The organism is Vibrio rubrogenes (assembly GCF_059641415.1).
Window position 1 is genome coordinate 1 of the sequence record NZ_JCARSY010000010.1, and the last position, 57,671, is coordinate 57,671.

The window sequence follows — 57,671 nt, forward strand, 5'->3', positions numbered from 1 at the left end:
CGTTTTTGGGAAGACATGTCAGCTCCTGAAAGTCATAAAGCAAAAAATGAATAAAGTAGATTACGACGAAACAACACCGTATTTAAAAATACTATATTAAAAAAAGCACCATATTGTCGCAAAGCCCTTTCCTTGGCGCAATCGATTTACTGTCCTAATAAATGAGCCATCTGTCGCATATTTATCGTTATTTCCCCGAACGTAAAAATATTATGAACCCCGGATAAGCATCATGATGTTTATCGATCATAAAAAAAATGCTTGTAATTCCATTTATGCTGCATAGAATAGACGTCTAGATGTAAAAACATCTCTTGCGTTTAGCGCTTGTTTGCAAATAATTTCGAGTAAGTATTCAGTATGACTTGCTCATCATTTGAGTGGAGTTCTCATGACAAAGCATCTGTTTACTTCTGAATCCGTATCAGAAGGACATCCTGATAAAATTGCTGATCAAATTTCCGATGCCGTACTTGATGCGATTTTAGAACAAGACCCGAAAGCGCGTGTCGCCTGTGAAACCTATGTCAAAACAGGCATGGTTATGGTTGGCGGTGAAATCACGACCTCAGCTTGGGTTGATATTGAAGAATTAACCCGAACCACCGTCCGTGAAATTGGCTATACCCATTCAGACATGGGGTTCGATGCAGACTCTTGCGCGGTTTTAAATACCATCGGCAAACAGTCTCCTGATATCAATCAGGGTGTTGATCGCGCTGACCCGAAAGATCAGGGTGCCGGTGACCAAGGTATTATGTTCGGTTATGCAACCAACGAAACTGATGTGCTGATGCCAGCCCCAATCACTTACGCGCATCGCTTGGTTCAACGTCAGTCAGAAGTGCGTAAAAACGGCACGCTGCCATGGCTGCGTCCGGATGCGAAATCACAGGTCACTTTCCAATATAACGAAGGCAAAATCGTCGGTATCGATGCTGTCGTATTATCCACTCAGCACAGTGACTCGATTTCAACCGAATCACTGCGGGAAGCGGTGATGGAAGAAATCATCAAACCAACGCTTCCGGCCGAATGGCTAACCAAAGAGACCAAATATTTTATCAACCCAACCGGTCGTTTCGTCATCGGTGGCCCGATGGGTGACTGTGGTCTGACCGGACGTAAAATCATTGTCGATACATACGGTGGTGCAGCGCGTCACGGTGGCGGTGCTTTCTCCGGGAAAGATCCATCAAAAGTTGACCGTTCCGCTGCCTACGCAGCACGTTATGTTGCCAAAAACATCGTTGCAGCCGGTCTGGCTGATCGCTGTGAGATTCAACTCTCTTATGCGATCGGTGTAGCGGATCCGACATCAATCATGATTGAAACATTCGGCACCGAAAAAGTGGCGCAAGACATCATTATCGAAGCAGTTCGTCACTACTTCGACCTCCGTCCATACGGACTTCAGGAAATGCTCAATCTGTTACAGCCGATTTATAAAAAGACCGCAGCTTACGGTCACTTCGGCCGGGATGAATTCCCATGGGAAGCAACCGATAAAGCAGCATTACTGCGAGACTTTGCCGGTCTGAAATAAACCGGGTCTGTTCTTACACAGTATCATCTTTAACATCAGGCCCTCCATTCGGAGGGCTTGCTTATATGAGCAGAAACCGACATGATAAGTTGCTTGTATTGTTTCACGCCCTACAACTGAAATGACCCAAAACAGATAAAGGTAGAAAAACGTGTCAGCCTCGCCGATACCTGCTGAACTCCATACCCGGATCAATGCTCGGATCCACTCTTGTATTGAGCAAGCGTCGCGCTACTTTCAACATCCTTTCCCCCAACCGACGCTCAGCTATCAGTTACGTGGAAAAGCAGCCGGTAAAGCCTATTGCCATCTCTGGGAAGTTCGCTTAAACCCGGTGTTACTCCTTGAAAATCAAAGCGAGTTTTTACAACAAGTGATTCCCCATGAGATAGCCCACCTGCTGGTTCACCACCTGTATGGACGAGTCAGACCACATGGTGCCGAGTGGCAATCGGTAATGAAGCAGGTCTTCTGTTTACCGGCCGATACGACACACCAGTTTGATACACGTTCCGTGGCCGGAGAAACCTTTGTATACCATTGTCAGTGTCAGCAGTTTTCGCTGTCGATTCGTCGTCATCGGAAAGTACAGCGTCAGCAAGTCATCTATCGTTGTACTCTATGTCATCAACCACTGAGATATCATGGTGATCGGGATGAGTGATAAACTAAGTTTTTCCTTTTAGTTTTCAATTGTCCCTCTTGTAATTTAACGCCGCAGCGCCCATCTTATACCCAACAAAAGTGACAAGCCTTGATTGATGGGAAGCTTGTTGAAAACCATCCTGTCCACAAATCAGTTCAGGAAAAGTCGATTCAGGAAAATTTATGAGAATGCCCCGAATTTATCATCCGGAGAAAATCTCCCCCGCTCGTCCGGTGACATTAAGCGAAGATGCGGCCGGTCATGTCGGTCGTGTGCTAAGAATGCAAACAGGGCAGGAAATCTTATTGTTTGATGGGGATGGCTCTGAATATCCGGCCGTGTTGACCGAAGTCAGTAAAAAAGCTGTGACCGCGCAAGTCGGAGAAGCGGTCATTCGCGACAATGAATCCCCACTACACCTTCATCTTGGCCAAGTGATTTCTCGCGGCGACAAAATGGAATTTACCATTCAAAAATCCGTGGAGCTCGGTGTGAATATCATCACCCCGCTGTTGTCAGAACGATGTGGTGTCAAACTGGATCAAAAACGCTTTGAGAAAAAATTGCAGCAATGGCAAAAGGTTGTGATTGCTGCCTGTGAACAATGCGGACGCAATACGATTCCTGAGATCAGACCGATCATGTCACTGACAGAGTGGTGCAGCGAAGCAACTGAGGCGCTGAAACTGAATCTTCATCCTCGTGCATCGTATTCAATCAACACCCTGCCGACACCGGACAAAGGCATTCGGCTGTTAATCGGTCCGGAAGGTGGCTTGTCCGCTGAAGAAATTCAGATGACGAAACATCATCAATTTGAAGAAATATTACTCGGTCCCCGCGTACTCAGAACAGAAACGGCAGCCTTAACGGCGATTACCGCACTGCAAGTGCGTTTTGGTGACCTCGGCTAAATAGCCAATTGAATAGTTGGAGAATAAAAAATGATTAAACTAGGCGTTGTGATGGATCCGATTGAAGCGATCAACATCAAAAAAGACACCACTTTTGCAATGATGCTTGAGGCACAGCGTCGTGGCTATGAAGTTCATTACATCAGAATGGATGGGCTCCATTTGGATCAAGGCGTCGCTTATGCAGATACCCAAATTGTGCGTCTGCAGGAAGATCCGAACCACTGGTATGATATTCAGTCCAGCCAGAGTATTGCCCTGTCTGAGCTTGACGCGGTGCTGATGCGTAAAGATCCCCCGTTTGATACTGAATATATCTACGCCACCTATATTCTGGAAAGAGCCGAAGAACAAGGCACCCTGATCGTCAATAAACCGCAGAGCCTGCGTGATTGCAATGAGAAGCTGTTTACGGCTTGGTTCCCGGAATTGACACCAACCACCATCGTGACCCGCAAAGCGGAGAAAATCAAAGCCTTCCAACAACAGCACGGCGATATCATTCTCAAGCCATTAGATGGGATGGGTGGCGCTTCGATCTTCCGCGTGAAATCCGGCGATCCGAACCTTTCCGTCATTATTGAAACGCTGACCGACCAAGGTCAAAATTACTGTATGGCACAAACTTTCGTACCGGATATCAGTAATGGTGATAAACGTATCCTGGTCGTTGACGGAGAGCCGATGCCGTACTGTCTGGCCAGAATTCCCCCCAAAGGTGAAACGCGTGGCAATCTGGCAGCCGGTGGTACAGGAGAAGCACGGCCACTGACGGAAACCGATCGTCAGATCGCTGAAAAAATAGCGCCAGCGCTGAAGGAAAAAGGCCTAATCTTTGTCGGCCTCGATGTGATCGGTGATAAACTCACCGAAATTAACGTCACCAGCCCAACCTGTGTCCGGGAAATAGAAGCGAAATACAATATATCCATTACAGGGAAGCTCATGGACGCCATTGAACGGCGCGTAAAAGCATAAATGATGTCAGAGTTTCGCTCTGAATAATGAGGGCTCATCCGATGAATTTAACCAATCATTTTCTTGTGGCGATGCCGGGTATGCAGGATCCTTACTTCAAGAACAGTGTGATTTACATTTGTGAACACAATGAAGAAGGTGCAATGGGGCTAATGATTAATGCCCCTATTGATCTCACAGTAGAAACCATGCTGAAACAGGTCGATATCGACCCGCTTTATCCGCAGGAAAAGACCGATAGTCTGAAGAGCCCTGTTTTTAATGGCGGGCCGGTTTCTTCGGATCGGGGCTTTATTTTGCATCGCCCCAAAGATTACTACGAATCCAGCATGCAAATGACAAATGAGCTGAGTGTCACGACCTCAAAAGATATTCTGGCCGTGCTCGGCACTGATGCCGAACCGAGTCATTATCTGGTTGCACTCGGCTATTCCGGTTGGGAAGCCGGACAACTGGAGAGTGAACTGGCTGACAATTCCTGGCTGACCATTGAAGCCGATCCGGAAGTCATTTTTAACACCCCGATTCATGAGAAATGGGATCGTGCGGTCAAGAAACTGGGCATCACCCCGGCACAGCTCTCAATGATGGCCGGACACGCTTAATCCCCTCGTGGCTGAAGCGTATAAACAGAGTGAAAAATAAAACATGTCCAAAACAATCATGGCCTTTGATTATGGCACTAAAAGTATCGGCAGTGCGATCGGGCAGGAAATTACCGGCACCGCATCTCCTCTGAAAGCTTTTGCGGCGAAAGACGGTATTCCGAGATGGGAAGATATAGAAAAGCAGATTCTGGAATGGAAACCGGATCTGCTGATCGTGGGCTTACCGACTGATTTGCACGGCAAAGATTTGGAGACCATTACGCCGCGGGCGAAAAAGTTTGCCAACCGCCTGCATGGTCGTTTCGGTTTACCGGTTGAACTGCATGATGAACGTTTATCCACCACCGAAGCCCGCAGCACACTCTTTGAACATGGCGGCTTTCGCGCTCTGAAGAAAGGCAATGTGGACTGTCAGTCAGCGGTCATTATTCTGGAAAGCTGGTTTGAAGCACAGTGGGGCGAGTAATTTCCCCCACGTTTTCTTCATCTGTGTCACTGCTCTTCATTCGTATCCGGCAGAATCATCCCGAGATTCAATAAGCGCTGTCGATCTTGCGCCATGGTTCTCATCCCTCTGCCAGCCCCCGTCTGCATAACAGACTCGATCTGAGGCAGGCGGTTTTCCCGAATCAAATTCCGCACAGCCGAGGTTGCAGTCAACACTTCATAACAGCCGATACGTCCGCCCCCGACTTTAAGCAATAGCCGCTGGGCAATCACTGCCTGTAACGATTCGGCTAACACGGTGCGCACCCGACTCTGCTCATCAGCAGGAAAAACATCAATGATTCGATCAATCGATTGGGCAGCACTGCGGGTATGCAGCGTTGCCAACACCAAGAGTCCGGTTTCCGCAGCAGTCAGCGCTAACCGAATGGTTTCCGGATCCCGTAATTCACCGATCAGCAGCACATCCGGATCCGCTCTTAGTGCTGCACGTAATGCATCAGCAAAAGATCCACTGTCACGCCCGATTTCCCGGTGATGTACTAGGGACTGCCGAGAGTGATGGACAAACTCAACCGGATCTTCAATCGTCACAATATGCTTGCTATCACGGCTGTTGATCTCATCGACCATCGCAGCCAAGGTAGTCGATTTGCCGGAACCGGTAGCCCCTGTAACCAATACCAACCCCTGACGGTAGTGGCAAATATCGGCAACAATATCCGGTACATCAAGTGATGGCAGTGTCGGAATATCACTCGGAATATAACGTATCACCGCGGCATACCCACGACTTTGAACAAAGCGGTTAACCCGAAAGCGGCCATGCTCACTCTGATAACACCAGTCCGCTTCCTGGGCGAGCCGAAACGGTGCTCGCTGTGCCTCGCTCATCATCGATTCGGTCAGAGACAAAATCATCTGACTGGATAAAGTTTCACATTCCAACTTTCTCAATTCACCATCTATCCGTAACATAGGCGGATGACTTGCAGAAAGATGTAGATCAGAGGCGTTATGTTTTACACTGAGAGCCAATAACGTTGATATATCCATGGATTGATTCAGTCACTTGGTTTTTCATCGGGATTAAACTGTTTTCATCGGGAAAAAATGCATCGATTCAGCATTTATCCGCTGGCGGTGTTCTGCTTACAATGAACGGTTTACAATGAACCTTTTACAATTACCTGTTTAGATAAACAATTATGAGTACGATTGCACAAAACATTCAACATATCATGTCAGACATCGAGCGGGTTCAAGAAAAATGTGGACGTACTCGAAACTCTGTTCTTTTGCTGGCGGTCAGCAAAACCAAACCGGTCGAAGCGATCGCTGAAGCGATTCAAGCCGGACAGCTTGCCTTCGGAGAAAACTATGTGCAGGAAGGGGTCGAAAAAGTACAGTATTTCGCCCGACATGTGCAGGACAAGCCTCTAGAATGGCACTTTATCGGCCCGATACAGTCCAACAAGACACGTCTGGTTGCAGAGCACTTTGCATGGGTTCATACCATTGATCGAGAGAAAATCGCGCAACGTCTCAACGATCAACGACCGGCAGGAATGCCACCGCTTCAGGTGCTGATTCAGGTCAATACCAGCGGTGAAAACTCGAAGTCCGGTGCTGAAGAGCAAGAGATTTTTCAACTGGCCGCATTGATTTCTGCCCTCCCAAACCTCACTTTAAGAGGATTAATGTCGATTCCGGAAAATGTGCCGGACTATGACGCTCAACTGGCTGCATTTAAGAAATTGACCACACTGAAAGTAAAACTACAAGAAATCTATCCCGAAGTGGATACGCTTTCCATGGGAATGAGCGGAGATATGGAAGCTGCGATTGCAGCAGGTAGTACCATCGTCAGAATCGGAACCGCCATTTTTGGTGCCCGAGATTATTCAAATACCTGACGCCAAGAAACTAAGGAAAACTATCTATGGAACAAAGACAGATCGCCTTCATCGGTGCCGGAAATATGGCAAAAGCGATCATTGCAGGGCTAGTCGGTAGCGGATATCCCGCGACACAAATCACAGCAACAGCCCCGTCCGAACGGCATTTGTTACCGCTGGCGAACGATTATGGCATCCGGACATCACACGATAACTATCAAGTCGTACAGCAGGCAGATGTGGTTATTCTTGCAGTCAAACCTCAGCTGATGGCTGATGTTTGCCGTCACTTTCAGGATATTGATTTGTCCCAAAAACTGGTGATTTCTATCGCTGCCGGCATCACTTGTCAGCGTTTGAGTGACATGCTCAACGCACCGAGTCTCAACCTGATTCGGGTGATGCCCAATACACCATCCTTGATCAATCAAGGGATGAGCGGGTTATTTGCTACCGCATCAGTGACAAAAACGGATCAAGCGTTTACTACTAAACTGTTTCAATCTGTCGGAGAGGTCTGTTGGGTCAATCAGGAATCGCAGATGAATGGGATTATTGCCGCAGCCGGCAGTGCACCCGCCTATTTTTTCCTCTTCATGGAAGCGATGCAAAAAGAAGCGATCGCGCAAGGATTTGATGCAGAAACGGCCCGCCTGCTGGTTCAACAAAGTGCCGTTGGCGCAGCGGCAATGGTCAAAGCGAATCCGGATACCGACTTAACCACGCTCAGAGAACAAGTCACGTCAAAAGGTGGTACGACTGCTGAAGCAATCCGTACCTTCAATGAACATGAACTTGCTGAAGTGGTTGCACAAGCAATGCAAGCTGCGGTAAAACGTGCCGAAGCTATGGAAAAACAATTTTAATCATCATGACGGATAGACCGAGACGGCATATCCACAAATTAAGGGCAACTTATGAATTCAATGAGTTTTCTAATCTCTACCCTATTTGACCTGTACATTATGGTCGTGCTCATGCGTCTCTGGCTTCAGGCCGCTCGCGCAGATTTTTATAATCCGTTTTCCCAGTTTGTGGTGAAAGCAACTCAGCCGATCGTCGGCCCGCTGCGCCGAATTATTCCGTCAATCGGCAACATTGATTTGGCAACGGTATTATTTGCCTATGTACTGTGCGTACTGAAATTCACTATCCTTGTAATGATCGCTTCCGGCGGAGCAGCGGGATTCAGTAGCTACTTTTTATTCTTAGGTCTGCTTGCACTGCTCAAAGCGGCTGGCGGATTGCTGTTCTGGGTGTTGTTGATTCGCGCGATTCTGAGCTGGGTCAGTCAAGGCAGAAGCCCAATTGAATATGTCTTCATCCAAATTACAGAACCGTTCCTGATGCCGGTCAGAAAAATTTTGCCGGATCTGGGGGGCATTGATTTGAGCGTGCTCGTTGTTTTCATTCTCTTGCAGTTTATTAACATCATGGTCGGTGACTTTATCGGTCCGGTATGGCATCAGCTGTAATGACAGCGGTCTGTCAGGAAGGAGCGGATATCATCCTGAGGCTGTACATTCAGCCCAAAGCCAGTCGTGACAATATTGTGGGGTTACATGGCGATGAACTCAAAATCGCCATCACCGCACCGCCAGTCGATGGTAAAGCCAATGCCCATCTGATTAAGTTTTTATCCAAGCAATTTAAAGTTGCGAAAAGTGATATTGATATTGAAAAAGGGGAGCTGGGCAGGCATAAGCAAATCCGAATCCACTCCCCGGGCCAAATACCTCAGGCTATCCAACCGTTGTTGTGATAGTTCTGAGCCTGTAGACTGAGCAATATTCTCCCGCCATTGAATGCCCTCACACCAGCCACTGCAACGTAACAAATAATATACATCAAAACACATCAAAATTTTGTTCGTATACAACCGTAAGTAGAGCCTTGAGCGCAAACATCAATCAACGACAAAACGCTCCTGTCAGCTCTCGTCCGGATTCAAGAATGGAAACGAGGCTTCATGAAAACCCTCGTCTCTGTAGGTTTGGGCAATCGCCTTAAACTGTTGTTCAATTGCCAGAAAAGCCGCCACAATTGCGGGTTCAAAATGTGTCCCCGAACCTTTTTTGATGATACTGACCGCTTTCTCATGAGGAAATGCCGGTTTATAAACTCGTTCAGAGATCAATGCGTCGTAAACATCGGCTAAAGCCATCAAACGGGCGCTGAGCGGAATCTCATATTCTTTCAATCCCAACGGATAACCAGTGCCATCCCATTTTTCCTGATGACTCATAGCAATTTCCTTGGCAAATTGCAGAAAATCACATTTGAAATCAATCGCAGACTCCACAGAAGCAATCACATTACGACCAATCTCAGTATGTTTTTTCATAATCTCGAATTCGTCGTCAGTCAGTTTGTCAGACTTCAGTAGAATCGCATCGGGGATTCCCACTTTCCCGATGTCATGTAAGGGAGCTGACTTAAATAAATTCTCAATCGTATCGGGGGTCAACTGTTCCAAATAGAGCCCTTGTCGGACTAATTCTTCCGCCAGATATTTGATGTAATGTTGAGTTCTGCGAATATGATTACCCGTTTCGTTATCTCTGGTTTCTGCCAACGAGGCCATCGCTTCAATCGTGGCATTCTGCAAGCTTTCCAAATGGCGAGTTCGCTCCCGAACCCGATCCTCCAAAATGTGATTTTGGCTCGCAAGATCGGACATTGCCTGCTTCAGACGCAAATGCGTATGGACTCTGGCAAGTAAAATCGGCGGACTGATCGGTTTGAGAATATAGTCAACAGCCCCGACATCAAATCCTCGCTGTTCGTCTGCTATCTGCGATTTTGCCGTCAGAAAAATAACCGGAACCGCCTGCGTTCGCACATCAGATTTCAGATAGCGGCACACCTCATAGCCATCCATTTCCGGCATCATGATATCGAGCAAAACAATATCCGGAAGATGTTTCTGGCACACTTTTATCGCCTGTTCACCTCTTGTGGTGATCAAGACATGAAAATAGGGCTTTAACACTTCTGCTAACAAAGCACGATTCTCGGCATTGTCATCAACAATGAGTACCGTATCTCGTCCATCATCCATTCTCTTCTTCCCCTGTCATCATCGAAAGATCGAGTGGATAAATACTGATTGCTTTTTTGAGTGCCTCGCTTGCCGCTTCAAAGTCACAGTCGTGAATATACTGACAACAGGCATCAAATGACGCGGATGTTAATACTGTCTTGAGGAACGGATAATGCTCATCAAAATACTCAACCGCATAATTATCGTACGCTTCTAAAAAGGATACTAACTGGTGAATCACTGTGATATGCGCTTGTGTCAGAGAATTCTCTTGCTGTGCAGCAGGCTCCGGACGCTTGAGTGTCTGACATAATGCGGGAACCAATTGTGCGATGTGTTTTTCAGCCTCACGCAATATCGCAGCCAGCGCATCATCCCCCTCTTCATGCTTAATTGCCATTTCAATCCGGGCTGCAATGTCGGAAAGCAGCATCAGTCCGAGATTCGCGGCAGAACCTTTCAAGGTATGCGCCATCAGAATTGCTTGGGCCCGTTCCTCTTGCTCTAACGCAGTTTGAATACGAGGCACGATATCATGTTCTTTATCGATCAACTGAGAGAGCAACCGCTGATAAAGCTGTTCATTGCCAGCCACTCTCATGAGCCCATTGCGGTAATCCAAAAAAGAGAGTTTTCCTAACTGAGACAGTGATGATTGAGCCAAGGCGAGCATTCGGGTCGAAATTTGATCCTGTGGGGAATCAACCGCAGCAGGCTGTTCGGTATGACACCATTTTTGAATAGTGCTCAACAGGACATTCGGATCAATCGGTTTAGAAATATGATCATTCATTCCCAAACCGAAACAGCGCTCCCGCTCCTCAACCATCGCATGAGCCGTCATCGCAATCAAAGGAATATCGTCATAGGCCGGATTGCTGCGAATGCGTTCACTGGCTTCATAACCATCCATGACTGGCATTTGTAAATCCATAAAAATAATATCAAACCGCAGGTCATCATCCAGAGACTGCGCTAACAGTGAGAGAGCTTCCCGGCCATGATTGGCAACCGTCACGTCCAACCCCCATCCTTCCATCAACTCCAGTGCAATCTGTTGATTGATATCATTATCCTCAACCAACAACACCCGAATCCCTATCAGATCGTCCTGAAGTCTGGCAAAACGATCCGCTGACGAACGATGCGATAAATGTTCTGAAGGCCCAAATAGTGTCACCAGCAAATCGAACAGTTTCGATTGTCCGACCGGCTTAGACAAATAACCGGATAATTGCAGCTCCTCGGTCACATGAGCGAGTTCATCTTTGTCATAGGCAGTCACCATCACAATATAGGGCTGATGCTCCTGTGGCACAGTCTGGCGAATTTTGCGACAGGTCTCGATCCCATCCATATCCGGCATATTCCAGTCCATCAACACGAGATTGATCGGTTTCTCTGCTGCCATTGATGCATCAATTTGTGCCAGCGCTTCATCAGCGTGATTCACTAATATCGGTTTATGCGGTAGAACATCGAGCATATCGCCCATGATCATTAAGGCATGTTCATTGTCATCGACCACCAGCACCCGAATGCCGTCCAGCGTATTGGGCAACCCTTCTGAAACGGTCCGGGCGCCGCGGTTTGCTTTCAGCCAGACATCAAAAATAAAGTGGCTCCCTTTACCCGGCTCACTTTCAACCCGAATGCTACCGCCCATCAACTCAACCAGACGCTGACAGATAGACAGCCCCAATCCCGTACCGCCATACTTGCGAGTCGTACTGCCATCAGCCTGAGTAAATGCCGTGAATAATTGTTCTACCTGCTCAGGCCCCATCCCAATCCCTGTATCTGAAACGATAAACTCCAACTGAATTTGCTCCGCTTGTCGTTCCACTTCTCTCACAGAAACTGAAATCTCCCCCTGTTCAGTAAATTTCACCGCATTGTTGACCAGATTAATAATGACCTGTCCCAATCTCAGTGGATCACCACATAACTTTTTCGGCAGCCCTCTCGGCACGGAAAACAGCAGTTCCAACCCTTTATCAAACGCTTTCTGACCATTAATCATGGATACATTGTGGAAAACATCGTCCAGTTCAAAACTGACATTCTCAATGGTCAACTTCCCGGCTTCAATTTTACTGAAATCGAGAATGTCATTGATGATACCCAATAGCAGTGATGCTGAATTATGAATTTTAGACAGATAATCATGTTGTTTTGTCGTTAGGTTTGTCTTTAAGGCTAAATGAGACATGCCGATAATTGCGTTCATCGGCGTTCTGATTTCATGGCTCATATTGGCCAGAAACATCGATTTAACTTTCAGTGCTTCTTCTGCCTTTTCCCGCGCGTCATACAACTCATTTTCGACTATCTTACGCGCAGAAACATCACGTAAAAATAAGGCTCCCTGACAGCGGTCATTGAGCATAAAAATGGTCACGCCCAAATCCACCGGGATCATCACACCGGACTTGGTATACGTTTCAACCTCAAAAAATTCGCCATACACTCTGGCCTGATCTTGAATCGATAGTGGTGGCTGTAAGACCTCTGCCAACGTCTCCGGTATCACCATTTTCAACAATTCGGTACAATCCTTACCTAAAACATCTTGGCTCCGGTATTGATAAATCTCTTCTGCCGTTTGATTCCATAGCTGGATTTTACCCTGCTCATCGACGATCACTACGCTTGATGGCGCACCATCAATAATCGTCCGCGCAAAAGCTTCACTGTCTTGTAAATCCTGCGTTCGTCGTGCGATCTCTTGCTCCAATCCAACCTGATGTTGTGCCAGCTGCTGGTTTTTATACTGCAATTCATTCATCAGCTCATCACGACTCTTCTCGCGTAATTGATCTGCCAACTGTTCGAATTCAAACTCTGTCGGCAGATAATTCGCAGCACATGGGACCGACCAACAGATCGCCTGTCCGTTCTGTTCAATCATCAGGCCGGGGATAGCAAATGTTCTTGGTTCAACCGGTTCGGGGATCAAACACCTCACGACGAACCGATCTTGTTGAAAGACGAAATCGATCGAGCACTCACCGAAAGAGTCCAGTAAACGCAGTACGAATTCAGCACTCATCAGCATGAAATAATCCTGCTGATCAGGACTAAAACGGTAACAACTGAAGATAGCCTGAAATTTTCGTCGGATCGCCAGTTTACTGATATTGTCGTTATAGACAGAGCATCGGATCAATTCATTCATACTTTGTACTCCAGCACCATCACGGTAATATCATCATGTGGTTTGCCGAAATGTTCGACCAAAAATGAAGCAAACTGCGGCAGCGGGCGATACTGAACAAAATGGCACTGTCGCAGATCCAAATTTTCCTTAATCCCGTCAGTAGTCAATAAGAAACGTTCATTGTTGCCAAATAAGCCTTGAAACACATTCAATGTCGGGATCATCTCACCGACAACTCCCGGCTGAGCGAAATAGGAGATCCAGTCATCGCCACACTTTCTCATCAGCGTATTACCGACACCGACGCCCTGAAAACATCGCGTCTGAATGTCAAAAGAAACCAATGTCACAGCTGCGCCCAAACTACCGCGAAAATAATCATGCATCTGCTTAAGTAGTTGTGGGAGTTGATCGGATAGCTGGGTAGTGAAATAACCGTCGAGATAGCCTTCCATCTCTCGAGCCAAACGAGCTGCTTCCGGTCCGTGCCCTAACACATCAATAATCGCAACCATCAAACCGGCGTCATTTTCCCGCACCAACAAACCATCTCCGGACTCAGACTCCCCCAGACAGGGGATGCAGCGAGAATACCATTCAAACGGCATCGTCCCTCCCCCATTTGATGACACTCACGATCGTCCCGCGTCTGGCTGTGTCTGACGCTTCTGTAAACGATTGGATCTCAAATTGATCGACCATTCTTTGCACACCCGGTAATCCCATCCCTAAAGAGCCGCCGGTTGAAAAATGCTCCGCCATCGCCTGTTCAATGTGAGGAATTCCCGGCCCTAAATCCCGGGCAACCACCCGTATACCGTGTTCAGATCTTAATTCGAACTCGCGCAGCATTTCAGCCAGTTCGATGCGACCACTGCCCGCATACTTGACAATATTGGTTGCCAGCTCAGAAACAATCGTGGCAATTTCACTCGTCGCTGTCGGAGAAAAATTGAGCTGCTGGGCAAACGCAAATGTCCCCATCACAGCCGTCATAACATCTGCTTCACAGCCAATAGAGTAAATATTCCCCAACGCCTTAACCGAGACCGGATCATCCATTGCTGCGCTCCTTTGGCTCCCGGAGCGACATCAGCCCTTGATCCAAATCCGCAGCACAGCATAATGCTGACGTATCAACCCCCAAATTCATCAAGCCCATAACAATTCCCGGCCTGAAACCGACAAAGATGCATTGCCGCCCCATTACCTGAACATTCAGGGATATCCGGATCAGCGCTTCAATATCTTGTCGATCCAACGTTTTTACGTCAGACATATCAATCAATACACCTTGGATATAATTTGCAGAAATCCGGCTCAAAAGTTCATTGCAAAAATCAGTAAGAACACCAGCCGAAAGATCCGCCTGAATAGACGCAACAAGTGCATGTTTGAGCCGACTAATCGCAATCGATTCCCGCATCATTGCGCTCCTGAATTATTCCGAAAACTGATTCAACGATGTCACATTGAGGCCGATCATCTGAAACGCGTATTCAAGCGCATCTCTGAGCGTTGCATTAGCTTGCACCTCACCGACATTAATCCCTAGCTGAACCATCGTCTGAGCAATTGAAGGAGAAACACCGGAAACTAAACAGGTACACCCCATCAATTTGGTTGCTTTGGTGATTTTAATAAAATGGTTGGCAACTGCGGTATCCACAACCGCCACCCCGGAAATATCCATAATGAAAATCTTGGCCCGGTTGACGGAAATCTTATTCAAAACTGCGGCCATAATATCTTGGGCTCGCTTTGAATCGATAATCCCGACCAACGGCAGCATCAGGATATCCTGCCAAATCATGGTGACCGGTGTGGACATTGCCAGCAGCGCCTTACTCTGCTCGGAAAAGCGCTTATTAATCAAACGGGAATAGGTTTCAACGACGATCGTGGTATCCATATGGAGCAATTTCATAAATGCGGTCACATAGGCGTTATATGTATCGGTCTCCATCGAATCATCGTATAATTTTTGCGTAAAAATCAGCATTGAGGTATTCATGCCGGCAAAATAGATCGGCAGCGGTAAGCCAACGCGAGCATGAACTTCCCCCACATCCCGGCGCTCCTGAACATAGTTATCATCAATATTGGCTTTGAAAAATGCGGTCCAGTAACGGATTTGTGAATCCTGAACATAGCGTAACTGCCCCGGATCACCGAAAAACTGAGCATATTCAGGGAGCTTTTCCAACCAGATATAAAAGTGTTTGACGTATTCCCCCAGCTTCGGAATCATCATCTGCCCGAATTGGCGAATGAGCTCTAAATCTTCATCCGTTACGTCATGTAAGCGCAACAGCGATTGTGCATCTTTCATCTGTGTGAGTTGAACATCCGGCGACATACGTAAACTCCCTTACTCATCGGTGAGCTCCTATTCTGCATCTCTGCATCGTTCAGCACAGCCTTCGGCAACAAATAGAAGCACATGTACAGACTCTAATCATAGTCTATAAATTCGCCACGCCGGCACAAATGGATCACAAGTCACCAAGAAATAGGTAACCTCTATATTCACTCATCCTACCACTTGATATTTATTTGCTATTTCGTCACGTTAATTATTAATAACTCATACCTATATTTATACTTATATAAATAAAGTGGAGTGTATTTTTTAAGTTCTCCCAATAAGAAAATTATTTCTATGGATATATCAATCGAATAAATAAAAACCCTTCGATAAAATCCCTCCCCTTGATACAATTTGCATACCACAATAATGAAACGTTATTTCAAAAAAAGAGCATTTATTATGAAGTTAAAAAAAACCATTGGTTTAATGAGTTTGTACTTAATTTGCCAACCTGCTTTTTCGGCAATTCCTTATCATGGCTATCAGTATGATTACACTCAGCCCAATGGCGATGTCATTACTCTCACTCTCGAAGGGAATGACTATTATGCCGAACAAAGAACCCCATCCGGTCAGCTGGTAATTTATGATAAACAACTGGGTGGTCTGGCTTACGCGAAGGTGTCAGATGATGGTACAAGGCTTGTTTCTAAAGGAGAATTGGTTACTCAGGCAAAAGAGCAGCTCGAACAGAATCTGAGAAACAGTCTTCATTCATCTGTTCTTTCTCAGACCGAACAACAGCCGGGCTTATCCGCTAAAGCGCGCGCCAAAATAGCACAAGAAAACCGCGATAAATTATTACATATTCCGGAAGATGTCAGTCATATCGCAACATCATTAGTACAAACTGCCGATTCATCCAGCAATATTACCGGTGATGTTCAGGGATTAACAATATTAATTGACTTCCCTGATGACCGACAAGAAATTAGCCGTTCAGACGTTGAAAGTTTCTTAAATGATTTAAATTATAAAGGATATGGTAATTTCCAATCCATCCGCGGCTATTTCCGTTCAGTATCGGGTGGGAAGCTGGATTATATCAATACCGTAAGTTCGTACTACACTGCCAAACATAACAAATCTTATTATACCGATCCTAATCTTGACTTCGGCATCCGGGCACAAGAGCTGATTCATGAAGCATTAGAGTGGCTGGAATACCAACAAGGATTCGATTTCTCAACCTTAACCACCGATCGCTACGGCCGAATCAAAGGGCTCAATATTTTCTACGCGGGAGATTCAAACAGCGCTTGGTCGACAGGCCTGTGGCCGCACATGGGCGGTGTGAACCCACAATTCTGTGCTGATGGTGTTTGTACCAATGCCGCACAGATGTCAGATATGGGCAGCAGCTTATCGATCGGTACCTTCGCCCATGAATCAGGACACCTGATTGCAGAATGGCCTGATCTCTATGACTACGACGGCAGCTCAAACGGTTCTGTTGGGCAGTATGGCATCATGGGTTACGGCAGTACCAATCCCCGCTCAATGCTACACCCGGTGCCACCGGTTGCCCCACTGCGTGAAAAGGCTGGATGGGAAACCGTCATTGAACTTAACCCGGCAGTAAACCCCAATGCACCGACTGGACGTATCTCTGCAACATCCGGCAGCAATACATCCTACAAGTGGTCTAACCCGAATAATCCGGCAGAATCCTTCTTTATGGAAGCGATTCATCAAACCGGACAAAATACCGAACAACTGGGTAGCGGGCTGGCCATCTGGCACGTTGATCCACAAGGGAATAACTCCGATGAATGGCACCCTTACATCCAGATGGAACATGCGGATGGCAACCGTGATCCTGAGTATCTGCGCAACCGCGGTGATGCCTATGATGTTTATGGTCAGTATGGTGAGTTCTCTGCAATCTATCCCAATGACCAGACATCCAGAGGCACCAACTCATTATGGTGGGATGGTCATGATTCGGGCCTGAGCATCAGTGATATCTCACAACCGGCTCAAACCATATCATTTTCTATCTCAGGAGACGATGGCAATGGTGGTGGCAACGGTGACCCCTCAACACAAACTAAAGTGTATACCAACACCATTACACAAGGTGGATACACTGCCGAGCCGAACAACCAAGCATTCCGTTATGAAGGCGGCACTATCAACGCGACACTGGTCGGCCCTGACGGGACAGACTTCGACCTGAAACTATTCCGCTGGGATGGTAATAACTGGCAGCAAGTCGCAGCTTCTGAAGAGCCGGAATCCAGAGAGCAGATCATCTATACCGCTGATGCAAGTTTCTACTACTTCCAGATTTATGCTTACAACGGCTCAGGCCAGTACAATCTGACGGTCACGCTTGATCAGTAATGGCAGTACAGTGGTGGATACAGTGTTGTCCCATCAAAAGCGGTACTCAGTACCGCTTTTCTTATTCGCCCAACCACCGATATAAACACCATACAAGACAGAAAAAAACGTTCATATCGATCATCCTTCGCACACCCCGGTGAATCAGCTATGATCACAACATCATTCACGATTCCGGCAACTCAAGCCGAACGACACTTAAGCACTCAACGACAAGGGACGGTTATGAAAAAATTACTGCTGATGTTGGTTACGCTCACATTAACGGGATGTCTCGGAATGCCGGAAACAGTTCAACCGGTTTCTAATTTCGACGTTCAGCATTATCTGGGTAAATGGTACGAAATCGCCCGTTTAGATCATTCGTTTGAAGCCGGACTCACCCATGTGACCGCAGAGTATACTCCCAGAGATGACGGTGGCATTTCGGTGTTAAACCGTGGTTTTTCAGCCACTGAAAAAAAATGGGAAGAAGCGCGGGGGAAAGCGTATTTTGTTAATAGTGACTCCGAAGGCTATTTAAAAGTCTCATTCTTTGGCCCGTTTTACGGCTCCTACGTGATCTTTGCGCTTGATGATGACTATCGCTATGCCTTTATCTCCGGCCCGGACACCGATTACCTGTGGCTGCTGGCTCGCACCCCGACCGTTGATCAGCAAGTGATCGAGCAATTTATCCGTACGGCAAAAGAACGGGGCTTTGATACCGATCGTTTGATTTTGGTTGATCAGCAGTGAGCGGCTGCCTGTGAAAACGGTTAGACCATCAACAAACAGGCCCGAGTATGCGCAAATCAGACCGACTTTTTCAACTGACAAATATGCTCCGTAAACATCAGCCCATGACAGCCAAACAATTGGCAGAAAAGTTACTGGTGTCTGAAAGAACCGTTTATCGCTATATCGATGACTTATCGTTATCAGGTATCCCGATTTATGGCGAGCCGGGAGTCGGATACCGATTATCAGCCGGATTTGAGTTACCGCCATTGCAATTATCACCGGGGGAGTTAGAAGCACTGATCACTGGCGTCAGTTTTATCGCATCTTTAACAGGAAAGAATCTTGCGGCTTCAGCGCAGTCTCTGCTATCAAAAATCGAGGCGGCGCGGCCCAGTGAATTGATCCGGACCACAGGTCAGGATCGTGTGGTGAGGGTTCCTGCCAATCACCGAGAAACAAAGGCGTATCAAATCTGGGAGAAAATCCATGTGGCCATCGCAGAAAAACGCTGGCTCAATATCGTCTATCACTCACTTTCAGAGGTCATCACGTCGAGAACCGTCTTCCCGTTAGGGTTATTTTATTGGGGCGGTAAATGGACGTTAGGCGCTTGGTGTGACATGCGCGGCGACTATCGCGACTTTAGAATTGACCGCATCGCTCAATTAGAGCGGTGCGACAATGAGCCTTCTCTGCCTGATTTTGTTGCTTTGTCGGCATACATCGAATTGAAAGATTCGCCTGAATTGAAAAATATCCATATTGACTGACACAATGGTGTCAGTAGCAAAGCCTTAGACTCATGATTCAATTCATCACTAAGGCACGAACATGATAAAGAACAATCACATTGATAACATTGGCGGTATGGAATTTGCGACCTTCAGACTCAAAGAAGGGGTAACAGAAACCACACTAGTCGAACTGTCACACAAAGTAGAACAAGAATTTCTGCACCGGCAAGATGAACTCGTGCTCCATTTTCTGGTTCGGGGGAAAGATGGGATGTATGCTGATGTCGCGCTTGCAACATCACAAGAAAAGGCCGAGGCGTATTGCCAGCAGTGGTTAAGTCATCCCGTGGCGCTTGAATACTTGGAACTGATCGATGAAACGTCGGTAGACATGACGTTCTGGACCAGAATTAACTAAAAGTCCGAACAACAAACACAACCGTGACCGCTTTTTAGCCTCGCGCTTTTAAGCGGTTACCTATCCGTTCAATGACCGTCAAGTCACGGACATCAATGAAGGAGAACCGGCAGGGTTTGTTTTGATTCGTCGTTATCCGAGTGATCCATCCCGCTATGATGTGGCTCAGTTTTTGTCCTGCGTAAATTTAAAGGTCAGGGGGGTCGGTAGACAAGCACTCGCGCAAGTCGTCAGGGCTTTTCCCGGTAAGTGGCAAATTCGCGTACTGCTGGAAAATTCAGGCGCACTAAGTTTTTGGCAGTCTGCGGTCTCTGATATTGTCGGCGAGCGTTACCAGTTATTCCAAGCCAATGACGTGGATCTGCTCATGCACTTTATTTATTTTGAGACAGATGATAAATATTAAAAAATTCGAGCTGTTTTTATGAGCGCTCATACCTCTTTTAACCTCATTCGATTCAGGACTTGTCCATCATTTAGGGCAACGTTAAAGTAAGTCACTATCTGATAATTCATAATATGGGAGAAAGAGAATTGAGTCGCATTGGATTCATTGTTTATTGGCTGGGTTGCATTGTTGTTTTTGCTTATTTATTGAACCATGATTGGCAGCAATTTTATGATTCCTTTTCTTTAATTTGCACATTTGTTCCGGCAATTTGTTCGTTATTTCTCCGAAAAAATGAGTCTATTGACAAAAAATGCTTAAGATTTATAAAAGTCAATTGGATCAGTGCGGGATCGACAACCGTATACGGCATCATTTTATCAATGAGTTATATTCCTTTTGATCCCGAAGGTTTAGTTGTTGGTTTCAGTGTCGCAATGCTACCCATTTTTTATGCATTTTCGGCTACTTTAGTATTAACGCCATTCGTGACAGAGAAGCATTGATAGCCCCCACCAAAGCATTAAAAAAGTATGAGTTTTCCTGAATTGTGTCGCAAAGTGACCCTGCATATATCGCCACCGCCACCAAAATCGATCACGATACCAGCATTGAATCACAGCAGGGTATCACCATGACAAAACCGAAAATCATCAACAAAAACAACACTGCACGACGCGGTAACGGTTTGTTTTGCCCCCGGCTCGTAGTAGGATAACCGCGATGAAAACAGCACTCGATCACCTCCCGGAGCGGAAGCAACAAGAACTTCACACCATTACCACCGTGTTACGCGATACGCTGGATGATTTTCTGCACAACAAAAATGGCAGCAAAGCAGAATTCCGTATTCTCAAAATTATCCTGTTCGGTAGTCATGCCAAAGGCACATGGGTCAGCGATCGGCCCAACGGTTATATCAGCGACTACGATATTCTGGTGATCGTCAACCGCTCGGCATTGGTCGAAGAGTACGCGGTGTGGCACAGTGCCGAAGAGCAGATTGCGCGTCGGGTCACCTCTGCCCCTCTCGGCTTGATCGTCCACACACTTAATGAAGTCCATCAGCAGCTCCAGCAAGGTCACTACTTCTTTAAAGATATTCGTGAACAGGGCATCGAACTGTTCAGCGCTGATAAACGGGAACTGCCCACACCAGGAAATTTAAGTGAGGCCGAGCGAGTGGCAATTGCCAGTAAGCACTTTCAGCACTGGATGAAAAGTGCCCAGTCTTTTTTGATCGATTTCGGCCATGGCATTGACCGTCAGGACTTTACAAAAGCGGCTTTTGAACTTCATCAGGCCACCGAACGTCTGTTCGCCTGCACCCTGTTAGTCTGTACCAACTACCTGCCCAAAACCCATAATCTCGAAAGCCTGCGCTCGATGTGCGCCCAGCAAGCCCCGGCCTTTGCCGAGCTGTTCCCGATGGAAAACAAATTCCACCGCCGCAGCTTCCAGCGCCTCAAACGCGCCTACATCGATGCCCGCTATTCCGAGCATTACGAAATTAGTGCAGAAGAGTTGGTTTATTTACAAAGTGAAGTGGAGAAATTACGGGAGATGACGGAAAGGGTTTGTCGGGGGAGGATAGAAGTCTAAGACAGAACCCGCGATTTCTAAAGCGCAGGGGTGAGTAAAAAAACCGGGATGTTGATCCCGGCGAGAATGCCCGCCAACGGTTTCCGAGCATTTTGTGGAATAAATAGAAGTGATACAGAATAATGAACAGTATTTATAGAAATAGTTTAATGGCTATGATAAACATTAAACCTGTCATTATTTTCTATACTTTTTAAAAAATCAATGCAAACAGTACTACTACCCAACTCGATAAAACCAAATCCTTGATCTTCATGAGGATAGATAGCAAAACCTGACTCCATATTTATCAGAAAAAAAACACTCCCAAGGACGCCACCGTGTGTCATCAACAATCGGCAAATATCCAGAAATTTATCTTGATCACTGAAGTGTAAACACAAGCACGAAACTGTTAGATCACTTTCACCATATAGATATTTTTCAAACTCTTCTTTCATAGGAAGTAAAAATTTTTGAGCTTTAGCCATATCATATATTGGGGCATATGCTTGAATAATTTTTTCATCATCTTCTCTTTCATCGTCATAAGACAAAGCTGATATTGCAAACAAATTATCTCGATGAGGAGACAAAAAGCGTTCTATTAATTTTATAGATTCTTCGACAACTTCCAGAGAAAAATTACCTGACTTTTCAAAATATCCAACCCACCCATTTGATGAGCTAAAAGAATTAAAATTTAGACAATCCAATGAAATACTATTTACCGTCGATTTTAATGATTTTTCCATCACTTCTACCTACCGTTATTTTCTTTGTTCTCGTTGGTTGTTTATTTTTACCCAAACCAACTTTCCACTCACCTGATTTATCACTGTGATTTGTATGACTTTTTTCCCATATTTCCTGAGTGTTTTTATTTTTATATAATCCCTTACTTTTATCAAAATCCTCAGGGTGAGTATCGGGGGTTCTAACAGTATCTCCAACCTCAGCCGAATTTACTTTCTTCTTCGGATTTGATGTATGCTCCTGAGAGCATCGCCCCCCAGTCTTCGCCAACCCCAGCGGATCCACCCATTCCATCGGGTTATGCACATACCCCTGAGGCCTTAACCCACCAGCAAATCCTATTGGGTCGGAGCTGAGATATTGTCCACTATCTGCATCGTAGTAGCGATTAAGATTGTAGTAAAGCCCGGACTCCCGATCTTCGATCTGCCCCTGATAACGCAGGTCGCAAGTGAGCGCTTCGTTGGCGGCGTCTTCGAGATAACCCCGTTGAATTTTGAGGTTGAACTGTTGCTGCTGGTATTTACCCCACAGTGCCTGTTCACCGCGCCATTCGATTTCCCCGACCTCACTCACCAACTCTTGCGGTGTGCCGGCATGGTCAGTGACGATATAGTGTAGGTCTTTACGATTACTATCGTGCCGAGTGGTCACTTGTGCCATCGGGCGGTGGCTACCCGGCTCGTACAGATATTCGGTGCTAGTCAGTGCCGTCCCGTCGGCGGTGATTTGGCTCTGCTGCACCAACGTGCTGCCGTCCCACAGGTAGTGCGTCTGCTGCTGAGTTTGCAGGCACTCTTTGGCAACCCGTCGCCCGAACGGGTCATAACGGTAGCGGTAACGCCGTCCGTCCGGCAGCTGATAATTCGCGTCGCTCTGTGTGGTCAGGTAATGTTAGAATCATGGAACTCGATAATGTTTTGTGTGTTTGGCGACAGATCAGATCGCACAAACGCTACCGAGTTCCCTTCAATTTTTATCTGCCAGTGATCTACATTTAGGAACAGCTATTTAGGACTCTATCCAATATATTGGATATATAGCTTATTAAGCTACTCTGAGCCATCAACATCCAAATATCATTAATACATTTCGTCCTCAGTATATAATTTGGATATTAAATCATCTAAATCACTAGCTATTTTTATAGATTTATTTTTTTCAAGATTGAAAAAATAAATATTATTATTCTCAACATTAATACAATACGGGAAAGAACCACTATCAATAGCAAAAGGGATAAAGTTAATTGGTAATATTTTTTTATTTATGGATAAAACTTCATACAAAGACTCCACTGTAAATGATTTATAAACATCATCTCTTATCATTGGAAGAAAGTGATTAATTTCTAGCTCCATATTTCCATCATAGAATATTTTTCTATTATCAGAAAGTTCTCCGCCATTATAAGAAACATAGTATTTTTTAAAATACACTGGCAGCTCTATATTAAATTTTGATTCAAATTTTTCTATATCTTCAAATGTTATAGGAACGGAACAATTGATCATCATAATATGTATTCCTAATATCAGTTAACACCCTTTAGGTGGCTTACCATCTAACCAACCTTTACTTTGAGAAGTTTTTACAGCCTCTTGTGAACCGTATTCAACACCAAAATGCTTTTCAAATTGACTGACAGAACCACGGTGAGGTAGCGAATCGACATGAGCCTCTGTTTTTACTAACTGCATAGTTGTTTCGCCTGTATTGGGATCAAAATCGGCAACATGGTGCCATGTATATCCCTTAGCATCTGAACTGTTAATTCCAGCTGCCTTATAAGCTTGAGTAAAATCACGCCCTCGAGCTCCCTGCATTCTTATCTTAACAATATTTTTCTGGTTCCCGCTCGTAGGGAATAAATCATTCGAACCAGTAAAATCTACCGTTTTCAGGTCTAACCCCAGCGGATCCACCCACTCCATCGGGTTATGCACATACCCCTGAGGTCTTAACCCACCCGCAAATCCTATCGGGTCGGGGCTGAGATACTGCCCACTGTCCGCATCGTAGTAGCGATTGAGATTGTAGTAAAGTCCGCTTTCTTTATCTTCGATCTGGCCCTGATAACGCAGATCGCAGCTCAGCGCTTCGTTGGCCGCATCTTCCAGATAACCCCGTTGAATTTTAAGGTTAAACTGTTGCTGCTGGTATTTGCCCCACACGGCTTGTTCACCGCGCCATTCGATATCGCCGCTTTCGGTGACAAGCTCTTGCGGCGTCCCGGCATGGTCGGTGACGATATAGTGCAGGTCTTGGCGGTTGCTGCTGTGACGAGTGGTAACCTGCGCCATCGGGCGGTGGCTGCCCGGCTCGTACAGATATTCGGTGCTGGTCAGTGCTGTACCGTCGGCGGTGATTTGGCTCTGCTGCACCAGCGTGCTGCCGTCCCACAGATAATGGGTCTGCTGCTGGGTTTGCAGACACTCTTTAGCAATCCGTCTGCCGAACGGGTCATAACGATAGCGGTAACGTCGCCCGTCCGACAGCTCGATATGGGTCAGGCGGTCTTCGTCATTCCAGATAAATGTCGTACTTTGCGGGCGGAAGCCGTCTTTCAATTCGGTTTTCTCGATGACCCGGCCACATTCGTCGTAACGATATTTAAAACGGCCGACTTCAGTCACACGCCCGGCTTTATCATAGTCGCGTTTCTGGCGTTTTAACCGTTCATCGGCCAGCGACACCACATTGTCACCGTACTCACTGCCAAAGCCTTCTTCATTGAGATTCAGCTCGCTGTCATACCCAAACAGATGAACGAATCCGGCTTTGGTTTCCCACGATTTACGCTGCCGCACCGCAGTAATCTGACTGTTGGGGTTAAGGGTAAATTCAGCACTGCCGCGATGACTGTCTTCAATCCCGGTCAGCCGGTCCAGTACATCGTAGCGGTACTGACGTAGCGATTGATTGCCCAGTTGCTGCCCGGTCAATAATCCCGTCGCACTCCACTCATGGCGCAAGTCAAAGCCGCTGCCGTTACTACGCTGCTTCTCTTCCCCGCCCGGATGATAGGCAAAAGTCAGCGGATTATGACAGCCGACAGCAAGGGCGGACAACTGTTGCTGTTGCCATTGATAACTGCGCTCACTCTCCGTTCCTGCTGATTGAATCCGTCGTCCGGCGGCATCGTACTGGTGGGTCAGTTCGGTGCCGTTGATATTTTCACTGACTAGTTGCCCGGACGGGCTGTAGGCCAGTGCAATCCACGCATCACCGTTTTCTGCGTAGGTTAACCGCGAAGCGGCATCATATTCATACCAGCTTTTGCCGGTCGGATGGTCCTGATTATCGAAGCTTTCGCTCTGGAGCAGTCGGCCGCATACATCGTACTGATAGCGGAAAGTGTGACCATCCGGTTTGCTGCGCTGTGTCAGCGCAATATATCCCCTACAGCATTAGAAAAGTATGAGTTTTCCTGAATTGTGTCGCAAAGTGACCCTGCGAGTCTCGCTGCTGCCAACAAAATCGATCACGATACCAGCATCAAATCACAGCCGGGTATCACCATGACAAAACCGCAAATCATCAACAAAAACAACACTGCTCAACGCGGTAACGGTTTGTTTTGCCCCCGGCTCGTAGTAGGATAACCGCGATGAAAACAGCACTCGATCACCTCCCGGAGCGGAAGCAACAAGAACTTCACACCATCACCACCGTATTACGCGATACGCTGGATGATTTCTTACGCAACAAAAATGGCAGTAAGGCTGAGTTTCGGATCCTTAAAATTATCCTGTTCGGCAGCCATGCCAAAGGCACATGGGTCAGTGATCGCCCCAACGGTTATATCAGCGACTACGATATTCTGGTGATCGTCAACCGCTCAGCATTGGTCGAAGAGTACGCGGTGTGGCACAGTGCCGAAGAGCAGATTGCGCGTCGGGTCACCTCTGCCCCGCTCGGCTTAATCGTCCACACACTCAATGAAGTCCATCAGCAGCTCCAGCAAGGTCACTACTTCTTTAAAGATATTCGTGAACAGGGGATTGAACTGTTCAGCGCCGATAAGCGGGAACTGCCCACACCGGGGAATTTAAGTGAGGCCGAGCGAGTGGCAATTGCAACCAAACATTTTAATCATTGGTTTAGTAGCGCAGCACAATTTTATGAATCAGCATATAAACCAATGCTTGAAAATAAATACTTCAACTATGCTGCATTTCAACTCCATCAGGTAACGGAACGCTTGTTTGCCTGTACCCTGTTAGTCTGTACCAACTATCTTCCCAAAACCCATAATCTTGAAAGCCTGCGCTCGATGTGCACCCAGCAAGACCCGGCCTTTGCCGAACTGTTCCCGATGGAAAACAAATTCCACCGCCGCAGCTTCCAGCGCCTCAAACGCGCCTACATCGATGCCCGTTATTCCGAACATTACGAAATCACCGCAGAAGAGCTGACATATTTACAAAGTGAAGTAGATAAATTACGGGAGATGACGGAAAGGGTTTGTCGGGGGAGGATTAAGGTTTAGCGATATGGAGCGGATGCTCCATATCTGGATTTATAAAAATGGGGGTGACACAGAATAATGAACAGTCTCTCTTATATCCGTCACTTAAATGAAATTTAGCTCAAGTCAATATCAACAACTGTTGAGCTATGAATGAAAATATCATGAATATATTTCTCCAACAAATAAACATCAATTTGAGAGTCATCAGTAAAATCGATTTCTATCTTCGACGCCTGAACTTTTTGGATCTTATTTTTTTTTATAAAAAATATAACTTTGTTTTTCCTAAGACATACTTTCATAATAGCATTTGACACTTCAATTTCTGAAAGATGTGTTTGAATACCTATAGAATCATCAACATCACCATCATCAAACCGTGAAACTACAATATAATTCTCAGGGTCAAATTCATCATCACCCACACCTATAATTAAAACATCATTCTCTGTATAACATTCGATGATAGAAGCCAAAAATATTATTTCATTCATTATTTTTTCCCCTTACAACCAGCTTTCCATACTTTATTTTCACCATCCTCACTCCAATTATAAGTAACACTAGCACCAGTATCTCTCTGGAATGCATTCATTTTACCCTTACATGGATTACATGGTGGATATTGACCATCGATGACGAGATGATCACCTGGAGATGCAATTTCTCCTAAATCTTTTGTAATTCTCGCTTCTGTATGTGTGGCTAAAGTACTCTTTGGAAAACCTAAAGCTGCCTCATCAGGGGTCATATTTCCACTTTGCCATGTTCCCGTTGCTTTAATATTCCCCTCTTTGTCAAAAAGAGTAGCATTAGCCGTATGTGTTCCTTTACCTGAACCAAATGCCATCAACCCCAGCGGATCCACCCACTCCATCGGGTTATGCACATACCCCTGAGGTCTGAGTCCGCCCGCAAATCCGATCGGGTCGGGGCTGAGATATTGCCCACTGTCTGCATCGTAGTAGCGATTGAAATTGTAGTAAAGCCCACTTTCTTTATCTTCGATCTGCCCCTGATAACGCAGATCGCAGGTCAGGGCTTCGTTGGCGGCGTCTTCGAGATAACCCCGTTGAATCTTGAGGTTAAACTGTTGCTGCTGGTATTTACCCCACAGAGCCTGTTCACCACGCCATTCGATTTCCCCGGCCTCGCTCACCAACTCTTGCGGTGTGCCGGCATGGTCGGTGACGATATAGTGCAGGTCTCTTCGGTTGCTGCCGTGACGAGTGGTGACTTGCGCCATCGGGCGGTGGCTGCCCGGCTCGTACAGATATTCGGTGCTGCTCAGTGCTGTGCCATCGGCGGTGATTTGGCTCTGCTGCACCAACGTGCTGCCGTCCCACAGATAATGGGTCTGCCGCTGAGTTTGCAGACACTCTTTAGCAATCCGTCGTCCGAACGGGTCATAACGATAGCGGTAACGTCGCCCGTCCGGTAGCTCGATATGAGTCAGACGGTCTTCGTCATTCCAGATAAATTTACTGGTTTGTGGGCGGAAGCCGTCTTTGCTTTCGCTTTTCTCGATGACCCGGCCACATTCGTCGTAACGATATTTAAAACGGCCGACTTCAGTCACACGTCCGGCTTTATCATAGTCGCGCTTCTGGCGTTTTATCCGCTCGTCGGCCAGCGACACCACATTGTCACCGTATTCACTGCCGAAACCTTCTTCATTGAGATTCAGCTCGCTGTCATAACCGAACAGATGGACAAATCCCGCTTTGGTCTCCCACGATTTGCGCTGCCGCACCGCAGTAATCTGACTATTGGGGTTGAGGGTAAATTCGGCACTGCCGCGATGACTGTCTTCAATCCCGGTCAGCCGGTCCAGTACATCGTAGCGGTACTGACGTAGCGATTGATTGCCGAGTTGCTGCCCGGTCAATAAGCCCGTCGCACTCCACTCATGGCGCAAGTCAAAGCCGCTGCCGTTGCTGCGCTGCTTTTCTTCTCCGCCCGGATGATAGGCAAAAGTCAGCGGATTATGACAGCCGACAGCAAGGGCGGACAACTGTTGCTGTTGCCATTGATAACTGCGCTCACTCTCCGTTCCTGCTGATTGAATCCGTCGTCCGGCGGCATCGTACTGGTGGGTCAGTTCGGTGCCGTTGATATTTTCACTGACTAGTTGCCCGGACGGGCTGTAGGCCAGTGCAATCCACGCATCACCGTTTTCTGCGTAGGTTAACCGCGAAGCGGCATCATATTCATACCAGCTTTTGCCGGTCGGATGGTCCTGATTATCGAAGCTTTCGCTCTGGAGCAGTCGGCCGCATACATCGTACTGATAGCGGAAAGTGTGACCATCCGGTTTGCTGCGCTGCACTAATCGGCCAACAGCATCATAGTCATAATTCTCAGTGCGCCCGTCGTAATGACGTTCGCTTTCAATCCGTCCCAGCTTGTCGAAACCGTACAGCCACTGCTGGCCGTGGCTGTTCGTCACCCCGGCAAATTCGGCTTCAGCATTGTAGTGATAGCGGGTCGTTGCCCCCAACGGGTCGGTGACAGTTTTGAGTTTATCGAAAGCACCATAAGTAAAGTGCTGGGTCTGACCGAGGGCATCGGTGACCGCGGTGAGATTCCCTTCAATATCGTAACTGAAGTGCGCTTCACTGCCGTCTTCGTAGGTGACTTTTTCAGGAAACGGATTAGACTGATGATAATGCCAGCGGCGGGTGAGATTGCCCTGCGAATCGCGTTTATCACTGACCCGTTTCACTAAACGGTCAAACCGGTCATAGTGGAAAGTCATGCCATACCCTGTGGCAGGCTCCAGCCGGGTCAACAGACCACGTTCATTGTAGTGATAGCGGGTGACGCTACCGTCCGGCCCAGAGACCGAATCCTGCAAGCCACGTTCAGTGTAGGTCATTTGCCATATCCGGCCTTCCGGATCGGTGACTTGAATCACATCACCCTGAGAATTGTGTTCATACAACCAACTGGCACCCAACGGGTCAGTGTAGCTTGTCAGCCAGCCCTGCTCGTTGTAACCATAGCTGTGTACGGTACCATCCGGCAAAGTCACTGCGGTGATATTGCCCCATGCATCATAGCTGTAGGCTGTCGTCTCCCCCAATGCATTGGTTTCGCCAATCAGTAAGTCGTCCTGCCACTGCTGCTCGATCCGGTTACCGGCAGCATCAACAATCGCATAGGGACGGTTACGCTCATCCAGATGATAGGCTTTGATCCCACCGAAAGCACTCTTGTAGTAATGAACATGGTTGTCATCGTCATAGCGGATTTGGTCAGTCCACAACCCGTCAGCACAACGGCTAGCAATCGCCCGGCCTTGTTCATCATAATCGTGTTCAACCCACGTGTGGGCCAAATCCTGCCAGCGGGTCAGGTAACCCTCTTTACTGTACTGATAATCGAAATTACGACCAGATTCTCCCCGCACCGAAAGTAGCCTGCCGGATTTGTCGTAGTCATAGCGGGCTAGCTCCCGCAGCGGTGTTCTGTCAGCTTTGCACAGGGTCAGTTGCGTCATACGGTTACGCTCGGTTTTGACCTCAATCAGCCGTTCATCACTGAGGATGACCCATTTGAGCGTGCGACGCTCATAAGCAAACCGAATGGTATTGCCGTAAGCATCAGACATTTGCGACAAACGCAAGATTGTGCCAATCGCATGGCCAAAATGGTATGTCAGCCCATCTTTATGCCGGAGAAGTAATTCCGCCTGCTCTCCCCGACATAATCGCCACTGGGGTTTGAGTAAAGAAGTGGTTGCTTCATCCGGCTCGGGAAGCGCGAATATACCTTGGGTATAGTCGGTGTCGGTAAAGGTAGCTAACATCCCCTCGATGGTCAGCGAAATATCCCAACTGCTGCGCCACAAACTGCCCATCAACCCGGTTTCTTTCAAACCAGCCGAGTGATAGTAACGTTGGTGCGCTAAAGGCAGAATCCCAGCTAATACAAAATCTTGCCTCTCTTCAAACACCTTCCCAGTGTATAGATCTATCGGTTCGCCTTCTTTTCCGCAACCACCGTTTTTTTTCTGCTTTTCTAATTCAGTCGGATCCTTCCCATGAGTGCCATCCGGTTTATCACCATGAATTGAAGCTTGCTCAGCATTGATATTATCGACTTTGTTCGCCCCTTTGTGATGCGGTGTACCAGTTTTGCGGGTCACTACTTTGCCGATAAACTCATCGACCTTGGCAGTAATTTTACCGACCATCTCGTCGATTTTCTTTTCCAGCGACTTCATCGCATCGACCAGCATTTCAAACGAATTACTCAGTAGTTTGACCGCCCAGCTTTTACTGTTCTTAATCGCCTTGGTCAGCCCGTCAATAATGTCATTGAGTAATTTTTTAGCTTTATTGGCATACTCAGACAGTAAGCCCCCGAACTTTTTCAGATACTTAACCAGATTGCCGTTCGACAAGCTGCGCAGCATTTTCATCGCCTGTTGAATGACTCGTGAATCCGATTTTTTCAGTGCATCAATGATAGTTTTGCCGGTTTTCTTGGTCGCATCCCCCAGCCCCGGCACAAAACCAATCACCACCAAAGCACCGGTTGCCCAGTGCCAAAAATCTAAATCATTCTTGGTACAGGTATCCCATCCCCAGCAGCCTAAGTCATACAAGTCCATTGCCTGCCCAACCACCGGCACAAACCCGAGCGCGATTTCACAAAACAGCAAAATGGCCGTATTGTCCTGCGCCATGCCGGCCATTTCTCCGGCCAGACTATGGTGGATTTTATTAACCGCCTGTCTCAGTTCTTTAGGCCCGTGATTAATCTCTTTATCCAGCTCCCAGAAGCGGTCGTAAGCTTCCTCATAATCACTGTCTACCCAAGTGAATAATTTACGGTCAACATCAACAAAGCTGTCAGAGCTACCGGATTCATCGTAAGTGAGATATCCCTCCCGACTCAGCAGGGTATAAAGGGCAAAATACTCACCGGCCTTGGCAGCATATTCAGGATTGGCCTGAATTACAGGATTGTTTTCTGCCACATCTTGCGGCTCAAATTCATCACTACCTTCGCCCAGCAGAAGCTCAAACCCGCCACAATCCATGTTCTCGATTTTACACATGCCTTGTTTATCAGTTTTGCCCGAAATTTCTTTTTTACTGTTTGTCAGGACAAAGTCGGCTTCCGGTACCGGCTTATCATCGTCATAGTGATAGCGGATAAACACTTCACAACCACATTCAACGCAGCCGCCATCGAGGACATTATCGGTCGAGAAGTTCTGGGTAGCGGCCTCTGCACTGGAGAGCAAGTCGGCTTTTTTATTCTCGCTCATGATTGTTCTGACTCCTTATCCAATTCATCTAATCCGCGTTCAAATAATCGATCCATCCGGCTTTGCGTGCCCTGATAATCCGGTGATTTTAAAATCTGTTCAGCCCACGGCTGCGTTGTAAACTGCTCGCCGAAAACCACGGTCAGGCTCAGATACCGAACCACATCATTCGGTTGGGTAAACCCCAGTTGATTGGCCTGAGTGATATGCTGATAGAGATATTGATCGAACTGTGCCTGTTCCCAGCTTTGCGTTTCGCTGTGATGGACTTGTAAATGATCCTGATACTGACGGTAGATCTGTCGGCTAGCCCAAATACTGAGTGCCTGATACTGTGCTTGAGTCAGCGGCGTCGGTAACGGGAGTGTGGTTTCTTCCAGGATCGGCGCCTGAAATCTGAGAACCTTCGCCTCCGGCTGATCCGGTTCCCAGTAAGCAATCTGTCGTAACGGCCCCTGAATATGTTGCTGATAGACAGCATCGCTGGACTGCCAGAGCACACCCAGCACATCCCAGTCTGAAAGACGCAGCAGAAACTGTTCCTGCGTCGGGGTTTCGACCAGCGTCCATGCCCGGAAATACCGCATAACTAAATCGCTCTGGCGGCTGAGCGGCAGTGAATGAAAACTGGGATCCAGTTGGATCGCAATGCCCCAGTGAGGTTGAATCGCGATTTGTTCTTCGAACCATGCCCACGATTGCAGTGGCATGATATAGGGAGAAATCGAGGCATGGATATCACCCATATCGTCCCAATACAAGCGAGTCTCAAACTCCGGCATCTGTTCTGCCAGTTCACGAATTTCCGGATGAATCGCAGCTTCAGCGACCACAAACCATCCCGGTTCTTCCAGTGTGGTTTGCCAGTTTTCCAGCGGGACATCTTCCCACCACTGTTCAGTGTCTGTCATTTCTCACTCTCCATAACCACGTTCTCTGGTGCCGGTGTTGCCAAAGCAGAATTGTCCGCAGCATCAGACGCTACCAGCCATCCCTGAGAACGGTATGCAGCAAGTTCATCCTCACGTCCCTGATACTGATGATACAGCTCGCCAATCGCCTGACGGAGCGGATAAAAATGCAGCAAACGCTGGAACTCGGGATGTTCATCAAATCGATCGCCTAAATAAAAGCGATACAGGGCGTAGGTCTCTTTATCCAGTTCAGTTGCACCGGCATATTTCTCGGTTGCCAGCGCCATGCCCTCATGAAAACGACTTTCTACCTGTGCCAGAGATAAAGATTCACCATACTGGGGTAATAATTTCCGGTATAAGGTTTCAACCAGCGAATGAAGCTGTTCCGGATAGAAAAACTGGTCAAATTGCGCCTGTGTCAGTTGGAGAGGCAATTGAATCTCAGTCTGGAGATCGACCGGAGCAGATGCTGACGACAGATCAAATGCACGCAGTTTAAGCTGCTGTTCATCTCGGACCGGCAGATAAATCCCCTGATGTTTCCCCTGAAAGCTATATTGTTGTGCCGGGGTTAAAATACGCCACCACTGAGGTAATACTGCCGGATCATAAAAACGCAGCATCACTTGCGTCAGATCCGGATAAAGACAGCAAACCCACGGATGCCAGTGCGCCCGCAAAGCAGAAAAATCCCCGTCAAACAGGCCGACAAACCCGAACTGTTCCGCCCGGGGTTCATTTTCTGCCAGCCAGTAATAGAGTGTTTCTCCCGGATTACCATCGCGAATATCGATCAGTAATGGCGAGACATCGGTCAGATACTGAAGCTCACTGCCACGCAACAGTTCACACCATGCGACATCTTCGCGTCTCTTCATGGTGTTCCAGAATTCAGTCGCTTGCGGAAACTGAATGCGATCAAACAGTAAGTAGCATGTTTTTCTTTCTGACGTATTTCCTTCTGACATCGTTAAAATGTCGAATAAGGATTTCATTTTTTATTTTTCCTAGCCTGAGTGAACTGCGTTATATTTTCTTATCAGCTTCTATTGTTCTGTATAATGAAACGTTAGCATTGCCTGATGATCTTCCCACCAATCATATTCCCCGTTATATAGCACTGTTTTCTCATCTTTCTTTTCTAGTAATAAAACTTCATTGTTCTGGTAAAACTTAACTGAATCATTCAATTCAACACAGCCGTTAAGTATCCTGATTATGGACATCATACTTTCATCGTACTGTTCCAGATCCGGTGACAGTATGATCTTGACGACAGGTAGAAAACCGACTTCATCCCGGATAAAACTATCGTCCAAATGACTTTTTGACATAATAAATAACAGCTTACCGTCAAAAGCATATCCTTGAATAACACCATTTTCTTCCGGTTGAGTTTCAACAAACCCAAAATCATTTAACATGGATTCGGTCATATCAACACTCAAATACAATTCATAATCTACAGACATCTACGCTAACCTTTAATTAGAGGAAGAAGGGTTACCTTACCATTTTGAGTAACAATAACATTTTTCAAATTAGTAACAGGCTCAGCTTTAATCGCATCAACAATTTCTGCAACTTTGCGTTGACTGTCATCCATATTTAACACAATTGTCTCGGCTTGTTTTTTTATATTAACTTTCTCATTAATCGTACTTCGAATATTTCTTGCAGACGTATTTTTCCCGGGAGAAAACACATCTGTAACAACATTATCGAAATGAGTATCTTCAATCTTACCTTTCACAATCAACAAGTCAGGATTTCTTTTCGTTCCTTTTATAACCGGGTTCTGCTGGACATCTAATCCATGAGCAACAAGTGCATCCACAGCTTCATTTTCTCTGATAAGGGAGCGACGAGTTGCTTCATCCGCTTTTTTAGGGATCTTGGTTCGAGTTCCAGAAAGTATCCCCTTACTCGCCGTCTGTTCTCCCTTCGACTCTACCGCCTTCTCTTGCCCTTTCGCCGAACGCTCATAAATCTCTTCCACAAACGGCAGGCTTGCCCAGTCAAAAGGCGGGGCTTCGGCAAGTGGCTGGATACGCAGGAAAGGCGACTGTTTCAGCGCGGCACCTTCACCACAATCATGCGTCGGGGATTTGTACGGCGTGTCGCCGATAAATACATTCCCGGAGCCTGCCGCGACCGAGCCGCCGCAGTCGATGGCATCACCGACCCGGGCTGCCGGTTTGCCGTTAATCGAAACATTGGCAGACCCGGCAGAGATACTGCGACCGTGGATCCCGTGAGGAACCTGCGGACACGGGCAGGCGTGCAGTAAGATCGCATCGCCTTTACGGGCTGCGGGTTTACCGTTGATCGAGACATCGCCGCTACCGGCAATGATCGGCGTCGCCGGAAAACAGCCATGACCTGAGCCGTTGTCGCCGAGTCTTGCTGCTGCAGGCATGGTTATCCCCTCCGATCCGGTGCTTCCGGCTCTTGTGGTTTATTGGTCTCATCCGGTTTCACCATCGTTGGTGCGGTGCCTTTATCCGGTGAACCACCTTCGTTGATTTTAACTTTCGTACCGGAAATCGTGACACCGCCCTTATCGATTTTGACAAACCCACCCGGGCCGTGAATCGTCAGAGAATCCCCGGCATCGAGAATTACTTTTTTCGCCTTGAGATAACTTTCGTTATTAACCTCAACCCGTTGATTGGCACCAATTTTCTTCTCTTCCGATGCAGTAATATCAGCCACCCAGGCCCCTTCAATTTTTTGGATAATGCCACCGGAAATAAACTGACTGAGTTTGCCGATAATGCGCTGAACGACATTCCGGCCGACTTTCTGGTGGAGATCCTGTCCGAACTCTTCATTGACATTCTTGCCGACCAGACGATGAACATTTTCAGTAATCATCTGATACAGATGACGTCCGACCCGGCGGTGGCTGTCTAACCCGACCGATTCACGATGGATATTATTGATGACGATATCCTGATCTTTCTGGGCATGAATATAGATCTGCTCGACACCCGACTGATCTTCAAACCGAATTTCGTTCGAGCCTTCGCCCTGGTGGGTCTGGGTTTTCAGAACGGTGCGAGTTTTATGGTTGGGCAAAATATAAGGCGTTACGTTGGTAGCATGGTAAGTCCGTCCGGTGATAATCGGCTGATCCGGATCACCGTTAAGAAACGAGACGATCACTTCATGACCAATACGGGGAATGGCCATAAAGCCGTACTGAGCGCCGGCCCAGCCCTGCGCGACCCGTACCCAGCAAGAACTTTTTTCGTCGGATTGATCATAGCGATCCCACGGGAAATGCAATTTGACCCGGCCATGCTCATCACAGTAAATCTCTTCCCCTTTCGGACCGACAACGGTAGCAATACAAGGACCATCTACTTGCGGTTTCGGCTGGGGCGTCGCTCGCCAAAGCGTCTCTTTCGGGATCACGGTAAACTGGTTGGCGTAAGTCGTTGCACCATGACCACCGGCTTCTTCCAATGCCTGCGGCTGAGTCCCTTGATGACTGACAGAGACCGCCAGCCATTCGCGGTTCATCGCTGCATCAATGTGTTCTTCGAGCTCAAAACGCACCCCACCTTGCACCCGGGCATCATTACTTTTACCGCTGGCGGTATGCGCAGTACGTCGTAGATATTCCAGTCGGATCTGGCTGAAGGCTTTACCATTGGCATCGTCTTTGAAGCGCCCCGGATGATCGAAATGTTCATAGTCAGGTAACTGATAACTAAGATCTGTGCCATCCAGCGATTGTGCAAAGTTATAATCCGGCTTTTTGAAGCTGTAGTCTTGCATCACAATCGAGCTCACTTCCGACTGATAATGCTCCGTCATGGTCGAAACATAAGGTGTCGTCATGTGACCACCGGAAAGGGCGTTGTAAGGTACCGGAGATCCTAATTGCGTAAATCCTTCACTATTATCCGTGACAACCAATGTATGTTTGCCCTTTTCATGGGTGAAGGTGTACATCAGGCCTTCTTCCGCCGCCAAACGATGGAAGAAGCCGAGATCCGATTCCCGGTACTGCACACAAAACTCGCGCGGTGCACACTCACGTTTGACCGAAAAAACATAGTCAGTGATGTTCATCTCCTGAAACAGGATCTTAAAAATATCGAGAATGTTTTTTTCTTGAAAAATCCGACTATTGCGGCGTAGAGAGAGACGTTCCAATGCCGGAACCAAAGTGACGGAATAAAAGGAATGAGAGTGTCCGGTATCCCCTTTACTGAAATGGCGCACAATACCGTGGACTTGCTGGGTCACTTCACCATTTTGAATCACTTCCAGCAGTGCGGTTTTATCGACAATCTGTTTGGCGGCCAGATCGGCATTCCGGCTGGCCAGTTCAATTTGATAGCGAAAGCCGTAAACGCGTTCTCTTGATCCGCTGATCGAGTCCGATACTGACTCTTCTCCCTGATATTCACGAACCACCAGCGTCTCATCATGCACACCATCAATCGTGAAGCGAAAACCTAACGTTGTCATTTGAATTGCCTTTTGTCTTATTGAGAATTATCCCACCGCAAATAAGCAACAAAATGCTTAATTATTGGTTTGATTTTCAACTTATTGATCTCTGTTCCAAATCGGATCAACCTTTTTATTCAATAAGATAAAAGCAGCAACAGTTGTGCCAATTGCACCTCTGTAACTAAATCAACTCATTATATTATGTGATCGATTATTACAGGCAACTTGTTGCCCAAAGGCGAGCAAAAAGTTGCCCGGCGAGCAAAAAATTGCCTGAAGGAAATGAGAGTCATGTCACAAGCACTGCGGCTCTGATGTCAGATAACTATCCGCTGCTTTGAGACAGCCCGATTTAAGACAAGCAGACAACTCTCTTTCTTTGACACGGATGTCATCCACCCATTGATGGAAATGAATGAGGCAAGGTACACTATGCCCCCAATTCGCCTATCTCAGAAAGCGCCTCAATCATGCAGAAAATTGTTTTAGCAACCGGAAATCCGGGCAAAGTCCGGGAAATGTCTGACCTGTTGGCCGATTTCGGTTTTGAAGTCCTCGCGCAGACGGATCTCAATGTCTCCGAGGTTGCAGAGACCGGAACCACGTTTATCGAAAATGCCATTATTAAAGCGCGCCATGCAGCCGCAGAAACCGGATTACCCGCGATTGCCGATGACTCCGGCCTTGAAGTTGATGCGCTCGACGGTGCACCGGGCATCTACTCAGCACGCTATGCGGGTGATGATGCCACCGATCAGCAAAATATCGAAAAGTTGCTGACCGCAATGGCAGAGATCCCTGACCAACAACGCAGCGCTCGCTTTCACTGCGTGTTGGTTTTCATGAAACATGCCGCTGATCCGACCCCACTGGTTTGTCACGGTGTCTGGGAAGGCTCAATTCTGCATCAGCCTGATGGCAACAACGGGTTTGGCTATGATCCGGTATTCTGGGTTCCCACGGAGCAATGTGCGTCAGCAGCACTGGCACCATCGCGGAAAAAACAGCTGTCTCATCGCGCTCAGGCGCTTCATCTGTTAATGCAACAGTTGATGCAACAATCGGTGCAAGAATCGAATGAGCAGCAACCATGCTGAAACCACCGAAGCTGAGTCTGTATATCCATATTCCTTGGTGTGTGCAGAAGTGTCCTTATTGTGACTTCAACTCTCATGCGCTGAAGTCCGGTATTCCTGAACAGGCTTATATTGACGCTCTGCTGGAAGACCTTGATCAGGATCTTCAACGCTATCAGCTCAGCACACCGTCAAACCATGACGCATACTCCCATGACGCATTAGGTCAAGGACAGCCACGGAAGCTGCACTCGATTTTTATCGGAGGCGGCACCCCCAGCCTGATCAGCCCCGCAGCAATCAAAAGACTACTCGATGGTGTTCAGGCGAGATTAGCCTTTCAACAGGATATTGAAATCACGATGGAAGCCAATCCGGGCACTATCGAAGCCGAACGGTTTGTCCAGTACCGGCAGGCGGGCGTCACTCGAATCTCCATTGGTATCCAGAGTTTTGATAACGAAAAACTCACTAAGCTCGGCAGAATACATGGTTCGGCTGAAGCGGTCCGGGCGGCACATCTGGCGCATCAAATTGGCTTAAACAGCTTTAATCTGGACTTAATGCATGGCCTGCCGGGACAGACGCTGTCACAAGCAATGGCAGATTTAGATCAAGCGATCGATTTAGATCCACCGCATTTGTCTTGGTATCAGCTGACGATAGAACCGAATACGCTGTTTTATTCCCAACCACCGCGTCTGCCGGATGATGATCTGTTGTGGGATATTTTTGAGCAGGGACATCAGAAACTCACCCAAGCCGGTTATATTCAATATGAGATTTCCGGGTATGCAAAACCGGGATTCCAGTGTCAGCACAATCTCAACTATTGGCGCTTCGGAGACTATCTCGGGATTGGTTGCGGGGCACACGGTAAAATCAGTTGCGCGAATGGCAGCATCATTCGTACCACCAAAGTAAAACATCCTAAGGGGTATTTGAATTTACTCAAACCTTATTTGGATCATGAAACCGAGGTGTCGGCCAAAGACCGGCCTTTTGAATTTTTTATGAATCGCTTCCGCTTACTCGAGCCCTGCCCGAAACAGGACTTTGTGGATACGACCGGCTTACCGCTCACAACGGTTCAACCGACAATCGACCGGGCTAAACAGCAAGGATTTCTCGATGAAACCGATCTGCACTGGCAAGTCACTGAACGGGGCAAGCTGTTTCTGAATGATTTACTGGCAGAATTTATGGCTGATGAGGAATAAGGATATTCCCGTCATCAGCACGTCTGTCATCAAGCGAGCGTTTACAAGTCAAATCTTGCGCCTGAAAATATCATCCCTTAAAAAATGGAGCGCCCGATACGCTCGGAAAGTAACTCCAACGCCTTGCTGCCGGCTAATGAGTTCCCGGAGTTGTTGAGTTCAGGTGACCAAACGGCAATGGTCATCTCTCCGGGCACGATTGCGACGATGCCACCACCGACCCCGGATTTGCCCGGCATCCCGACCCGATAGGCAAATTCTCCTGCTTCGTCATACAAGCCACAAGTTGCCAGTAACGCGTTGATCTGTTTGCTCTGAACTGTGGTGATCACCGATTTGTGATTCAGCACGGAAACCCCCTGATTCGCCAGATAACTGAAGGTTTTCGCCAACTGGACACAACTCATTTTCAAGGCACAGCCGTGGAAATAGTTTTCCAGTACCGGCAGCACATGATTTTCAAAGTTACCGAATGAGCGCATCAAGTACGCAATAGCTGCATTCCGGTCGCTGTGTTTCATCTCTGAGCGGGCCACGACTTTGTCATACACGATTTTCTGATCACCACTCAAGGCCCAGACAAATTCCAGCAGCCGTTGACGAGGCGCAGAAAGACGGGTCTGCAACATATCTGCAACCACAATCGCACCGGCGTTAATAAATGGATTACGCGGAATACCATGTTCAACTTCCAACTGGATCATCGAGTTGAACGCTTGCCCTGACGGCTCTTTTCTCACTCTTGACCAGATCTCATCCGGGGTATAGATCCCCATCGACAGGGTGAGGTTGAGCACTTTGGAGATCGATTGAATAGAAAAGCCTTCTTCCGCATCTCCGGCCTGAAACAGTTCGCCCTCATTGGTCAACACCGCAATCCCCAGTTTGTCCGCCTGAACTTGCGCAAGTGCCGGAATGTAATCTGCTACTTTGCCGCGTCCGATCAACGGACGTACTTCATCTAATATTTCGATCAGTATCTCGTTTGTCAGTTTCATTTGGGCTACTTTACTGATTGGCCTGTTATCGCAGGCGATGAGTGATTGCAGACGCTGCTATTCGACCACAGCACGATTCGATATAGCACTATTCAACACAACGAAATTGGATATCCCAAACCCCGTGCCCCAAACGCTGCCCACGCTGCTCAAATTTCGTCAGCGGACGCTCGTCCGGCCGGGGAATAAAATCACCATCGGTCGCAACATTCTCATAACCGGGAGCCTGATTCATGACGTCAATCATATGTTCGGCGTAGTTTTCCCAGTCCGTTGCCATATGAAAAATGCCTTCTCCGATGATTAACTTCTGACGCACCATCGCTGCAAATTCGGGTTGCACGATCCGACGTTTATGGTGACGCTTTTTATGCCACGGGTCAGGGAAGAATAACTGGAGTCGGTGCAGGCTGTGATCGGGAATCATATGTTCGAAGACTTCAACTGCATCGTGACACATCACCCGAAGGTTGGTCACACCGGCCTCCCGTGCAGAAGCCAGACAAGCACCGACGCCGGGACTATGGACTTCAATCCCGATAAAGTTTTGATTCGGTGCATTCTTAGCCATTTCAACCAGCGATGTTCCCATGCCGAATCCGATTTCCAGAACCACTGGATTGTCATTGCCAAACACCGACTGCCAAACTAATTTTTGTGATTGGAAATCAATTCCCATCTGTGGCCAGCATTCATTCATTGCAGCTTCCTGACCTTTGGTCAGACGCCCTTCACGGCGAACAAAACTGCGAATTTTACGCATGACTTTACCATCATCGGTATATTCGTTGGTTGTTACTTCACTCATGGTTCTCGCCTGTTTTCTCACTCCCGGATACAAGGAGGTGTGATTATCCAAAGAATGCGTGTCTGTTCAAGTCCTGAACTGAAAATTATATTGAATCCTGTATGATTTATGTGTTTTACAACGCAACTTTTATGTGCTGCAATCAGCGTTGTTTCATCGGGGTCTGATCAATCATTGCACAAGATGAATACAATCGTGGCTCTCGCCACTGATTAAACGGTCATTGATAAAAATCATTCATTCAAAAGTAAAGTCAGCAATGCAAATGCAATATCCAATATCTCCGCCACAATTTCAGCGACACTTGATCGATTGGCAACGATCTCATGGGCGTCATGAGCTGCCGTGGCAACGCAATCCGACACCGTACCGAGTTCTGGTTTCTGAAGTGATGCTACAACAGACTCAGGTGGTGACCGTAATTCCTTATTTTGAACGTTGGATGGCGAGTTTCCCGACCGTTGAAAGTTTGGCTCAAGCCACTGAAGATGAAGTCATGCAGCACTGGCAAGGTTTGGGCTACTATTCACGGGCCAGAAATCTGCGCAAAGCAGCGCAATACATCATGGCACATCATCAGGGGCAATTTCCGGATTCACTCGCAGCGCTGCTGGATATTCCCGGTGTCGGCCGTTATACCGCCGGTGCAATTCGCTCTTTCGCTTATAACCGCTACGGACCGATTGTTGATGGTAATGTCAAACGGCTGTTTTGTCGTTTTTTCGCCCTCGACGGTGTTCCGGGAACGTCAGCGGTTGATAAGCAGCTCTGGCAACTGGCCGAAACATTCACCCCGGAGACCGATAACCGTGCTTTTGCTCAGGGGTTACTCGATATCGGGGCCACGATTTGCAAACCAAAGAATCCCGCTTGCGAACTTTGTTGCTTCCAGGAAAAATGTCTGGCTTTCAAATACAACAGAGTTCAAGAGTTACCGACTCCCAAACCGAAAAAGACCGTCCCGACGAAAGCCGGGCAATTTCTGTGGGTGGAATCAGACAATAAGATTTTGCTGGAAAAACGGGCAAGTGATGGAATCTGGGGTGCACTCTGGTGTCTGCCACAAATTCATCTGCAACCCGAACAGTTAGGTGAACATAAACAACTGAAAGGCACGTTCAAACACACATTTACTCACTATAAACTGGATGCCAATGTTTGGATGATCGACCGTTTGGGCGTCACGGAACCTCAACAGCAGTGGGTCGAAAAAAGTGAAGTGTTCAATCTTGGCCTGCCCACCCCGATAAAAAAATTCCTGACGCGTCACCTTGAGGGCTGCTGAAGTGGCAGGAAATCGGACTCTCTGGTATAACAGCAGTAGTTTTTAACTCCAAACAATGAGGATATCCTTATGGGCCGCACTGTTTTTTGTGCACGTTTGAAGAAAGAAGCCGAAGGGCTGGATTTTCAACTTTATCCCGGCGAATTAGGGAAAAAAATTTTTGACAACATCTCTAAACAAGCCTGGGCAGAGTGGCAGCATAAACAGACCATGCTCATTAATGAAAAAAAACTGAATATGATGGATCCACAGCATCGTCAGCTTCTTGAAACAGAAATGGTTAATTTTCTGTTTGAAGGGAAAGAGGTCCACATCGAAGGCTATACACCACCCAGTGACTCATAAGTTGTTATTCACACAATCGTAATTCACAACGATTGTGTGAATATTTTCCTGCACAGGTGCCATTGATGACCAATCTGATTCGACATATTTTTGCGACGCACGATGCTTCTCTCAAGAGGAAAATAACCCGACACCGGGTACTAATCCTTTTCGTTATTCCACTATTAATCAGTGGCTGTAGTCGTGAGTTGATCGAAAAAATATACGATGTGAACTACGAACCGACCAATCGCTTTGCTAAGCATTTAGCTCCCCTTCCCGGCCAGTTTATGAAAGATGCGGCCGCGTTAGATGCCCTCATCAGCAGCTTCACCGGTAAAATAGAACATCGCTGGGGAAGTAAAGAAATTAAAATTGCCGGCAAAACAAACTACGTTAAATATATCGACGACTATCGCAGCCGTGCCGATGTTAATTTCAATCAAGGACAAATTACTGTCGAGACTGTCGCGACGACCGAACCGTTGGAACATCTGAAAAAAGCGATCGTCACCACCCTTCTGACACCGGATGATCCCAAACACGTCGATCTGTTCTCATCCGAGAAAATCGTCCTCAAAGGGAAACCGTTTCTGTATCAACAAGTGGTCGATCAAGATAACAAGGCCATTCAGTGGAGCTGGCGAGCCAATCGATTCGCGGATTATCTGATTAAAAATAAGTTACAAGTCAAACAGGTCGATTTCAAAAAGTCTTACTATGTTGAAATTCCGATGGTGGAAGATCAAGTTGAAATTCGCGGCTACAAGTATGCCGATATTATCCGCCGGGCTTCCCGAAAATACGGTATTCCGGAAGATTTGATTTACGCAATCATCAAGACCGAGAGCAGTTTCAATCCTTACGCGGTGAGCTGGGCAAACGCTTATGGATTAATGCAAGTCGTGCCGAAAACCGCAGGAAAGGATGTCTTTCAACGCATCAAAAAGCGTTCAGGACAACCCTCTCCTGAATATCTGTTTAACCCGGAGAATAATATTGATACCGGAACCGCCTATTTCTATATCTTAAAGCATGACTATTTGAATTCGGTCGCCAATTCACAGTCTCTCGAATACAGTATGATTTCTGCATATAACGGTGGTGCCGGCGGTGTACTCCGAACGTTCAGCAGCAATAAAAAGACGGCATTGAGTAAAATCAACCGTCTACAACCAAACCAAGTTTATTGGGCGCTGACCAAAAAACATCCGAACGCAGAGTCCCGCCGCTATCTGGAAAAAGTGACGCATTACAAAGAGATGTTTAATTCGGGACAGCTATAAATGAATCTTGGGTGGGTAAACCGTCTGCATTGTGAACGACAAGGTCAAAAATCATGCAAACGGTCACTTTTTTCATAGAAACATGAAAAACTAGTTGACGATTGGCGTGTAAATCCGTTTAATAGCGCTCCGTTGCCCGGATAGCTCAGTCGGTAGAGCAGGGGATTGAAAATCCCCGTGTCGGTGGTTCGATTCCGCCTCCGGGCACCATAATTGATTGAATTTGGTGCCTTATATCGTAAAGACCGGATTCAATAAAAGCATTGAGAATAAATATCGTGCCGGCTTAGCTCAGTAGGTAGAGCAACTGACTTGTAATCAGTAGGTCGCCAGTTCGACTCCGGCAGCCGGCACCATTTATTCCATGCCTCGATAGCTCAGTCGGTAGAGCAGGGGATTGAAAATCCCCGTGTCGGTGGTTCGATTCCGCCTCGAGGCACCATCTTTTCCCCCTTAGTTCAGTTGGTAGAACGGCGGACTGTTAATCCGTATGTCGCAGGTTCGAGTCCCGCAGGGGGAGCCATTTTCGAGAAGCCACAGCAGATGCTGTGGCTTTTTTCGTTGTCTTCATCATGCGGTTTATCCGCATGATGCTTTACAGTTGCCCCCTGCCCTTCTCTGTCACTTTCACATCACCGGAAAAACCAGCTATTCTCTTCCCAAGCGTCGTGAGCAAATCTAAGCAACCGTTATCGCCCTGCGATTGTGGTTTTACGCTACAACGACAAGCTCGTTTGCTCCATTTTTATCCCATTATCTCCTGATAAAATAGGGCTTTAAGCCTGTATTTCTGGGGGACTTGGGTATAAAAGCAACAAACGATACTTTTTTTGCATTTTATTGTTGACCTTGTCTGAGAAAAACTTTTTAATACACCCCGTTGCCCGGATAGCTCAGTCGGTAGAGCAGGGGATTGAAAATCCCCGTGTCGGTGGTTCGATTCCGCCTCCGGGCACCACCAATTTATTTGAAAATGATCCAGCGCCGACTTAGCTCAGTAGGTAGAGCAACTGACTTGTAATCAGTAGGTCGCCAGTTCGATTCCGGCAGTCGGCACCATCATTTTCATCAGACAGCGATGTCTTAAAGGTTTATTCCCCCTTAGTTCAGTTGGTAGAACGGCGGACTGTTAATCCGTATGTCGCAGGTTCGAGTCCCGCAGGGGGAGCCATATTTTATATCGCCGGCTTAGCTCAGTAGGTAGAGCAACTGACTTGTAATCAGTAGGTCGCCAGTTCGACTCCGGCAGCCGGCACCATATTTTGTAGTAGACAGTGATGTCTTAAAAGTTTATTCCCCCTTAGTTCAGTTGGTAGAACGGCGGACTGTTAATCCGTATGTCGCAGGTTCGAGTCCCGCAGGGGGAGCCACTTTCAAAAAAGCCACAGCATTTTTGCTGTGGCTTTTTTGTTTTGATGCTGATCTCAAACTGAAGTCAGCTTAAAAACCTTTGGCTTTCTTAATCAGCTCATAAGCCTGCTGAATTTCTTGAGATTTTTCTTTCGCCATAGTCATCATCTCCGGCGGCAGACCTTTCGCCATCAGTTTATCGGGATGATGTTCATTCATCAGTTTCCGGTATGCTCTTTTTACCGTTTTCGCGTCAGCCGTTTCATCGACACCCAATACATGATAGGCATCGTTCAGATGATTCGTGCTATAGGCTTGGCTGAAACCACTGCCCTGTCGATTGTCTTGGTAGCTTTCTTGCCCGGAATGAGCATGACGTTGAAAGCGAAAAGCCGCTTCTTGCATTCTCAATCGTTGTTCAAGCTGCGCTGTGGAAAATTCCAGCCCTCTGGCAATTTTATGCAAAACATCACGCTCACTCGGGTGGAGATCGCCATCAGCAAAGGCTGCAGAAATCTGTAATTCCAGAAAAAATTGAATTAAGTCACGTCGTCCGCCGGTTGAGCGCATCACCTGTTCAAGCACGTCTTCCAAAGGAAAACCAGACTCTTTCCCTTCACGAAACGCTTCTTGTGCCGAGCGTTGCTGCGCGTCGTTGAGATTCATCCGATCCATCATGATCGTTGCCAAACGAATCTCTTCTTTCGTCACCTTGCCTTTGGCCTTGGCAACATGACCCATCACTGAGAAAGCGGCACGAAAGAACTCCTCCTGACGCTCTTCTTGAGATGCACCACCATTCCCCCCTACCGAGAATGGTGAATTTTGATACTGTCTTCGGGCTTTATCAAACTGATGCCCAAGAAAAAGCCCGAAAATGGCCCCGATAGGACCACCCAGCAATAAACCAAAAAAAGTACCCAAAATTTTGCCGAAAATATGCATTATTGACTCTCATTCAATGAATTTTTTACGAGTTGCGCAGTCTACTAGTGCTGTATGATTGAATTTCCATTATGATTAGAGACATTTTTAGTTCAACTGATGCTGATCATCCGAATCAACTCAATTTAACAGGATAACACAACTAGATGTCAGACTTTCCTCGTTCGTTGCTAGCTGCTTCGATCTGTGCAGCACTTTTTATCCCATATAGTTATGCAGAAACCACTCCGCAAAGCAATACGGTCACCATCGGTCAGTGCCGCGCCGGAGACATCGAACCAACCAACCAGAATGAGCAACCCATAAATGTTGAAGCGGATAAACTCGAAGCAGTCAATGGCGATAAAGCAACATACGCCGGTAATGTTGTCGTAGTTCAGGGAAAAAAACGGATAACTGCCGATACCGTCACCCTACATCAGAAAGATAACATTGTGGTCGCACAGGGGAATGTCAAGTTCGATGATGGTGAAGTTCAAGCTGTCTCTGAGCGAGCAACCAATAACCTCAATACCGACCAGCTGACTCTGGAAAATACTAATTATCATTTTCTCTGCCAGCCCGGTCGCGGAGATGCGGTTTATGTCGCCAAAACAGGTCAGGCAATGTATGAAATAGAAGATGGTTCGATCACGTCCTGTCCTGACGGCGATAACGCTTGGCGTTTAAAAGCGTCCAGTATTTCGATTGACCAGAATGAAGAAACCGCAACATTTTACAATCCCCGAATGGAAGTGTTGGGCGTTCCCCTACTCTATTTACCACTACTGAGTGTGCCGATCGGAGACACGCGGAAAACCGGATTTCTTTACCCGACATTTTCTTTCGGTTCAAAAGACGGATTTCAACTGAATGTCCCGATCTACTGGAACCTTGCCCCCAACTATGATTTGCAGACTGATCTGAAATACATGGAAAACCGGGGCACACAACTGAACAGTCATTTTCGCTATTTGAATGCCTTCGGAAACGGCGATATTACTTATGAATATCTGCCGGATGATAAAAAATATCCGGAAGAAGACGACCGCTGGGGATTCCAGCTCACGCATTACGGTATTTATGATAAATCTTGGGCGCTAGCAATCAATTACGCCGAAGTCAGTGACATCGATTATTTTTCAGATCTAGGTTCAGAAATCGGGACCCGACAAGATGGTCAGTTAACCCAAGAAGCGAGTGTCAGTTACCGTTCGAACAACTGGGATCTTTCTCTGCTTACGCGGGATTTTCAGATCCTGACGACAACAGGTAACCAACCGTACAAATTAATGCCTCAGGTTGCATTTAACTATTACGCCCCAGAGCTGATGCGTTATCTTGATTTTGACTTGGTTAGCCATGTATCCAGATTCGATACCGATGAAAATGACTCCCCTTCAGCAACCCGTGTTCATATTGAACCGGGCATCAAGATTCCGCTCGGGGCCACTTGGGGAACCTGGACAACAGAGGCGAGATTACTTTCAACCTATTATCAACAAGACTTAGACGGGGTTGATGCCTCAAAGGGCTATAAAGAAAATGTGTCCAGAGATATTCCTGAATTTCGCTCGAATGTCGGCCTGATCCTTGAACGGAATACCGTCGTATTAGATGGTTATACCCAAACACTGGAACCTCAGGTGCAATATCTTTATATTCCCAAGAGAGATCAGAGCGACATAGCCCGTTACGATACGACCCTGTTACAGACCGACTACTATGGCCTGTTCAGGAGCCGTAAATACAGTAGCGTTGACTTTATCGCCCCGGCTAACCAAATTAGCTATGGGGCAGCCTCACGCTTTTTCGATGATCAATATAAAGAACGCTTAAATATCGCTTTTGGGCAGATATTCTATTTGGATAAAGGTCTGAAAGATAACTTTAATCGTTCAACAACCGACGAAAACTCAGATTATTCAGCCTGGGCTGTAGAAATGGATTTCAACTATGACGACACGTTGTTCTATCATGGGGGTATCCAATATGACGTTGACACGTCTCGTGTACAGTTGTCTAACAGCACCCTTGAGTACCGTCATGATAAAGGCTTTATTCAGACCAACTACCGTTATGTCACCCAAGAATATATTGAGGATACCGTCGGTGACACACTGGACGTCAACTCTCTGACCAAAGATGGCATTTCACAACTTGGTGTCGTTGCACAATACAATATTAGTCCGAAATGGCAAACGAAAGCACTCTACTATTATGATCTCACCACAGACAACCCATTAGAGTGGCAGGCTAACCTGACTTATATTTCTGACTGCTGGTTTATCGGCCTGACGTACAGCCGGGAACTGGATAAATGGACGCCGTCGTTCCAACAATATCCTGATGCCGAAGCGGTGTATGAAAACAACCTGAGTGTCAATATCGGGATTATTGGTCTGGGAACAAATATGACGCATAGCAATGAATTAACGTCGAGTGCAATTGGTTATGGGCGCCCCTTCATGCTAAATAACTAATGGTATACATCAAAAGCAATCGTGTGGAAAGCCGCCGAGCTCATGCGTTGCTTTGATATCGGTGTTTGTAAATCATTTATATTTTTGAACAACAAGCGGCATATGCAATATGCCCAATCAATAGGATTTTCGATGAAACTGTGGCAATACTTTCTAATCACAATCATCAGCCTTTATAGTCTGAACATTCGTGCAACGCCGGTCGAACTGGATCGTATGGCCGTGATTGTCAATAACAGTACGATTTTAACCAGTGATATAGCAACGGAGATGAATCTGTTTAAAGCGAATGCAGCGCGTCACCATCAAACACTTCCACCGGACAATGTCATCCGTGCACAGGTTGTCGATAAACTCATTGCAGACACTCTGCAAAAGCAGGAAGCTGATCGTATCGGGGTAAAAATTGATGATAATCGTTTAAATCAGGCGATTGAAGAGATTGCCAAACAAAATGACCAAACGGTACAGGAACTGAGAAAATCAATTGAACAGGCTGGCGTCAGCTACGAGACTTTCAGAGAAAAAATCCGTGATGAGATAGCCATCTCAGAAGCACGTAATGCACTCGTGCGCCGTAGAATTAATATTTTACCGGCAGAAGTAGACTCGCTGGCTGAGATCCTCAATCAAGAAACTGATACCTCCGTTCAGTACAAAATCAGCCATATCCAGCTCCGCATCGATAGTGACAATGATAAATCTAAAATCGAAGCACTGGCAAAATCGTTAGTTCGCCGACTCGCCAAAGGTGAAAGTTTCAGAACATTGGCACTCACCTATTCAAAAGGCCCCAAAGCGCTGGAAGGTGGAGACTGGGGCTGGATGAGAAAAGAAGAAATGCCGACCATTTTCGCGGATCAAATCAAGATGCAAAGTAAAGGGACGATTATAGGCCCATTCCGTAGTGGTGTCGGACTCCACATTTTGAAAATTGATGATGTGAAAGGGCTACAAACCGTGTCCGTCACAGAGATCAATGCACGCCATATTCTGCTCAAAACCTCCATTATTTTAAGCGATGCCGGCGCCCAAAAAGAGCTGAACTCATTCATTCAGAAAATTCATAACAAAGAAGCGACTTTTGGCGAACTTGCTGAGCAATACAGTCAGGATCCGGGGTCAGCATCACAACAAGGTGAACTTGGCTATCAGTCACCGGATATTTATGTGCCGGAATTCAAACATCAGATTGAAACCCTGCCGGTAGGCCAGATCAGTAAGCCATTTAAAACCGTTCACGGCTGGCATATTGTTGAAGTTTTGGACCGTCGTCAGGTGGATAAGACCGATGCTGCGCAGAAAAACAAAGCTTATCGAATTCTGTTTAATCGCAAGTTTAATGAAGAATCCAGTACATGGATTCAAGAGCTAAAAGCGAGTGCTTTTATTGAACGGCTCAAGGACGATGGAAATGACAATTAAGCGTATTGTAGTCACCGCCGGAGAACCAGCAGGAATTGGTCCGGATCTTGTGCTGGCACTCTCTCAGGAAGACTGGTCACATCAAATTGTGGTCTGTGCAGATAAATCCCTATTACAACAGCGGGCAGCCTTGCTGGGTCTCAATGTTGCACTCAATGATTATGATCCTGCGCAACCCCCGGCTGCTCAAGAGGCTGGCTCACTGGTCGTAGAACATATCGCGCTGGCAACGCCTGTCACTGCCGGACAGCTCGATGAAACCAATAGTCGCTACGTACTGCAAACATTGGAAAGAGCAACAGAAGGCTGCCTGAGCGGCGAATTTGATGCCGTCGTCACAGGCCCAGTCCATAAAGGAGTGATTAATCGTTCCGGGGTTGCCTTCAGCGGACATACCGAATTTTTTGCCGAAAAATCAAATACCCCGCTTGTGGTGATGATGCTTGCGACAGAAGGGCTTCGGGTTGCTTTGGTGACTACGCATATTCCACTTGCTTATGTTTCCAAAGCCGTTACGACCGAACGTCTCCAAAGCATTATCCGTATCCTTCATCACGACCTGAAAGAAAAGTTTGCGATTGACGACCCACATATTTATGTGTGTGGACTGAATCCTCACGCCGGTGAAGATGGGTGCTTGGGCAATGAAGAGATAGAAACGATCACACCGGCTCTGAACTCATTAAGAGATGAGGAAAATATGCACCTCACCGGGCCTCTGCCGGCCGATACGATATTTCATGACAAGTATCTCGAGCAAGCTGATACAATTTTAGGCATGTACCATGATCAGGTGCTTCCTGTACTAAAATATAAAGGATTCAGCCGCTCGGTCAATATTACACTGGGGCTGCCTTTTATCCGCACTTCGGTTGATCATGGTACAGCCTTGGATCTTGCAGGCACAGGAACCGCCGATACCGGCAGTTTGAAAACGGCTTTGCAACAAGCCATCGAATTAGTAAATAAAAGAACAAAGTAATTGATGATGATGAAAAATGATGTCCACTTAGGGCACAAAGCCCGAAAACGCTTCGGTCAAAACTTCCTCAATGATCCTTATATCATTGATGGTATTGTTACTGCAATTAACCCGAAGCCCGGACAAAATCTGGTTGAAATAGGCCCCGGACTAGGGGCGCTGACAGAGCCAGTCGGAAAAGAAGTCGATAAACTCACTGTCGTCGAACTGGATCGTGATTTGGCCGAACGGCTTAGAAATCATCCTGACTTAAAAGACAAGCTCTCAATTTACGAAGCGGATGCGTTACGTTTTGATTTTAGCCAATTGGTACAATCTCAAAACAAACTGCGAGTGTTTGGTAACCTGCCATACAATATTTCAACGCCCTTGATGTTTCACCTGTTTGAATTTCAAAATCAAATTCAGGATATGCACTTCATGTTGCAAAAAGAGGTTGTCAACCGACTCGCAGCCGGGCCCGGGACCAAAGCCTACGGACGCCTGACGGTGATGACTCAGTACTACTGTAAGGTGATACCGGTACTGGAAGTACCGCCGGAGTCATTTGTCCCGCCGCCAAAAGTGGATTCAGCTGTCGTTCGACTCGTCCCACATCAGGAATTACCTCATCCGACAACCAGTCTCAAATGGCTCGACAGAGTCTGTCGGGAAGGATTTAATCAGCGGCGTAAAACCGTACGTAACTGTTATAAGTCATTACTCGATGTTTCTGTCTTAGAAGAATTAGGTATCAATCCGACTAGTCGTCCGGAGAATCTATCTCTCAGTCAGTTTGTCGCGATGGCAAACTGGCTGGACAGCAATAGCTAGCTGCATGATTGCCGCGGTATAAACCGCGGCACCGCCGAGTAAGGAGATTTTATATGGATATATCCAAGCCATGCATTAAAGTGCAAGTTCATACCAAATATATCCCCGAACAATCACTCCCGGAACAAGACCGATATATTTTTGCGTATGTAATTACGGTAAAGAATCTCAGTCAGGAAACCGTGCAACTGATCGGGCGCAGATGGCTGATTACGGATGCCAATGGGAAACAGATGTCCGTAGAAGGTGATGGTGTCGTCGGAGAACAGCCATTTATCGCATCCAATGACGAATATACCTATACCAGTGGCACTGCCCTCGAAACCCCAGTAGGTGTCATGCAAGGACAGTACATCATGCATGACAGTGAGGGAAAAGAATTTACAGCGGAAATTGATCCTTTCCGCCTCTACATTCCGCATATTCTAAACTAGCTGTTTGTGTTCAGGACGAATTGTTTTAAACGAAAATTGTCTTAAATAAGAATAGTCTTAAACGAATCACTTGAAACAAATAGCTTGAAACGAATCGTTTTAAACGAGTTGCTTTAAACAAAGAGGAGCTATCGAATTGGCGAATTATATTGTTGGCGATCTGCAAGGATGTCTGGACGAACTCGAACTCCTCCTTTCCCAAGTTGACTTCTGCCCTCGGCATGATCAACTGTGGGTTGCCGGTGATCTGGTTGCCAGAGGCCCTAAGTCACTGGAAACGCTCCGCTATATTAAAGCATTGGGAACATCCGCCAAAACCGTATTAGGCAACCATGATCTCCACTTGCTATCGATTGCGCTCGGCATTCATCCGCTGAAAAAGAAAGATCGCACAGCGGCTATTTTTCAGGCACCGGACAGAGATGAGCTTCTCGAATGGTTACGGTTCCAACCCCTCCTGCAAGAACATCCTGAATTTGTCGTCTGCCATGCAGGCATTTCTCCCCAATGGGATCTGCCGACAGCACGGCAAGCCGCTCAGGAAATCGAGTTACTGCTCCAAAGTGAAAAGTGGCCATGGCTCATCGAGCATATGTATTCAAATATGCCCAATCAGTGGCGAGATTCCCTCTCCGGTCTGGAACGCTATCGCTATATCATTAACGCCTTTACCCGCATGCGTTTCTGCACCCCCAGCGGGGCACTGGATATGGACTGTAAGTTACCGCCTTCAGCAGTAGATCCCACCCAACTACGCCCATGGTTTGATCTCCCAAGAGCAAGACCAATAGAGAAACGAATTATTTTCGGTCACTGGGCTGCGTTAGAAGGCTGTGTCAGAAAAGATGTCATCGGACTGGATACCGGTTGTGTCTGGGGCGGGACACTAACGATGATCCGCTGGGAAGATCAGCAACTGTTCAGCCAACCGGCACTGGTTAATTCTCAGGTGGGCTAGTCTCTACCTGAACCAACCGTTCACTCAGCCTGCTTTTGCTCCAGTATCACGAATGACATGTCATAGGCATTTTTTTCATCTTGTGGATACACTTCCCGATAAGTCTCATACCATTCAGCACCGATATCCGGAAAACGGGTGTCCCCGTCAATTTCAGCCTGAATATAGGTGAGATATAACCTTGAAGCCAGCGGTAAACCCGACTGATAAATACTTCCCCCGCCGATTATCATAACCTCATCCACCTCGCCTGCCAGCGTCAATGCATTTTCAAGCGAGTCAGTTACATCGACCCCGTCTGCGTGAAACTGAGGGTTGCGAGTGATGACGATGTTTTGCCGCCCGGGAAGCGCCTTACCAATCGACTCGAAAGTTTTTCTTCCCATGATGATAGGTTTGCCTAGAGTACAACGTTTAAACCAGGCAAAATCTGCAGGTAAATGCCAAGGCATCTGATTTTCTTTACCAATCACCCGGTTATTCGCCATCGCTGCGATCATACTGATTATCATAGAAATACCGCCATCACATCAAAAAATCAGCTGCTATTCTATCGAGATTCGTGCTGCAAGCAATCTAAACGACCGGCTTTCGACGATAAAATAATAAGCCGGGAACCGCCAACCCAACCGCTAAGCCAGCAATAATAAACATCGCCTTCAGAAAATTTTCCATCAACACTGAAAATAGCTCCGGTGTAAAACCGAGATGATTAATTTCCACCATGGCAATCATGGCACGATAAGTAAAGACTCCGGGGACCATCGGAATTAATGCTGCGACGGTAAATACTTTCGGATGGGCCAAAAAACGATGAGACCAGTGAACACCAATCATACCAACCAGTGTTGCGGCAAAAAATGTTCCCCACTCTATCGGCATTCCATATTTCATTAACAAAAAACGGCAGCCGTGACCAATTGCACCACCCAGCGCACAATATTTCAATGCCGGCACGGGAACGTTAAAAACCAGAGCAAAACCAACAGCTGGTATTGACGCAAAAAACATGTCGTTCAACAATCCCAGCAATAACGTCATGATCATATCTATATTCATCATTACCACCCCGAAACACCAGTCACAAACATTGCTGCAATAATCCCTAAACAAGTTGAAAGCGTCAGAAGCGATGCAATCATGAACCGAGCGATCCCTGTATTCGCATACCCCTTCAACATATCAGCAACCGAATTAATCAGCGGGAAGCCCGGTACAAGCATTAACACAGAGCAAGCCATGACTAAAGTCGGGTTATTTCCCCATTGATAACTGACGGCTTGCGCTGAAATCAAAGAAGTCACAAATGCCGTGGCGGCAAAATTAAGCAGCGGGTTGAAGTGTCGATGCGCAATTTCCTGTCTCACGAACATACCAACAGAAGAAGCAACGAAAGTGGCAGCAAAGATACGCCAGTCTCCGCCAGCGAGACGACTAAATGCCGCACAAGATAATCCAATCATCACGAGCACCAACCAACGATTATATCGCTGTGGAGTGATCCGATTTAGTTTTTGTTGCGCAAGCTGATAATCAACAATACCTTTTTCCATCATGATACAAATACGTTGAATATCAGTCACAACCTTCATATTGATGCCACGATCCTGACATCGGCGTGCCGTCGTTATACAATGTGCATGATAAACCGTGGTCACTACCAGTGAATTTGCCGTAAGTGCAACTTCGACTTCATCCATGTCACTGGCAATCCCCATCCGTCTCATGATATCCGCGACTAAGGTGCTCTCTGCTCCATGAGCTAACAGCATCTGCCCCGCCTGAGCAATCAGACGAGAGACTGCTCTCTGTTTCGATGTCATGATTCCCTTCCCAACCTAATCCATTCGTCAATCGCATACGAAACTCAGAGTTTGCCCGAAAAAGATACGTTGGAAAATGATTTAGACAAAAAAAACCGCAATAAAAATCGCGGTTTAAAAAATTAGATGCATTGATTAGTCTCGGACATAGATCACATGACCATCATCATCATCGTCGTCATCCCAATCATCGTCATCCCATTCTTCTGTAATCACATCAGGACTATTCATTGCCGACTGATGATAGTCATCCCACATAAATTCGACTTTTTCTTCTTCAGTCCGTTCTGACGTTTCTTTTGGCAAAGATTCCATAAAGTCAGCCAGCTTCATACAAAGCTCACGCGTCCCCTGTTTATTGATTGCAGAAATCCGGAAATATTCATCTTCCCATTCAAGCTCATCCAATACAGACTGAATAATCTTGTCAGCTTCATCTTCAGGGAGTAGATCAACTTTGTTAAATACCAGCCAACGGGGCTTTTGTGACAACTTGTCATTGTATTGGCTCAATTCATCAACAATGATTCTGGCGTTTTCAGCCGGATCACTTTGATCAACCGGCAACAAATCGATCATATGTAACAATACACGGCATCGCTCAAGATGTTTCAGGAATCGAATCCCCAACCCGGCACCATCAGCAGCACCTTCGATCAATCCGGGAATATCAGCAACGACAAAACTCTTTTCAGAGACAACACTCACGACACCAAGACTAGGAATCAACGTGGTAAACGGATAATCCGCCACTTTCGGTTTTGCAGCCGAAACGGCTCGAATAAATGTCGATTTTCCTGCGTTGGGTAAGCCCAACATGCCAACATCAGCCAACAATAGCAGTTCTAAACGAATTTCCCGGACTTCGCCTTTGGTTCCCATGGTTTTCTGTCTCGGTGCTCGATTGACTGAAGACTTGAACCGGGTATTGCCTAAACCATGCCAGCCGCCTTTGGCAACCATGAGCTTCTTGCCGTGCTCAGCGACTTCACCAATCACTTCATTGGTGTGGATATCGACTGCCCGGGTTCCTACAGGAACACGAAGAACTTTGTCTTTTCCACGTTTTCCCGTACAGTTGCCACCACGTCCATTCTCGCCACGTTCAGCGTCATAGAAGCGCTGAAAGCGGTAATCAATCAGTGTATTCAAGTTTTCATCCGCGAGAATATAAATATCCCCACCGTCACCACCATCGCCACCGTCAGGACCGCCTTTCGTGACGAATTTTTCACGCCAGAAGCTGACAATGCCGTTGCCACCATCACCCGCCTGAACCTTTACGACAGCTTCATCAACGAATTTCATCTTTCACTCCGCACTATTTGCGTTGCAGCATTACCCGGATACTTGCTATAAATTTTAGCAGAGCTTCGGGTAAATCCATTCATAACATTCTTTAAGCGGATCGTCTCCGGATCAAAGCAAACATCACATCTGCTCACCGAAGATCAGAACCGAAGTCGATCACTTTGGTTTCACAATAGAATTCAGCATTTCATCATCAATACCGGAAACTCAACTCGTAAATTCCAAACTGACAGACTTGAAATAAACAAAAAACCCCACCAAATGGCAGGGCTTTTAAATTCATCAGGAAACTAAAATTATTCAGCTTCGATACTAACGAACTTACGGTTTTTAGAACCTTTTACTTCAAATTTCACTTTACCATCAGATAGAGCGAAAAGCGTATGGTCTTTACCGATACCTACGTTAGTTCCAGCATGGAATTTTGTTCCACGTTGGCGAACGATGATGTTACCTGCTAAGACAGACTCAC

General features: G+C 46.9%; 55 protein-coding genes, 9 tRNA genes and 1 pseudogene (1 of these 65 running past the window's edge). 38 read left to right on the forward strand and 27 right to left on the reverse strand.

Features of this window, described 5'->3' with window-relative positions; genetic code table 11:
* The first annotated feature begins 391 nt into the window (after nt 1-391).
* From metK to ruvX, 6 genes are all read left to right on the forward strand, one after another.
* Nucleotides 392-1,546 carry a methionine adenosyltransferase gene (gene metK, locus AC55NX_RS09230; protein ID WP_496995464.1) on the forward strand — a complete coding sequence of 385 codons (1,155 nt, stop codon included), beginning with the start codon at nt 392-394 and terminating at the stop codon, nt 1,544-1,546.
* Nucleotides 1,547-1,697: 151 nt separating this feature from the next.
* Entirely contained in the window at nt 1,698-2,210 is a 513-nt protein-coding gene (locus tag AC55NX_RS09235; RefSeq protein WP_496995465.1) for a SprT family zinc-dependent metalloprotease, read from the forward strand.
* 164 nt (nt 2,211-2,374) lie between these two features.
* Nucleotides 2,375-3,106, forward strand: coding sequence for a 16S rRNA (uracil(1498)-N(3))-methyltransferase (gene rsmE, locus AC55NX_RS09240; RefSeq protein WP_496995466.1), 732 nt, complete (start codon nt 2,375-2,377; stop codon nt 3,104-3,106).
* 30 nt (nt 3,107-3,136) lie between these two features.
* The gene (gene gshB, locus AC55NX_RS09245; RefSeq protein ID WP_496995467.1) at nt 3,137-4,084 is read left to right on the forward strand and encodes a glutathione synthase; all 948 of its coding nucleotides are present in this window, start codon (nt 3,137-3,139) and stop codon (nt 4,082-4,084) included.
* A gap of 41 nt (nt 4,085-4,125) precedes the next feature.
* Nucleotides 4,126-4,689 (forward strand): YqgE/AlgH family protein, encoded by a 564-nt coding sequence (locus AC55NX_RS09250; RefSeq protein ID WP_496995468.1) that lies wholly within the window; start codon nt 4,126-4,128, stop codon nt 4,687-4,689.
* 43 nt (nt 4,690-4,732) lie between these two features.
* On the forward strand, nt 4,733-5,158 hold the full coding sequence (ruvX, locus tag AC55NX_RS09255) for a Holliday junction resolvase RuvX (RefSeq protein ID WP_496995469.1): 426 nt from the start codon (nt 4,733-4,735) through the stop codon (nt 5,156-5,158).
* 26 nt (nt 5,159-5,184) lie between these two features.
* Here the strand turns inward: ruvX and AC55NX_RS09260 are convergent, their stop codons facing one another.
* On the reverse strand, nt 5,185-6,195 hold the full coding sequence (locus AC55NX_RS09260; RefSeq protein WP_496995470.1) for a type IV pilus twitching motility protein PilT: 1,011 nt from the start codon (nt 6,193-6,195) through the stop codon (nt 5,185-5,187).
* A 152-nt stretch (nt 6,196-6,347) separates the two neighbouring features.
* Here AC55NX_RS09260 and AC55NX_RS09265 point away from each other — a divergent pair, with 152 nt between their 5' ends.
* From AC55NX_RS09265 to yggU, 4 genes are read left to right on the forward strand one after another with little or no spacing between them, the layout of a single operon-like run.
* The gene (locus tag AC55NX_RS09265; protein WP_496995471.1) at nt 6,348-7,055 is read left to right on the forward strand and encodes a YggS family pyridoxal phosphate-dependent enzyme; all 708 of its coding nucleotides are present in this window, start codon (nt 6,348-6,350) and stop codon (nt 7,053-7,055) included.
* A gap of 26 nt (nt 7,056-7,081) precedes the next feature.
* Nucleotides 7,082-7,903 carry a pyrroline-5-carboxylate reductase gene (gene proC / locus AC55NX_RS09270; protein ID WP_496995472.1) on the forward strand — a complete coding sequence of 274 codons (822 nt, stop codon included), beginning with the start codon at nt 7,082-7,084 and terminating at the stop codon, nt 7,901-7,903.
* A 51-nt stretch (nt 7,904-7,954) separates the two neighbouring features.
* A complete protein-coding gene (locus tag AC55NX_RS09275; protein WP_496995473.1) occupies nt 7,955-8,512 on the forward strand; it encodes a YggT family protein in 558 nt (185 codons plus the stop codon).
* The gene (gene yggU, locus AC55NX_RS09280) at nt 8,497-8,799 is read left to right on the forward strand and encodes a DUF167 family protein YggU (protein ID WP_496995474.1); all 303 of its coding nucleotides are present in this window, start codon (nt 8,497-8,499) and stop codon (nt 8,797-8,799) included. The genes AC55NX_RS09275 and yggU overlap by 16 nt, the downstream gene beginning before the upstream one ends.
* Before the next feature lie 168 nt (nt 8,800-8,967).
* On the opposite strand, the gene AC55NX_RS09285 is transcribed toward yggU, so the two are convergent.
* From AC55NX_RS09285 to AC55NX_RS09310, 6 genes are read right to left on the reverse strand one after another with little or no spacing between them, the layout of a single operon-like run.
* Nucleotides 8,968-10,098, reverse strand: coding sequence for a response regulator (locus tag AC55NX_RS09285; RefSeq protein ID WP_496995475.1), 1,131 nt, complete (start codon nt 10,096-10,098; stop codon nt 8,968-8,970).
* The gene (locus AC55NX_RS09290; RefSeq protein ID WP_496995476.1) at nt 10,091-13,258 is read right to left on the reverse strand and encodes a PAS domain-containing hybrid sensor histidine kinase/response regulator; all 3,168 of its coding nucleotides are present in this window, start codon (nt 13,256-13,258) and stop codon (nt 10,091-10,093) included. Before AC55NX_RS09290 ends, AC55NX_RS09285 begins: the two co-directional genes overlap by 8 nt.
* Complete coding sequence (locus tag AC55NX_RS09295) at nt 13,255-13,848, reverse strand: SpoIIE family protein phosphatase (RefSeq protein ID WP_496995477.1); 594 nt, start codon at nt 13,846-13,848, stop codon at nt 13,255-13,257. The genes AC55NX_RS09290 and AC55NX_RS09295 overlap by 4 nt, the downstream gene beginning before the upstream one ends.
* Entirely contained in the window at nt 13,838-14,302 is a 465-nt protein-coding gene (locus AC55NX_RS09300; RefSeq protein WP_496995478.1) for an ATP-binding protein, read from the reverse strand. Before AC55NX_RS09300 ends, AC55NX_RS09295 begins: the two co-directional genes overlap by 11 nt.
* Nucleotides 14,295-14,669, reverse strand: a complete 375-nt coding sequence (locus tag AC55NX_RS09305) for an STAS domain-containing protein (protein ID WP_496995479.1) — start codon at nt 14,667-14,669, stop codon at nt 14,295-14,297. The genes AC55NX_RS09300 and AC55NX_RS09305 overlap by 8 nt, the downstream gene beginning before the upstream one ends.
* Before the next feature lie 12 nt (nt 14,670-14,681).
* Nucleotides 14,682-15,599, reverse strand: a complete 918-nt coding sequence (locus AC55NX_RS09310) for a protoglobin domain-containing protein (RefSeq protein ID WP_496995480.1) — start codon at nt 15,597-15,599, stop codon at nt 14,682-14,684.
* Between the two features lie 411 nt (nt 15,600-16,010).
* On the opposite strand from AC55NX_RS09310, the gene AC55NX_RS09315 reads away from it, so the two are divergent.
* The 7 genes from AC55NX_RS09315 to AC55NX_RS09345 all read left to right on the forward strand — a co-directional run bounded on the left by AC55NX_RS09315 (nt 16,011) and on the right by AC55NX_RS09345 (nt 21,822).
* Nucleotides 16,011-17,957, forward strand: a complete 1,947-nt coding sequence (locus tag AC55NX_RS09315; RefSeq protein WP_496995481.1) for a M6 family metalloprotease domain-containing protein — start codon at nt 16,011-16,013, stop codon at nt 17,955-17,957.
* A gap of 225 nt (nt 17,958-18,182) precedes the next feature.
* Entirely contained in the window at nt 18,183-18,695 is a 513-nt protein-coding gene (locus AC55NX_RS09320) for a lipocalin family protein (protein WP_496995580.1), read from the forward strand.
* Nucleotides 18,696-18,742: 47 nt separating this feature from the next.
* A complete protein-coding gene (locus AC55NX_RS09325; protein ID WP_496995482.1) occupies nt 18,743-19,450 on the forward strand; it encodes a helix-turn-helix transcriptional regulator in 708 nt (235 codons plus the stop codon).
* Nucleotides 19,451-19,511: 61 nt separating this feature from the next.
* On the forward strand, nt 19,512-19,832 hold the full coding sequence (locus AC55NX_RS09330) for a hypothetical protein (RefSeq protein ID WP_496995483.1): 321 nt from the start codon (nt 19,512-19,514) through the stop codon (nt 19,830-19,832).
* A gap of 121 nt (nt 19,833-19,953) precedes the next feature.
* A complete protein-coding gene (locus tag AC55NX_RS09335; RefSeq protein WP_496995484.1) occupies nt 19,954-20,238 on the forward strand; it encodes a hypothetical protein in 285 nt (94 codons plus the stop codon).
* Nucleotides 20,239-20,351: 113 nt separating this feature from the next.
* On the forward strand, nt 20,352-20,726 hold the full coding sequence (locus AC55NX_RS09340; protein WP_496995485.1) for a hypothetical protein: 375 nt from the start codon (nt 20,352-20,354) through the stop codon (nt 20,724-20,726).
* 217 nt (nt 20,727-20,943) lie between these two features.
* A complete protein-coding gene (locus AC55NX_RS09345; RefSeq protein WP_496995486.1) occupies nt 20,944-21,822 on the forward strand; it encodes a HEPN domain-containing protein in 879 nt (292 codons plus the stop codon).
* A gap of 146 nt (nt 21,823-21,968) precedes the next feature.
* Here the strand turns inward: AC55NX_RS09345 and AC55NX_RS09350 are convergent, their stop codons facing one another.
* The 4 genes from AC55NX_RS09350 to AC55NX_RS09365 all read right to left on the reverse strand — a co-directional run bounded on the left by AC55NX_RS09350 (nt 21,969) and on the right by AC55NX_RS09365 (nt 25,628).
* Complete coding sequence (locus AC55NX_RS09350) at nt 21,969-22,556, reverse strand: hypothetical protein (protein WP_496995487.1); 588 nt, start codon at nt 22,554-22,556, stop codon at nt 21,969-21,971.
* Entirely contained in the window at nt 22,525-23,301 is a 777-nt protein-coding gene (locus AC55NX_RS09355; protein WP_496995488.1) for an RHS repeat domain-containing protein, read from the reverse strand. The genes AC55NX_RS09350 and AC55NX_RS09355 overlap by 32 nt, the downstream gene beginning before the upstream one ends.
* Nucleotides 23,302-23,639: 338 nt before the next feature.
* Nucleotides 23,640-24,074: an SMI1/KNR4 family protein gene (locus AC55NX_RS09360; RefSeq protein ID WP_051680884.1), complete on the reverse strand. Its 435-nt coding sequence runs from the start codon at nt 24,072-24,074 to the stop codon at nt 23,640-23,642.
* Between the two features lie 21 nt (nt 24,075-24,095).
* Nucleotides 24,096-25,628, reverse strand: a complete 1,533-nt coding sequence (locus AC55NX_RS09365; RefSeq protein ID WP_496995489.1) for an RHS repeat-associated core domain-containing protein — start codon at nt 25,626-25,628, stop codon at nt 24,096-24,098.
* Nucleotides 25,629-26,167: 539 nt separating this feature from the next.
* Here AC55NX_RS09365 and AC55NX_RS09370 point away from each other — a divergent pair.
* A complete protein-coding gene (locus AC55NX_RS09370) occupies nt 26,168-27,049 on the forward strand; it encodes a HEPN domain-containing protein (protein ID WP_496995490.1) in 882 nt (293 codons plus the stop codon).
* A gap of 95 nt (nt 27,050-27,144) precedes the next feature.
* Here AC55NX_RS09370 and AC55NX_RS09375 read toward each other — a convergent pair whose 3' ends face one another.
* The 8 genes and pseudogenes from AC55NX_RS09375 to tssI form a co-directional block, all read right to left on the reverse strand.
* The gene (locus AC55NX_RS09375; RefSeq protein ID WP_496995491.1) at nt 27,145-27,525 is read right to left on the reverse strand and encodes a hypothetical protein; all 381 of its coding nucleotides are present in this window, start codon (nt 27,523-27,525) and stop codon (nt 27,145-27,147) included.
* Nucleotides 27,525-32,312, reverse strand: coding sequence for an RHS repeat-associated core domain-containing protein (locus AC55NX_RS09380; RefSeq protein ID WP_496995492.1), 4,788 nt, complete (start codon nt 32,310-32,312; stop codon nt 27,525-27,527). Before AC55NX_RS09380 ends, AC55NX_RS09375 begins: the two co-directional genes overlap by 1 nt.
* Complete coding sequence (locus AC55NX_RS09385) at nt 32,309-33,223, reverse strand: DUF4123 domain-containing protein (protein ID WP_496995493.1); 915 nt, start codon at nt 33,221-33,223, stop codon at nt 32,309-32,311. Before AC55NX_RS09385 ends, AC55NX_RS09380 begins: the two co-directional genes overlap by 4 nt.
* A complete protein-coding gene (locus tag AC55NX_RS09390) occupies nt 33,220-34,224 on the reverse strand; it encodes a DUF4123 domain-containing protein (protein WP_496995494.1) in 1,005 nt (334 codons plus the stop codon). The genes AC55NX_RS09385 and AC55NX_RS09390 overlap by 4 nt, the downstream gene beginning before the upstream one ends.
* A gap of 51 nt (nt 34,225-34,275) precedes the next feature.
* On the reverse strand, nt 34,276-34,701 hold the full coding sequence (locus tag AC55NX_RS09395; RefSeq protein WP_496995495.1) for a SitI3 family protein: 426 nt from the start codon (nt 34,699-34,701) through the stop codon (nt 34,276-34,278).
* Between the two features lie 5 nt (nt 34,702-34,706).
* Nucleotides 34,707-35,228, reverse strand: a complete 522-nt coding sequence (locus tag AC55NX_RS09400) for a CdiA C-terminal domain-containing protein (protein WP_496995581.1) — start codon at nt 35,226-35,228, stop codon at nt 34,707-34,709.
* Nucleotides 35,229-35,330: 102 nt separating this feature from the next.
* Nucleotides 35,331-35,648 (reverse strand): annotated as a pseudogene (locus tag AC55NX_RS09405) (PAAR domain-containing protein); the annotation flags it as partial.
* Between the two features lie 2 nt (nt 35,649-35,650).
* On the reverse strand, nt 35,651-37,714 hold the full coding sequence (gene tssI, locus AC55NX_RS09410) for a type VI secretion system tip protein TssI/VgrG (RefSeq protein ID WP_496995496.1): 2,064 nt from the start codon (nt 37,712-37,714) through the stop codon (nt 35,651-35,653).
* 455 nt (nt 37,715-38,169) lie between these two features.
* Between tssI and AC55NX_RS09415 the strand changes: the two genes are divergently transcribed.
* Together AC55NX_RS09415 and hemW are read left to right on the forward strand one after the other, a co-directional pair.
* Nucleotides 38,170-38,796, forward strand: coding sequence for an XTP/dITP diphosphatase (locus tag AC55NX_RS09415; protein ID WP_496995497.1), 627 nt, complete (start codon nt 38,170-38,172; stop codon nt 38,794-38,796).
* Nucleotides 38,790-39,995, forward strand: a complete 1,206-nt coding sequence (hemW, locus tag AC55NX_RS09420; RefSeq protein ID WP_496995498.1) for a radical SAM family heme chaperone HemW — start codon at nt 38,790-38,792, stop codon at nt 39,993-39,995. The genes AC55NX_RS09415 and hemW overlap by 7 nt, the downstream gene beginning before the upstream one ends.
* A 77-nt stretch (nt 39,996-40,072) precedes the next feature.
* Here hemW and glsB read toward each other — a convergent pair whose 3' ends face one another.
* Nucleotides 40,073-40,993 (reverse strand): glutaminase B, encoded by a 921-nt coding sequence (gene glsB / locus AC55NX_RS09425; protein WP_496995499.1) that lies wholly within the window; start codon nt 40,991-40,993, stop codon nt 40,073-40,075.
* A gap of 88 nt (nt 40,994-41,081) precedes the next feature.
* Nucleotides 41,082-41,801, reverse strand: a complete 720-nt coding sequence (gene trmB, locus AC55NX_RS09430) for a tRNA (guanosine(46)-N7)-methyltransferase TrmB (protein WP_496995500.1) — start codon at nt 41,799-41,801, stop codon at nt 41,082-41,084.
* Between the two features lie 265 nt (nt 41,802-42,066).
* Between trmB and mutY the strand changes: the two genes are divergently transcribed.
* From mutY to AC55NX_RS09490, 12 genes are all read left to right on the forward strand, one after another.
* Nucleotides 42,067-43,086 (forward strand): A/G-specific adenine glycosylase, encoded by a 1,020-nt coding sequence (gene mutY / locus AC55NX_RS09435; RefSeq protein ID WP_496995501.1) that lies wholly within the window; start codon nt 42,067-42,069, stop codon nt 43,084-43,086.
* Between the two features lie 69 nt (nt 43,087-43,155).
* Nucleotides 43,156-43,431 (forward strand): oxidative damage protection protein, encoded by a 276-nt coding sequence (locus AC55NX_RS09440; RefSeq protein ID WP_496995502.1) that lies wholly within the window; start codon nt 43,156-43,158, stop codon nt 43,429-43,431.
* A gap of 65 nt (nt 43,432-43,496) precedes the next feature.
* A complete protein-coding gene (gene mltC / locus AC55NX_RS09445) occupies nt 43,497-44,696 on the forward strand; it encodes a membrane-bound lytic murein transglycosylase MltC (protein ID WP_496995503.1) in 1,200 nt (399 codons plus the stop codon).
* Nucleotides 44,697-44,830: 134 nt separating this feature from the next.
* A tRNA-Phe gene (locus tag AC55NX_RS09450) sits at nt 44,831-44,906 on the forward strand.
* 70 nt (nt 44,907-44,976) lie between these two features.
* Nucleotides 44,977-45,052: transfer RNA gene (locus tag AC55NX_RS09455), tRNA-Thr, on the forward strand.
* Nucleotides 45,053-45,062: 10 nt separating this feature from the next.
* Nucleotides 45,063-45,138, forward strand: a tRNA-Phe gene (locus AC55NX_RS09460).
* Between the two features lie 5 nt (nt 45,139-45,143).
* A tRNA-Asn gene (locus AC55NX_RS09465) sits at nt 45,144-45,219 on the forward strand.
* 359 nt (nt 45,220-45,578) lie between these two features.
* A tRNA-Phe gene (locus tag AC55NX_RS09470) sits at nt 45,579-45,654 on the forward strand.
* Nucleotides 45,655-45,679: 25 nt separating this feature from the next.
* A tRNA-Thr gene (locus tag AC55NX_RS09475) sits at nt 45,680-45,755 on the forward strand.
* Nucleotides 45,756-45,791: 36 nt separating this feature from the next.
* Nucleotides 45,792-45,867 (forward strand) — tRNA-Asn (locus AC55NX_RS09480).
* Between the two features lie 11 nt (nt 45,868-45,878).
* Nucleotides 45,879-45,954: transfer RNA gene (locus AC55NX_RS09485), tRNA-Thr, on the forward strand.
* Between the two features lie 36 nt (nt 45,955-45,990).
* A tRNA-Asn gene (locus tag AC55NX_RS09490) sits at nt 45,991-46,066 on the forward strand.
* A 70-nt stretch (nt 46,067-46,136) separates the two neighbouring features.
* Here the strand turns inward: AC55NX_RS09490 and djlA are convergent.
* The gene (gene djlA / locus AC55NX_RS09495) at nt 46,137-46,991 is read right to left on the reverse strand and encodes a co-chaperone DjlA (protein WP_496995504.1); all 855 of its coding nucleotides are present in this window, start codon (nt 46,989-46,991) and stop codon (nt 46,137-46,139) included.
* 146 nt (nt 46,992-47,137) lie between these two features.
* Here djlA and lptD point away from each other — a divergent pair, with 146 nt between their 5' ends.
* The 6 genes from lptD (at nt 47,138) to apaH (ending at nt 54,065) form a co-directional block, all read left to right on the forward strand.
* Nucleotides 47,138-49,453 carry an LPS assembly protein LptD gene (gene lptD, locus AC55NX_RS09500; RefSeq protein WP_496995505.1) on the forward strand — a complete coding sequence of 772 codons (2,316 nt, stop codon included), beginning with the start codon at nt 47,138-47,140 and terminating at the stop codon, nt 49,451-49,453.
* Nucleotides 49,454-49,585: 132 nt separating this feature from the next.
* A complete protein-coding gene (gene surA / locus AC55NX_RS09505) occupies nt 49,586-50,878 on the forward strand; it encodes a peptidylprolyl isomerase SurA (protein ID WP_496995506.1) in 1,293 nt (430 codons plus the stop codon).
* On the forward strand, nt 50,868-51,860 hold the full coding sequence (pdxA, locus tag AC55NX_RS09510; protein WP_496995507.1) for a 4-hydroxythreonine-4-phosphate dehydrogenase PdxA: 993 nt from the start codon (nt 50,868-50,870) through the stop codon (nt 51,858-51,860). Before surA ends, pdxA begins: the two co-directional genes overlap by 11 nt.
* Nucleotides 51,861-51,869: 9 nt before the next feature.
* Nucleotides 51,870-52,673 carry a 16S rRNA (adenine(1518)-N(6)/adenine(1519)-N(6))-dimethyltransferase RsmA gene (gene rsmA / locus AC55NX_RS09515; protein ID WP_496995582.1) on the forward strand — a complete coding sequence of 268 codons (804 nt, stop codon included), beginning with the start codon at nt 51,870-51,872 and terminating at the stop codon, nt 52,671-52,673.
* 53 nt (nt 52,674-52,726) lie between these two features.
* Nucleotides 52,727-53,107, forward strand: coding sequence for a Co2+/Mg2+ efflux facilitator ApaG/CorD (gene apaG / locus AC55NX_RS09520; RefSeq protein WP_496995508.1), 381 nt, complete (start codon nt 52,727-52,729; stop codon nt 53,105-53,107).
* 136 nt (nt 53,108-53,243) lie between these two features.
* Nucleotides 53,244-54,065 (forward strand): bis(5'-nucleosyl)-tetraphosphatase (symmetrical) ApaH, encoded by an 822-nt coding sequence (gene apaH, locus AC55NX_RS09525; protein WP_496995509.1) that lies wholly within the window; start codon nt 53,244-53,246, stop codon nt 54,063-54,065.
* 20 nt (nt 54,066-54,085) lie between these two features.
* Here apaH and folA read toward each other — a convergent pair whose 3' ends face one another.
* The 5 genes from folA to rpmA all read right to left on the reverse strand — a co-directional run.
* On the reverse strand, nt 54,086-54,577 hold the full coding sequence (folA, locus tag AC55NX_RS09530) for a type 3 dihydrofolate reductase (RefSeq protein WP_496995510.1): 492 nt from the start codon (nt 54,575-54,577) through the stop codon (nt 54,086-54,088).
* Nucleotides 54,578-54,641: 64 nt separating this feature from the next.
* A complete protein-coding gene (locus AC55NX_RS09535) occupies nt 54,642-55,112 on the reverse strand; it encodes a threonine/serine exporter family protein (RefSeq protein WP_496995583.1) in 471 nt (156 codons plus the stop codon).
* Between the two features lie 14 nt (nt 55,113-55,126).
* On the reverse strand, nt 55,127-55,888 hold the full coding sequence (locus AC55NX_RS09540) for a threonine/serine exporter family protein (RefSeq protein WP_496995511.1): 762 nt from the start codon (nt 55,886-55,888) through the stop codon (nt 55,127-55,129).
* A gap of 135 nt (nt 55,889-56,023) precedes the next feature.
* Nucleotides 56,024-57,196, reverse strand: a complete 1,173-nt coding sequence (gene cgtA / locus AC55NX_RS09545; protein WP_496995512.1) for an Obg family GTPase CgtA — start codon at nt 57,194-57,196, stop codon at nt 56,024-56,026.
* Between the two features lie 299 nt (nt 57,197-57,495).
* Nucleotides 57,496-57,671, reverse strand: partial view of a 50S ribosomal protein L27 gene (gene rpmA, locus AC55NX_RS09550; RefSeq protein WP_021019784.1) — the 3' portion only. 82 nt of this gene lie beyond the right edge of the window; the window shows 176 of its 258 coding nt (coding positions 83-258); its start codon lies off the right edge, out of view; the stop codon is at nt 57,496-57,498.

Excerpts from the sequence above, each read along its gene's own strand:
- metK (WP_496995464.1), top strand. The coding sequence starts at position 392 with ATGACAAAGCATCTGTTTACTTCTGAATCCGTATCAGAAGGACATCCT.
- rsmE (WP_496995466.1), top strand. The coding sequence starts at position 2,375 with ATGAGAATGCCCCGAATTTATCATCCGGAGAAAATCTCCCCCGCTCGT.
- gshB (WP_496995467.1), top strand. The coding sequence starts at position 3,137 with ATGATTAAACTAGGCGTTGTGATGGATCCGATTGAAGCGATCAACATC.
- AC55NX_RS09250 (WP_496995468.1), top strand. The coding sequence starts at position 4,126 with ATGAATTTAACCAATCATTTTCTTGTGGCGATGCCGGGTATGCAGGAT.
- ruvX (WP_496995469.1), top strand. The coding sequence starts at position 4,733 with ATGTCCAAAACAATCATGGCCTTTGATTATGGCACTAAAAGTATCGGC.
- AC55NX_RS09260 (WP_496995470.1), bottom strand. The coding sequence starts at position 6,195 with ATGGATATATCAACGTTATTGGCTCTCAGTGTAAAACATAACGCCTCT.
- AC55NX_RS09265 (WP_496995471.1), top strand. The coding sequence starts at position 6,348 with ATGAGTACGATTGCACAAAACATTCAACATATCATGTCAGACATCGAG.
- proC (WP_496995472.1), top strand. The coding sequence starts at position 7,082 with ATGGAACAAAGACAGATCGCCTTCATCGGTGCCGGAAATATGGCAAAA.
- AC55NX_RS09275 (WP_496995473.1), top strand. The coding sequence starts at position 7,955 with ATGAATTCAATGAGTTTTCTAATCTCTACCCTATTTGACCTGTACATT.
- yggU (WP_496995474.1), top strand. The coding sequence starts at position 8,497 with ATGGCATCAGCTGTAATGACAGCGGTCTGTCAGGAAGGAGCGGATATC.
- AC55NX_RS09285 (WP_496995475.1), bottom strand. The coding sequence starts at position 10,098 with ATGGATGATGGACGAGATACGGTACTCATTGTTGATGACAATGCCGAG.
- AC55NX_RS09290 (WP_496995476.1), bottom strand. The coding sequence starts at position 13,258 with ATGAATGAATTGATCCGATGCTCTGTCTATAACGACAATATCAGTAAA.
- AC55NX_RS09295 (WP_496995477.1), bottom strand. The coding sequence starts at position 13,848 with ATGCCGTTTGAATGGTATTCTCGCTGCATCCCCTGTCTGGGGGAGTCT.
- AC55NX_RS09300 (WP_496995478.1), bottom strand. The coding sequence starts at position 14,302 with ATGGATGATCCGGTCTCGGTTAAGGCGTTGGGGAATATTTACTCTATT.
- AC55NX_RS09305 (WP_496995479.1), bottom strand. The coding sequence starts at position 14,669 with ATGATGCGGGAATCGATTGCGATTAGTCGGCTCAAACATGCACTTGTT.
- AC55NX_RS09310 (WP_496995480.1), bottom strand. The coding sequence starts at position 15,599 with ATGTCGCCGGATGTTCAACTCACACAGATGAAAGATGCACAATCGCTG.
- AC55NX_RS09315 (WP_496995481.1), top strand. The coding sequence starts at position 16,011 with ATGAAGTTAAAAAAAACCATTGGTTTAATGAGTTTGTACTTAATTTGC.
- AC55NX_RS09320 (WP_496995580.1), top strand. The coding sequence starts at position 18,183 with ATGAAAAAATTACTGCTGATGTTGGTTACGCTCACATTAACGGGATGT.
- AC55NX_RS09325 (WP_496995482.1), top strand. The coding sequence starts at position 18,743 with ATGCGCAAATCAGACCGACTTTTTCAACTGACAAATATGCTCCGTAAA.
- AC55NX_RS09330 (WP_496995483.1), top strand. The coding sequence starts at position 19,512 with ATGATAAAGAACAATCACATTGATAACATTGGCGGTATGGAATTTGCG.
- AC55NX_RS09340 (WP_496995485.1), top strand. The coding sequence starts at position 20,352 with ATGGGAGAAAGAGAATTGAGTCGCATTGGATTCATTGTTTATTGGCTG.
- AC55NX_RS09345 (WP_496995486.1), top strand. The coding sequence starts at position 20,944 with ATGAAAACAGCACTCGATCACCTCCCGGAGCGGAAGCAACAAGAACTT.
- AC55NX_RS09350 (WP_496995487.1), bottom strand. The coding sequence starts at position 22,556 with ATGGAAAAATCATTAAAATCGACGGTAAATAGTATTTCATTGGATTGT.
- AC55NX_RS09360 (WP_051680884.1), bottom strand. The coding sequence starts at position 24,074 with ATGATGATCAATTGTTCCGTTCCTATAACATTTGAAGATATAGAAAAA.
- AC55NX_RS09370 (WP_496995490.1), top strand. The coding sequence starts at position 26,168 with ATGAAAACAGCACTCGATCACCTCCCGGAGCGGAAGCAACAAGAACTT.
- AC55NX_RS09375 (WP_496995491.1), bottom strand. The coding sequence starts at position 27,525 with ATGAATGAAATAATATTTTTGGCTTCTATCATCGAATGTTATACAGAG.
- AC55NX_RS09380 (WP_496995492.1), bottom strand. The coding sequence starts at position 32,312 with ATGAGCGAGAATAAAAAAGCCGACTTGCTCTCCAGTGCAGAGGCCGCT.
- AC55NX_RS09385 (WP_496995493.1), bottom strand. The coding sequence starts at position 33,223 with ATGACAGACACTGAACAGTGGTGGGAAGATGTCCCGCTGGAAAACTGG.
- AC55NX_RS09390 (WP_496995494.1), bottom strand. The coding sequence starts at position 34,224 with ATGAAATCCTTATTCGACATTTTAACGATGTCAGAAGGAAATACGTCA.
- AC55NX_RS09395 (WP_496995495.1), bottom strand. The coding sequence starts at position 34,701 with ATGTCTGTAGATTATGAATTGTATTTGAGTGTTGATATGACCGAATCC.
- tssI (WP_496995496.1), bottom strand. The coding sequence starts at position 37,714 with ATGACAACGTTAGGTTTTCGCTTCACGATTGATGGTGTGCATGATGAG.
- AC55NX_RS09415 (WP_496995497.1), top strand. The coding sequence starts at position 38,170 with ATGCAGAAAATTGTTTTAGCAACCGGAAATCCGGGCAAAGTCCGGGAA.
- hemW (WP_496995498.1), top strand. The coding sequence starts at position 38,790 with ATGCTGAAACCACCGAAGCTGAGTCTGTATATCCATATTCCTTGGTGT.
- glsB (WP_496995499.1), bottom strand. The coding sequence starts at position 40,993 with ATGAAACTGACAAACGAGATACTGATCGAAATATTAGATGAAGTACGT.
- trmB (WP_496995500.1), bottom strand. The coding sequence starts at position 41,801 with ATGAGTGAAGTAACAACCAACGAATATACCGATGATGGTAAAGTCATG.
- mutY (WP_496995501.1), top strand. The coding sequence starts at position 42,067 with ATGCAATATCCAATATCTCCGCCACAATTTCAGCGACACTTGATCGAT.
- AC55NX_RS09440 (WP_496995502.1), top strand. The coding sequence starts at position 43,156 with ATGGGCCGCACTGTTTTTTGTGCACGTTTGAAGAAAGAAGCCGAAGGG.
- mltC (WP_496995503.1), top strand. The coding sequence starts at position 43,497 with ATGACCAATCTGATTCGACATATTTTTGCGACGCACGATGCTTCTCTC.
- djlA (WP_496995504.1), bottom strand. The coding sequence starts at position 46,991 with ATGCATATTTTCGGCAAAATTTTGGGTACTTTTTTTGGTTTATTGCTG.
- lptD (WP_496995505.1), top strand. The coding sequence starts at position 47,138 with ATGTCAGACTTTCCTCGTTCGTTGCTAGCTGCTTCGATCTGTGCAGCA.
- surA (WP_496995506.1), top strand. The coding sequence starts at position 49,586 with ATGAAACTGTGGCAATACTTTCTAATCACAATCATCAGCCTTTATAGT.
- pdxA (WP_496995507.1), top strand. The coding sequence starts at position 50,868 with ATGACAATTAAGCGTATTGTAGTCACCGCCGGAGAACCAGCAGGAATT.
- rsmA (WP_496995582.1), top strand. The coding sequence starts at position 51,870 with ATGAAAAATGATGTCCACTTAGGGCACAAAGCCCGAAAACGCTTCGGT.
- apaG (WP_496995508.1), top strand. The coding sequence starts at position 52,727 with ATGGATATATCCAAGCCATGCATTAAAGTGCAAGTTCATACCAAATAT.
- folA (WP_496995510.1), bottom strand. The coding sequence starts at position 54,577 with ATGATAATCAGTATGATCGCAGCGATGGCGAATAACCGGGTGATTGGT.
- AC55NX_RS09535 (WP_496995583.1), bottom strand. The coding sequence starts at position 55,112 with ATGATCATGACGTTATTGCTGGGATTGTTGAACGACATGTTTTTTGCG.
- AC55NX_RS09540 (WP_496995511.1), bottom strand. The coding sequence starts at position 55,888 with ATGACATCGAAACAGAGAGCAGTCTCTCGTCTGATTGCTCAGGCGGGG.
- cgtA (WP_496995512.1), bottom strand. The coding sequence starts at position 57,196 with ATGAAATTCGTTGATGAAGCTGTCGTAAAGGTTCAGGCGGGTGATGGT.